A 57,671-nucleotide genomic window follows, 5' to 3' on the forward strand; every position below is an offset into this window, starting at 1 on the left:
GCTGGTGGCCGCTGCTGACCACGGTATCGGTCAAGCTGGTGGTGCATCCTCTGGTGGCACTGCTGCTGATGTCCTGGCTGTTGCCGGGACAAACCGCACTGACCATGACTCTGGTGGTTATCACGGCAGTGCCAATGTTCAGCATTTATGCGGTGGTCGGCGAAGTGTATTCGCGGCGTGCTTTTTGCGCCACCGCGCAGCTGGTGGCGACTGCTGCATCTCTGGTGTCGATTCCGATGATGCTGAGCATTGCCAGTTGGTGGCTGGCGCGCGGATAAGGTGCCTTGGCAGAGGTATTGTGAAGCGAGGCGGCAAACTGTTACCATCCGGCTATTGATTATTTGTCGGGCGTGGACATGATTCCGCTGATTTATCACCCCATCTATTCGCAACTGCCGCTGCCCGAAGGGCATCGTTATCCGATCAATAAGTATTGTTTGTTGTATGAGGCGCTGCAGCAACAAGCACCTGACTGGTTAGCTGCGTTTGAGTTCTTTGCTCCTCAGGCGCTGACTCTGAAGGATATCTGTCAGGTTCATAACGCCGAGTATGTCCGGGCGCTGGCTGACGGCCTGCTGCCGGCGGCAAAAATGCGTCGTATCGGTTTTCCCTGGAGCCCGGCTCTGATTGAGCGCACCCTGACTTCGGCAGGCGGAACCACGCTGACCGCGCAACTGGCGCTGCAGCATGGTCTGGCGATTCATCTTAGTGGTGGCTATCACCATGCGCACCATGATTTTGGCAGTGGATTCTGCTTGTATAACGATCTGGTGCTGGCGGCGCATCGCGCCTTGCAGCACGAGGGGGTCGACAAAGTTCTGATTGTTGACAGTGATGTGCATCATGGCGACGGCACCGCGACCTTGTGCGCCGGACGTGACGACATCATTACCTTATCTTTCCATTGTGATAAAAATTTCCCGGCCCGCAAGCCGGAGTCCGATCTGGATGTCGCCTTAAGCCGTGAAGCTGATGATGATGAATTCCTCAGCCACTTTATCTCTGTCGTCACCATGGCGGTCAATCTGCATCAGCCGGATCTGATTATTTACGATGCCGGCATCGATATTCACCAGGACGATGAACTGGGCTACCTCAACGTCTCGACGGCGGCGATATATCAGCGTGACTGCTTTATGATGGATCTGGCGCGCGAGCGGCGCCTGCCGATGGCGTGTGTGGTCGGCGGTGGCTACCGCAGTGATCATCAGACCCTGGTGCCGATTCATCTGCAACTGTTTAAAGCCGCATTTGACCGCTACAAGGAGTAACTATGCAACATCGTATTCGTGGCGCCGGTATTTTGATTGACAATGATGCGGTACTGTTGGTGAAAATTCGCGACTTTACCGGTGAGTACTGGATCCCGCCCGGTGGTGGGTTTGAAGAGGGAGATCGCAGTACCAAAGCCTGTGTGCAGCGTGAATTTCGGGAGGAAGCGGGGATTGAAGTTGAAGTCGGTGAACTGATCTGTGTGCGTGAGTTCCTTGAGCATGACCCTAAACGCTACCATGCGGAATTTTTCTATGCGATTGACCGTTATCGGGGTACGCCCAATACGGACAACCTGAAAGGACTCAATGATGAAGCGGTGATTCAGTCGGTGGAGTGGGTGCCTGTCGAAACACTGCCAACGTTGCGGGTCTATCCGGCGGAGCTGCATGGCCCCTTGATTGAATGGACCCGCCAGCGCCGTTTCAGCAGGCATTTGGGCAGTTATATTCAGGGTAATGCCGAGCACATTAATCATTTGTGACTCGTTGTTGACTGTATGCAGAGAAGCCCGATCCGGATTGCCGCATACTGTTGGGGGGGCTTGCTGGTAAACCCCTGGTTCAAACACGACCAGAAACACCACGTCGCCACAGCGGACTGAATCTGTGCTTCGGCAATCGCTCATCAGCGACTTTTGAATGGATTACGTTGCCAGTGTCTGTTCATCTCTGCTGAATGCCACTATTTTTAGCGATAAAGCTCGTTGGGATCAAAGATCAATAACACAAGGACGTGAATTGGTCTGAGTTGGATTTGCGCAGTATAGCGATGCTGAAGAATGAGGCTGACTGCGCCGCCAGGCAGCGCAGTCAGATGACCGTTCAGCGTACCGGTTGGGTCATCCCCCGTTATCTGAGAGCTGAAAACGCCGCGGCCACTTTAGCCACATTGCTTTCGTTAAGGCCAGCCAGACACATGCGGCCGCTGCTGATCAGGTAGATGCCGTGTTCTTCACGCAGGGTATCCACTTGCTCGGCGCTGAAACCTGTGTAACTGAACATGCCTTTCTGTTTCACCAGGAAGCTGAAATCTTTGTGCGGACAAAGTTGCTGCAAAGTGTTGTGCAGGGTTTCACGCATGGTGAGAATACGGCTGCGCATCTCTTCAACTTCGCTCAGCCAAAGATCGTTCAGCTGCTGCGTGTTCAGCACATTTGACACCACTTTCGCGCCGTATTTAGCCGGGCTCGAGTAGTTACGACGTACGGTTGCCTTCAACTGGCCCAGAACACGTGACGCTTCTTCGCTGTCGTTACACACCACTGACAAACCGCCGACCCGCTCGCCATACAGAGAGAAAATCTTCGAGAATGAGTTGGAAACAAAGCTGACCACATTGGGCTCAAGCGCAATTTTACGGATCACATAAGCGTCATCAGCCATGGTGTCACCGTAGCCCTGATACGCCATATCAAAGAATGGGATTAGCTGATTGCGTTTAATAATTTCAATCACCTGATCCCACTGTTCATTGGTCAGGTCGACACCCGTCGGGTTATGGCAGCAAGGGTGCAGCAGGACAATATCCTGAGCAGGCAGCTGACTTAAGGCCGAGAGCATGCCGTCGAAATCCAGCATTTTGGTCTGCGGATCGAAGTAAGGGTAAAAATCAACCTGGAAACCGGCGCCGGCAAAAATTGCATTGTGGTTTTCCCACGTCGGGTTACTGACCCAGACGGTGGATTTTGGGAAGTAGTAATGCAGGAAATCCGCACCGATCATCAGTGCACCTGAACCACCGAGCGACTGGATTGTCGCTACGCGCTGATCTGTCAGCGCCGGATGGTTAGCGCCGAACACCAGGTTCTGTACACCCGCACGGTATGGTGCCAGGCCTTCCATTGGCAGGTAAACACATGGCTCGGCATCGGCTTGTTGCAGCTGCACCTGAGAAGCGGCCACCGATTTCAGGGTCGGGATTTTGCCATTCTGGTCGTAGTACAAACCAATACTCAGATTGACTTTGTCAGATCGGTCATCCGCCATAAATTTTTCCATCAGAGACAGGATAGGGTCTCCGGCGTATGCTGTGACATGGTTAAGCACAGTGTTTCTCCTTAATTTTTATACTTGGTAACGATCTGAGCGATGGTTAAGCGCGATGATTAGGTTGAGCACCAGGCCGCAAACAACCGACAGCGCTAACTCATACAGTCCGACCACGGACAATGACACCAACATGATGATCAGGTCAATCCCCATCAGCAGCCACCCGGCTCGCAGACCAAATCTGTCTTGCACATATAAGGCGAGAATATTGAATCCGCCCAGGCTGGCTTTGTGGCGAAATAAGATAATAAATCCGGTACCAAATAAAAAGCCACCAAAAATCGCCGCATAAATCGGATTGAGGTTACTGATCTGAATAAATTGGCTTTGAGTGTTGGTGATAAAGGAAACTAACCCAACCGCAGTAAAGGTTTTCAGGCAGAACAGCCAGCCCATGCGGCGCAGAGCTAAATAGTAAAACGGCAGGTTAACCAGGAAAAAGATGGTGCCGAATTCCAGATGATAATGGTAACTCAAAAACAGCGACAGGCCGGCGGTGCCACCGGTGACCATACCGACTTGCTTTAAAAATAGTACCCCAAAGGCGACCAGGCTGGTGCCCATCACCAGTGCCATGGCATCTTCAAACCACTTATGATGTGTGTTTGCGACAGCGACTCCCGACATCGTAATCATCCCTAATGTTAATGTTGAGCTAAATGCGTGAATTGTGCGTTATTAATATCACAATGAAATATTCATGCAATAACTAATCAATTTTAGCTCAATCTGTGCGTTTAAAGCCGGTTTTTTGCGCCAAATGCGCGCCAGGATGCCTATTTTGGTGCAGAGTTTTTATTGGGAAATGACGTTACCGTGTTCTTTGACCCGTTCCAGCACCACCGAGGTTTTGATATGGGAAATGAGTTTGGTGGTGAAAATACGGTTGATCAGGGCATTCAGAGTATCCAGGTCGGAGACCAGGCTCTTGACCAGATAATCGGCATCACCTGTGGTTTTAAATGCATCGATAATCGATGGCTCATTATTTATAAAGTTCAGAAAGTTAAGTGTTTTTTCCTGTTCATGATTAAGCAGTTTAATCTCAATCATGGCGATCATGTCCTGTTTCAAGGCCTGTGGTGAAATACGTGCGTGATAGCCGAGGATCAGTTGCTGGTTTTCCAGGCTGATCCGGCGCCGTGAGCATTGCGAGGCTGACAGGCCGATAATGTCGCTAAGTTCTTGATTAGTAAGACGTCCGTTCTCCTGCAGTAGTTGCAGTATTTTGACATCATAGTCGTCCAGTGTGCTGACCATAGTGTGTCCCTGTTAGCGGTTGCTGTTATCGGTGAATGAGCTCGAGTGTACCAACTCACCGTCTGGGCGACTACTTGAGAATCGCGTCTACTGAGACAGGATTTGCGCCACCGTCAAAATGTAACAGGTATTTTCTAACGCAAGGGAGCGGAGAGAGTGAATATATCCGGGTCGCAACCAGTTTGTTGACCCCTGAACGGGTGCAGCGACTGGCCGATGCTATCTCACTGTGTTTTGAAATCTAGCCCGGGTAAGGAAAAATCGCCAAGCTTATGTGATCTCAATAAGTTAACGGCCGTAAAACAGGGCATTGCTGGCGGATGTAAGGGATAAGGAGCGCACAGTGAAACGCACTCTGGGGCTGTACTGGTTTACTAATGATCTAAGGTTGCTGGATAACGGGCTGCTGCATAAAGCCGCTGCGCAAGTGGACGAGCTGGTGTGTGTCTATTGCTATCCGCAGGTCACGCCTTTTATGCGTCATTATAGTCAGGAAGCAGGGCTCAATCCGCTGCGGCGTCAGTTTCTCGATCAGTCGCTCAAGTGTCTCAATCAATCGCTGGGCGACTTACAACAATGTCTGCATGTGCTGGATGCGCCCGCTCTGTCTGCGCTTGTTTCTCTGGTTGAAAATCTGGGTGTAACGCATCTTTTCGTGAGTGAGGTGTCAGGCAGTGATGAACAGCAGGCTGTCGCGCGACTCAAACAGCAGTGCCCGCAGTTAACGGTCGAGCAGTATGCGATAAATCATCTTTATCAGCCACAGCAACTGCCCTTTGATTTGGCTGATTTGCCCGCCACTTTTACCCGTTTTCGCAACCAGGTGGAATCTCTGGCAGTGGATTTACCACTCGACAGCCCGTTATCTCTGCCGCCTATGCCGGATGGGCTGCAAATCTCTGGCTGCAGCGGACAGCGGTTGGCAGAGCCTGAAATCATGACGCCCTTTAGCGGCGGAGAGCAGGCCGGACTGGCGCACTGTCAGCGTTATTTTGACTCCCGGCGGCCAGGTGACTACAAGCAAACCCGCAATGGGCTGGACGGAATGGACTATTCCACCAAATTTTCGCCCTGGCTGGCACTGGGCTGTGTTTCACCGCGTACTATCAACGCGATGCTCAGGCGCTACGAAGTTCTCTATGGTGCCAATGAGTCAACTTACTGGATTTATTTCGAGCTGCTGTGGCGAGATTATTTCTATTTTTACGCTCTGCGTTATGTCGAGCGCCTGTTTAAGTTTGGCGGAATTGAGGATAAAGCCCCGCTCACCAGCTACTATGCGCAGCGTTTTCAGGCCTGGAAGCAGGGCACGACGCCGTTTGCTATCGTCAATGCCTGTATGCATCAGTTGCGTGAAACTGGCTATATGTCTAACCGTGGTCGGCAACTGGTGGCCAGTTGCCTGATCCATGAGCTTCAGATCGACTGGCGTTACGGCGCTGCCTATTTTGAAACCCAGTTGCTGGACTATGATGTCGCCTCGAACTGGGGCAACTGGCAGTATCTGGCAGGTGTCGGCGCTGATCCGCGCGGCTCACGCCAGTTTAATCTGGATAAACAAACTGAGATGTACGATCCGCAGGGGCATTTTATCCGCCGCTGGCATGGCGATTCCACACAGGCGGAGCTGGACTCCGTCGATATGGTGGACTGGCCGGTTGGGCCACTAAAGAGAGACACCTAAATGCAGTTTGATACGTTACGTCTGATTCTGGGCGACCAACTCAACAGCGAGCATTCCTGGTTTGAACAGGTCGATGAGCGGGTGATCTATCTGATTGCCGAGCTCAGACAAGAGAATACCTACGTTAAACATCATATTCAGAAGAGCTGCGCGTTTTTTGCGGCTATGAGCCAGTTTGCCCGTCAAAAGCAGAGCGAAGGTCATCAGGTATTGCACCTGACCCTGGATGACAGCACGCAGTTTGCCGATTTAGCCGCGTTGATTCAGCACTATGTACGAGAAGTGGGGGCGACAAAATTTGAATACCAGCGCCCGGATGAATACCGCTTGTTAGCGCAATTGGCCAATCTCAAGCTTGACGGAGCCGTGATAGGCTGTGTCGATACCGAGCATTTCCTGCTGCCGTTTGATGAAATAGAGCAACAGTTTCCGCCCGGTAAACACATTCTGATGGAGCATTTTTACCGCCGGATGCGTAAACGGTTCAATATCCTGATGCAGGAAGGGAAACCAGAAGGCGGCAAATGGAATTATGACGCCAGCAATCGTAACAAACTGAAAGCGAAGGACATCCAACAACTGCCACAACCTTTATTGTTCGGGCTGGATGTTAGTGATATTCGCGAACGACTTAAACGTCACAATATTCCGACGATAGGACGTCTGGATGGCAAACTTATCTGGCCGGTCAATCGGGCGCAGAGTTTGTCGCTGCTGGCGCATTTCTGCCAGGTGTGCCTGCCGCGTTTTGGTCAGTTTCAGGATGCGATGACGGCGCAGCATGAGTCCAAATGGAGTTTGTACCACAGCCGCTTATCGTTCGCGCTGAACACCAAGCTGCTGCATCCGCGCGAGGTGATCGATGCGGCGCTGGTGATGTTTCGCGCCAGTCGTGGCGTCGATATTGCTCAGGTCGAAGGCTTTATCCGTCAGATCCTCGGCTGGCGCGAATACATCCGCGGCGTCTACTGGGCCAATATGCCGGCCTATCCGGATAAAAATGAACTGGGGGCCAAGCGGCGGCTGCCGCACTATTTCTGGAGTGGTGACACCAAAATGGTCTGCATGCAGCAGGCGATAGGACAGTCACTCGATTATGCTTACGCTCATCATATTCAGCGTTTAATGGTGACCGGCAATTTCTGTCTGCTGACCGGAATCGACCCGAATCAGGTCGACGAATGGTACTTAGGCATTTATGTCGATGCGATTGAGTGGGTGGAGATGCCGAACACGCGTGGGATGGCGCTGTTTGCCGATGGCGGGATTGTCGGAACTAAGCCCTATGCGGCCAGCGGATCTTATATCAATAAAATGAGCGACTACTGTAAAAGCTGTCATTATGATCATAAAGCGCGCAGCGGAGCGCGCTCTTGCCCGTTCAACAGTTTGTACTGGCGCTTTATGGATAAGCACGCTAAGCGCCTCGCCACGAACCCGAGAACCGGGATGATTTTCCGCTCCTGGGACAACATGGATCCGCAGCAGCGCACCACGATTCTTGACACGGCTGCGTCTCATCTGGCCAACCTGGAGCAGTTGTAATGCATATTGTGATTATCGGCGGTAACGGCGGGATTGGTTTTGCCATGCTGCAGCATACACTTGAGCGTTTTCCTGAGGCGCAAATTACCGCTACCTTTCGTCGCCGCCGGCCACAATGGCCACATCCGCGTGTCAATTGGCAGTCGCTCGATGCCAGTAACGAAGATGAGGTACGCAGATTAAGTGATACCACGGACTCAGTCGACTGGCTGATTAACTGCATCGGCCTATTGCACAGTGCTCAGCAGGGGCCGGAGAAGAATATCAATGCGCTGAACGCTGAGTTTTTTCAGCACAATATGATGGTGAATACGTTACCCATGCTGCTGCTGGCCAAGTATTTTACCCCGCTGCTAAAACGCAGTACGGCGCCCAAATTTGCCGCGCTGTCGGCCAGGGTCGGCAGTATCAGCGATAATCGCCTCGGCGGTTGGTACAGCTATCGCGCCTCAAAAGCGGCGCTGAATATGGTAGTGAAAACCTTGTCGATAGAATGGCAGCGTACCCTGAAACATGGCACGCTGCTGGTGCTGCATCCCGGCACCACCGACACTGCGCTCTCTGCGCCGTTTCAGGCTAACGTACCGCCCGGCAAACTGTTTACTCCGGCGTATGTCGCACAGCAACTGACTGATATCATTACGAACGCCACGCCTGAGCAAAGCGGTTCGTTCCTGGCTTATGACGGCCAGACCATCCCCTGGTGAGAATTTATAACGGGACACACACCGTAACTATGAATGAAATATAACAAGGACACACATGGGTTAGTGACAGGCAGAAACGAAAAAAGCCGCTGATAAATCAGCGGCTTTTCGAATGTGGCGGAGAGATAGGGATTTGAACCCTAGGTACGCTATTAACGTACGCCGGTTTTCAAGACCGGTGCTTTCAACCACTCAGCCATCTCTCCGTTGTTGAGGCGCATATTAGCGACCCGATAAAATCTTGTAAAGTACCAATTGAATCGTTTGCTGAAATTATGCGCACTTGAGCCGAAAAACTTGTTCTACCTGGCGTTTTTCTCATTCTCTGGCACGAAAAAGAAGCGCGTTTACAGAGCGTTTACAGTGCGTTTACAGCGTTTACAGGGACACCCATCATTACATTGACGATTTTTGTTCCTTTGTCAGAACACCCTGTTCCTTTGTCAGGACACCCAGGTTATTGTATTTTTCTCTACAGCCCGTTTTGTTCACAGGGCACTCACCGTAGTAAAATAATTATTAAGATGCTGCTCTCATATATCCATTGTGTTACTTATAATATTAACTTTTATTGTTCGTTATCCTGTGTAAAGCTTTATTTATCTTCTATGTTATTCCTATCTAACTAATACCTTTTGGCATGCTTATTTAAATTTATTGACTTTTTTCGAATTAAGTCCTGACTTAAAAGTAACCTGGTAATAACAATTTCCAGTCTGATTCAGCTAAATTATTAAAGCGTTATCTTGATTGAATAAACTTTTTAATCATTAATCAGAACCATACTGGTGTGAACAACGAAATTTAGTCACAGACCACGCCAATAATATTTTGACAAAATCACTAGGAGTAAAAGATGAATAAATACCTTCCAATTCTAGCGAGTGCCATGGCATTAACTGCATTCAGCGCGGCGTCACAAGCTGCGGTAATGGATGATGAAAGTGGCTTTTATGTAGGTGGTAACTACGGTTATGTAAAAGTAGACGGGCAAGATGATTTTGATGATGACAATGATGTCATGCAGGCGTTGGCAGGTTATAAACTTAACCGTTATGTAGCGGTTGAGGGAAGCTACATCGATTTTGGCAAATATGGTGGTGGTATTGCCAAAGCTGAAACAGATGGTTACACAGCAGCTCTAAAACTCACTGCGCCAATTGCAGAACGTGTGGAGTTGTATGCGAAAGGCGGTCAGTTGTGGTACACCACGGATTACGATATTGCCGGAGTGCATGGTGATGAAGATGATGAAGCGTTATTCGCTGGTGCAGGTGTCGGTTTTAAAGTGACCAATAATTTCCTCGTCAATGCTGAATATACCTGGTATGACGTTGATCTTGACGCGAATGATGCTCTAAATGGTGCTGATACCAACACTGACTTTAATCAGGTTTCTGTTGGTGCAGAATATCGTTTCTAAGTCAGGTAAATAATTTTCAGGGCGCTGGTGTTATTTTTAAATTTAATATCGGCGCCCTCTAGCTGTTCAATATTAGATGGTTCGGAGCCATAAGCCAATGACTGCTTCATGTTCTGGATTATTCTTTCTGAGTTAAGAGATAACAATCCCTGTTATACGCTGGCGATTTAACTGTACTTTCGCTGTATGTAGATTATCTCTGGTGCCAATCCAAAGTCTCGAACGAATTTCCAGCACTGTGCAGAGCGCAATACACTCCTTCGGTGGTAAAGAGAGCCGGGTCAGTATCGGTGGTGTATTGTGCGCTATATGACCTGATTTCCCCTCTCGTATTTGCCTCCCCAGCCAGTCCAGTAACTTCAGGTAGTCAGTCAGGCGAAATGGAATGACTGCTCTGCCACTATTACTACTGTTGCTATTGTTGTCATCGATGAAATCGAGCAGGGGCTGATGAGATAACAAGTCTTGTTTTAAGTTTTCCAGCCGGATTTTGATGGATGTATAGTCTGATTGTTCCGGTGTTGGTGCCGCATTTGCCCGTACTGGGTTCAGATCGACATAAGCCATTGCGGCTAACAGGGCTTTTTCGTCCAGCAGCGCCTGAGATTTAAATCTTCCCTCCCAAAACCGTCCGGTACAGTGGTCTTCTCTATTGGCATGAGTTGCTATGTGCTGATTGAGTTCACGCATAAACCAGCTGAGTGAATAGAGACGGGTACGCCAGATTTCAATGATCTCATAACAAGTTTCTTCCGCTTTTGTCGTCACTTGACCGTGCTGAAAGCGTTGAATAATCGCCGGAAGATGATGAGCGATGGACCAACGCTCAATCACTTGCTGCTCAGACAAAGCGAGAGCGCTTTGTTTGTCGATGTAAACGACGAGATGGTAATGATTGCTCATAACGGCGTAAGCACATATCTGAATGCAGTAGATGGTTGCCAGGCTCAATAGACGCTGCTCTACCCATTCGCGACGATGTGAATAGGATACGCCGGTAAGCGGGTCTTCACCACACAGAAATGAGCGCCGCACACAGCGCGAAACGCAGTGGTAGTAAGGTGTTATGTCAGGGCATATCAACTGAGAGCGTGCTGTCGTCATAAATATTACTCATGGTGAAACATGAGATGATTGTGGCTGACATCGTGGCGATAACAACTATGAACAGCAGATTCGCGGGGCGGATCTCGGCAGGCTGTAACATCCGATGTTGCGTAAGCATGATGGAATACCCCCTAGTACGTATTCAAATCATTGCTAAATAGTGTGAGTGTTGTCCTTTGCTGGGATTTGGTCGCGCGGATTAAATCACGGCGTATATGGCGTAGGATGGGTGTCCTGCTTAGAGGGTGAAGGAAGGTGTCCTATTATTGGATTTTAGCGCGAGTGTCCGACTAGAGATTTAGTGTCCGACTTGAGATTTCCGACTAGAGATTGCTGATTAGAGAAGAAGACGAGAAAGGATTTAGGGTGTGTGTCCTGCTAGGACCCCTGCTAGGAAAGGGGAGTTGGCGGTGGTATAAAACGAAAAAGAGAGCCGAAGCTCTCTTTTTCAGGTGTATGGTCGGACTGAGAGGATTTGAACCTCCGACCCCCGACACCCCATGACGGTGCGCTACCAAGCTGCGCTACAGTCCGATGACATTAATCTAATCAGTTTTTACCTTAACGTCAACTGACTATCGTCATAAGATTCTGATTTAATTGTCCTTTGAGTAGAAACGCTGCAATTCAGTCAAACCTTGCATCAGAATAGGCAGAGTTGGGTTTTCTTCGCTCAGACGTTGATAGTTATCATCGAATAACTTGAAGTTACCGAATTTGTCGATAACTGTGGTTTCTTTATCGGTAATCAGCGCTAATTCGCGTGAATCACCGGCCAGAATCCATTTTCGGTTGCTTTCGTTGAACAGGTTACGACCACTGCTGAAATCATTCGGATTTGAGGAAACGCCCAGTAAATCCTGTAACAGAGTCACACTGACATCCAAGTGGCTGGATCTATGGGTGAAGTTGGCGGCGATCTTGCCAGGCCAGTGGATCACCATAGGTACCTGCAGTTGGTAACGACTGTAGTTGCTGTTAGCGCCCCAGCTGTTGGTTTTGGTTTCGTTGAACTCAGTACCATGATTGGAGGTAATGACGACGACGGTGTCATCCAGCAACTGCAGGTTTTGCAATTGGCTGAACAGCTGGGCCAACTCCTGGTCGGCTACATTGACCGAGTGATGGTAATTGTTACGCAGTTTGTCCGTCGCAGACGCTTTGCTGTCCTGGTTCGGCGCGTAGTTACTGAAATTGTCGACTGTCGTCAGTTCCAGATAGCTGAACCATGGCGCGCGGTTCTGTTCGCTGACCCACTGTGCCCAGCGTTGAATAGTTTGCTCATCTGCCGACTGGTTAGGATCGAACGGAGCCTGCGACAGAGGCAGTCCACGGAAAATGGTTTCCTGGTACAGGTCATCACTGAAGTTATCGCCACTGAATAAGCCAAACTGGTAATCCTGAGATTCCAGCACGTCAATCAGTACCGGAGAGGTACCCTGCACCTTGATACTGCTGGCATAACTGCTTGGCAGGCCGTAAAACAGACCAAAGATGCCGAAGGCGTCATTACTGGAGCTGTAATGATTACTGAAGTTGAGGTTGTTCTGAGCGAACTGATACATGTTTGGCATCAGGTCTTTGCTCAGGGCATCAGCGCGCAGGTTGTCGACGCTGACCACTAAAATGTTGAGATTATTCGCCCGACGGCCAAAGCGGATTTTTTCCAGCGGGTAACTGACTAAATCGACATTGGTACGATTTTTCTCTTCCAGGCGCTTGAGGTACTCTTCCCGATCCAGCAGGCCGTGTTTTTCCATAAAGGATTTCGCCGTCATCGGGTAAGAAAGCGGGAAGTTAGATTTCTGGCTGGTAACCGGTGTGTACAGGTACGCATCCGACCATACGTAAATCAGATGGCTGGCGATGAAACTGACGAAGAACACTGCAGCCAGAGGCCGACCGATACGCTTATGCGACAGTTTACGCTGTTTGCGCCACACCCATTCGGAGAGTCCGAGCTGCAGCAGGAAGATCAGTGGCAAAACCACGAACAGATGCTGCAGATCTGCACTGACACTACTGTCGTCAGCGAACAGCAGTTCCCACACCACAGGGGTAAGGTGCAAATTGATGGTCTGATAGGTCTGAGTATCAATCAGCAGGACCGTCAGTCCAAAGGTGGCAAAGCAGACGGCGACAAACCGGAACAAGGTCCGCGACGGAATCAAAAACGTCAGCGGAAACAGGATCAACAGGTAGAGGGCGAAAACCAGAAAGCCAAAGTGACCGACCCAGGAAAAAGTCAGATAAAACTGACCCAGGAAGGTGTCTGGCCAAGGAGACTGGGCAATGTAGCGTGTCCCAATCAGCATCGCTGCGATGATATTGAAGAACGCAAACCAGTGTCCCCAACCAACCAGACGTGATACTCGTTCGCCGTATGTGTTTCCGCTATCTACCATGAATTTTTCTATTTATCCGGTGTTAAGTATGAAATTAATCTTTCAGCGAAGACATTAAAGCTTGCGCAAACTTTTCTGCAATCGCTTTTCTCTGTGCCTTAGCTACGTTCTGATTGATGACATTGGTGGCCACGTTTCCTGCAATCATCAGGGTAAGCTCTGGTGATGCATCATGTTTATCAAGAACGGCAGCGATTTCAGTCAGGATAGTTTCAACTTTTTCGTCACTGTATTTAGATGTAATAGGCATAAAGACTCTAATGATGATAGTAAAAGCGGCTTATGATAACCTACTATGCCTTACAACTGAAACCAGTACGACGATTATTTCACTATGAGTTTGCACCTTTCTAATGTCATTTTGCATCAGTTGCGCAAAAATGATAATGACGAGCTGATGGTTAACTACCGCGCTCAATCTCTTGATAATGATACCTCAACCGAAAACTTAGTCGCTGAGTTACATCGTGTTTTCAATTCGAAAGCGGGCAAAGGCTTCGGTTCGTTTAAATCGGACAGCGAATTTCAGCACTGGTTGCAGGAGTTACGTAAGGGAGAGCGTAATTTTTACGACTTTTCCCAGGTCAGTGCCCAGCGCCTCAAAGATGAGCTGAGCAAATACCCGTTTGCGGACGAAGGTATTCTGGTCATGGCTGAGTATCAGTCACTGGCGACGGACTATCTGTTTATCGCTCTTTTGCCGTCTAACCAGAGCCTGAAAGTGACCGAAGGACTCGATATCAGTGCGACCGATTATCTCGATATCAATAAGATGGATATCGCGGCACGTATTGACCTGTCGAGTTATGAAACGGATAAAGACTCCAACCGCTACCTGTCTTACATTAAAGGTCGCGTCGGTCGTAAAGTTGCCGACTTCTTTCTTGATTTTCTGCAGGCCGACATCGGCCTTGATCCTAAGCAGCAGAACCAGGTTCTGATGCAGGCAGTCGAGGACTTCGTGACCGATGCCAAGCTGGAAAAAGACGATGCTATCAGCTACAAAAAGCAGGTCTACGATTACTGCAATGACCAGATTAAATCCGGTGAAGAAGTGCAGATTCAGGAGCTGTCCGGTGAACTGCCAGCCAGCGAGACCGGCAGCAGTTTCCTGGATTTTACCCGTGAGCACGGTTATGAGCTGGAAGAGAGCTTTCCAGGTGATCGCAGTACCGTGCGTAAGCTGACCAAATATGTTGGTGCCGGTGGTGGTCTCAACATCAGTTTTGACAGTCTGCTGATGGGCGAGCGGGTGTTCTACGATCCGGAGACGGATACCCTGACCATCAAAGGAACACCGCCAAATTTGCGTGACCAACTGACACGCAAAAATGGCTGATTGAGTCAGATGAACTACATCACGAATTGACAGAAAGAGCGCTGCGGCGCTCTTTTTTTATGCACCTTTGCGCCCTGCAGCACGACAGTCAATCCATTTCGATATATGCTTGTATTTAATAATAAATCGTTCAGCAGGCTCGCAGATGGTCAGGCAAAGGCGCGGTGGTTTTTTTAAAAGTAAGTGGTATTTTGCCATCATGGCACTTTGGGGCGTGGTGATGCTGTTTGTGGTGCTGCAATACCGGGCACTGGAGAACAGTAACCGCAGTGTGACCGCACTGCAGGACAGTGTTATTCACCTACGCAACACACTCTATTTCCGAGAGCCTTACCGGACCAATCGTTCCAGCGATTTGGCATTGAATATTCAACAGGTTTACTCATTACGTCGTCAACTTGAGCTCGACTGGCAAGGGCGCTGGTTGCAACCGGACATGTCTCAGTTGCTGTATGTGACAGACCGATTCATTGAATTAACCCAGAGCTTTGTCGCGATTGAATTGTCACTCAGTGACTTTGTGGAGCGATTAAATCAGTCGCGGGACAGTTACGTTTCTCAGCCGGATATTCAACTGCGCTACTGGCAGATTGGCTCTTATGTACTGCAGGCTTTGTATACCGAAGGGCAGCAAAGTCCGCAACTGTATCGCACTTTCGACCACATTTTGCAGTATTCCTACCAATTGCCGGAGCAGGAGAGAAACGAACTGCAGCGCACTCTGACATCCGTTTCTTCATTGTTAAGTAAATATGCAGAATCAGACAATCAGGTCACCAAACTGCTGGAGCATCAGGTGCATGATGAAGTCACGCTGGTAGCAATAAAACTCCAACAGGATTTCAAGTGGTTAACCATACTGGCGATGGCAAGCAGTGTCACCGCTTTAGTGCTCGTGGTGTGGCTGCTGCGACGCGAGCAACAACTTCTGCCGGAAAGTGATGCTTTGTCAGCCAAGCATGAGCAAGGCCACAACCCAGTGCCGCAAACGAAGGTTATGGCGGCTGAAAACTCAGCGCCGGTTTTTTCTGCAATAGCCGGTGACAATGCCGGGTTGATCGAGCCGCAAGTGCTGTCCTCGGAAGTGGATATGCCGGCGATGCTGAATGCTCTGGATAACGATCAGGCATCGGTTTATCTGTTGTTGGAGGTGTTCGTCGAGGATCACCAGCATGATGCTCAGCAGATCAGCCAATTGTTGGTTTCAGATCGTGAAGCTGCTGAGCGGAAAGTACATAGTCTGAAAGGTGTCGCCAGTAGCCTGGGCGCCAAGGGTTTGAAAGAAATTGCCACCGACATAGAACTCAAGCTTAAACAGGGCGGTACACCGTCGGGCGGGGAATTGCAGAGTTTAGCTAAACAGTTGCAGCAGACTCTGGCCAGTGCCAGACATTGGCTGAGTCTGCAGGTGGATGGCTAAAACACTCAAAATTGGCTTTATTTTACGTTTTTTTGCTTTAAATGCTGATTTTTCCGATTCTTTGTTGTGATTAAATTCATTTTCCTAGAGCCTTAAATAAATTTTGCACAAAAAATGCCCGCTGTTTTTCTATCTAACATCCTCAATTTAATGGTGAAAGGATGTTCGCTCGTCGCGTGGCTTTCTCACTGTGAACGGAATTTGCGCTGTCGCGCACTAAAACGGTGACTTCTGGGCTTTATCCGTAAAAAAATCCTGTCGATAAGCGCCTGACCGACGTTCCACAACGGTGCGAGGCCTATGATAACAACCAGGACAAACAGCCTTGCTTAACAAGGTTGCCAAAGTGATAAGGGGGATTCAAGCTCCGGCATGCGGGTCAACCGGCGGTGCAAACTGTGGCAAAAAATTGCTGATTTCTGTGGATTGAATGCGAAATGGGCGAAAATAGCGAGGCTGAAAAAGAAAAAGTTACAACTTTTGCCAAGAAAGGGTTGAGATTTTTTTCTGAACCACTTATAGATGGTAGACTGAATTTTTAATTGAAATACACGGAGAGTTAGTGCGATGAGAGTAGGTTTAGTGGGTTGGCGTGGTATGGTTGGTTCTGTACTTATGCAACGTATGGTTGAAGAAGGCGATTTCAACCTGATTGAGCCGGTATTCTACAGTACGTCTCAAATCGGTATCCCTGCTCCTAACTTTGGTAAAGAAGCGGGTTTACTACAAGATGCATTTGATATTGATAGTCTGAAGCAACTGGATGCAGTGATCACCTGTCAGGGTGGCAGCTACACAGAGAAAGTGTATCCTGCTCTGCGTCAGGCTGGCTGGAAAGGCTACTGGATCGATGCAGCTTCTACCCTGCGTATGGCTGAAGATTCCATCATTACTCTGGATCCGGTTAACCTGAATCAAATCCAGCAAGGTATTCATGGCGGCACTAACACTTTTGTCGGCGGTAACTGTACTGTCAGCCTGATGCTGATGGGGCTGGGTGGTCTGTTCGAGCGTGGCCTGGTTGAGTGGATGAGTGCCATGACTTACCAGGCGGCGTCTGGTGCTGGTGCACAGAATATGCGTGAGCTGATCTCCCAGATGGGCGTGATCAATGACTCCGTCAGCTCTGAGTTGGCTAACCCGTCAAGCTCTATTCTGGATATTGATCAGAAAGTAGCGGAAACCATGCGTTCTGCAAGCTTTCCGACAGACCAGTTTGGTGTACCTCTGGCTGGCTCTCTGATCCCTTGGATCGACGTTAAACGGGACAATGGCCAGAGCAAAGAAGAGTGGAAAGCTGGCGTTGAAGCAAACAAGATCCTGGGCTCATCGCATTCTCCGGTGCCAATCGATGGCACTTGTGTCCGTATCGGTGCAATGCGTTGCCACTCTCAGGCACTGACTATCAAGCTGAAACAGAATGTGCCACTGGACGAGATCGAAGAGATGATCGCGACTCACAACGACTGGGTTAAGGTTATCCCGAACGAACGTGATATCACGGCACGTGAACTTAGCCCGGCCAAAGTTACCGGTACACTGTCTGTGCCAGTTGGCCGTCTGCGTAAAATGTCGATGGGTGACGATTTCCTTAACGCGTTCACCGTTGGTGACCAGCTGTTATGGGGTGCGGCAGAACCGCTGCGTCGTACACTGCGTATCATTCTGGCTGAGAAGTAAAAACACCTCTTCCCAGGCTAGAAAATAAGCATACTTTGGAAAAAGCGCCTGCGGGCGCTTTTTTTATTGTTACCTTTTCTCAACGCTCTTTTCTTACGGCCTGCAATACCTAGCGTTAAACTAATCACGGCTTTCAATATCCTCGGCAGGGCGAAGTGGTCATCGCAGCTTACCTCAGTTAGTCATCGGGTGGCTGCACGTTTGTTGGCACTGAGCCTGCGTTGACTTTCGGCGTTAGCTCAGCTGGTACCACACGTTTATCCGGGTCAGCCAGTTCACTGCCACAATGTTTGCAGTACATGGCATCCGGATCATGGCCTGCATGGGAGCAGTTGGGACACTTGACCAGTTCACGGTGTGAGTTCATCTCCTGGTTCAGCTCTGCGGTAATAATGCCGGTTGGCACTGCGAGGATCGAATAACCGAGCAGCATGGTCAGAGCGGCGACTGCTTTTCCGAGCGGAGTTTGTGGTGCGACATCGCCATAGCCGACGGTGGTAATGGTGACTATCGCCCAGTAGATACTTTGCGGAATACTGGTAAAGCCGTTTTCCGGTCCTTCGATAACATACACCAGTGAGCCAAAAATGGTCACCAGTATCGCCACCGTACTGAAAAAGATCAGCACTTTGCGTCTTGCTCCCAACATGGATCGCATCAGAATGTTGGAGTCCTGCAGATAACGCACCAGTTTCAGAATCCGGAAAATACGCATCACACGCAATAAGCGGATTGCCCCCATAAAGGTGGCGGAGGGAAACAGCAGGCTGAAATAAGTCGGCAGGATAGACAGCAGGTCGATGACGCCGTAAAAACTTTTCGCGTAGGCTTTGGGCTGAGGGGAACAATAGAGTCTGAGCAGATATTCGATGGTGAATAATGCTGTGAAGACGTATTCGATGATTCGGATTTCCTGCTTCCAGACGGCGGCTACCTCGGGGATGGAGTCGAGTATCAGCGCCAGAATGGATGTCAGGATCGCAATAATCAATGCGATGTCAAAAATACGCCCGCCGCGGGTGTGAGTTCCGAAGATAACGACGTAAAGCTGATGTTTAAAAGTATTGTCCGTCATGATATTGCAACCTGTGTCACTCGTTGCAATATCATAACGTTATGTCGGGCGTTAGGCTAATCCGGTAACAGCTTACGCCAGTCCCGGAAACAGGCTGCGTAATCCGTTCGCGATAAATTCAATCCCCAATGCGCCCAGAATCAGGCCCATGATACGGGTGATGACGTTGATCCCGGTCTGACCCAGTAAGCGCACGATATAAGGTGCGGAGCGGAACAGAACCCATGATGCCACGCAGAACAAAATAATCGTAACGACGATGCCTAAGGTATCCATCATCGCCGGATAGCGCGAACCATACACAATCGTCGAACTGATCGCGCCCGGGCCTGCCATCAGCGGCATCGCCAGAGGAACCACACCTATCTGCTCACGGCTGATGTATTCGGTCTTTTCCTGCTTATTCTGCTTATCTTCCCCCAGTTTACCGCTCATCATCGAAAACGCGATGCTGAGCAGCAGTAAGCCGCCTGCCACGCGGAAAGAGTCGAGGGAAATGCTGAACATATCCAGCAACATCTGACCACCGAGTAATGCAATGATCAAAATGACCGCAACGGCTGTGTTAGCGGTGGCTGCGGTTTTGTTCTTCTCTTCCGGTGTCATGTGGCCGGTCAGCGAGACAAACACAGGCATGATACCGACCGGGTTAACGGCGGCCACAAGGCCAAGGAAAAACTGCAGAAAAATAGCGAACTCAAATTGCATTAAGGATTCTCTTGAAATCACAGGGTTGACATAAAAAGCAGGCTTAATGTAGTGCAAAGCCTGTTAAAGCACGAATGAAAAAAAGTATCGCTGCAGGCCTCTGATGATTAAGAAAAACTAATCATTGGATTTGAGTGTGAACCAAACGTGCCGTTATTGTTGGTTTTGTGTGCAACTTAGGGTGAGGATGTTAACCAGAGCACGGTTTGGCGAAAATTTACGCAGTGGTGTGGAGGCGTATCGCTGAAAAGATATACTGCTTAGTGGCACATTAATCCACGGGTACATGTAATGTGGTTGTACAAAAATGAAACTTTTTTACAGGGTTATGTGGCGCTTTGAGTTTGTTTTGTCGGGATACTGAATATTTTTCTGAGTGGTGTTTGTTTTATTTGTATTTATAAATTAATAGCTTAGATTGTTTTTCTTAGGGTGAATACCTCTAGAGTGGTAATTACTTTTTCATAACTGATCTGAGTCAATATTTGTCCCACAGTGAAAGATTATACTCAGCCATGAAAGCAATTTACTAAGCCTGTCGTTAGATAAATGATTGACGAAATGGCCAAAACTTAAAGACACATGCTTAATAAAGAGTTTTTAACATTTTTATATTTTTAGGAGATTCATTATGCCTGTAACTAACTTGGCTGAACTTGATGCTCTTGTAGCACGTGTGAAAGCGGCACAAGCCGAATTTGCTACTTACACTCAGGAACAAGTAGACAAAATCTTCCGTGCAGCATCGCTGGCAGCTAACCAAGCTCGTATTCCCCTGGCGCAACAAGCGGTAGCGGAATCTGGCATGGGTATCGTTGAGGATAAAGTAATCAAGAACCACTTTGCGTCTGAGTTTATCTACAACAAGTACAAAGACGAAAAGACTTGTGGTGTGCTGGAAGAAGATGACAACCTGGGCACGATGACTATCGCTGAACCGGTCGGCATTATCTGCGGTATCGTTCCAACCACTAATCCGACTTCCACTGCGATCTTTAAGTCTCTGATTTCTCTGAAGACTCGTAACGGCATCATCTTCTCGCCACACCCACGTGCCAAGAACTCTACCAACGATGCAGCGAAACTGGTTCTGGATGCAGCCGTAGCGGCTGGTGCGCCAAAAGATATCATCGGCTGGATTGATGAGCCGTCTGTCGAACTGTCTAACGCGCTGATGAAACACGAAGGTATCGCTCTGATCCTTGCGACCGGTGGTCCGGGCATGGTGAAAGCGGCGTACTCTTCAGGTAAACCAGCGATCGGTGTGGGTGCGGGTAACGTACCGGTTGTGATTGATGAAACAGCTGACATCAAACGTGCAGTAGCATCAATCCTGATGTCTAAAACATTCGACAACGGTGTCGTGTGTGCTTCTGAGCAGGCCGCTATCGTGGTTGATTCAGTGTACGATGAAGTGAAAGCACGTTTTGCTTCTCACAAAGCGTATGTACTGAGCAAAGCTGAAGCGGAAAAAGTGCGTAAAGTACTGCTGATTGACGGTGCGCTGAACGCGAAAATCGTAGGTCAGCCTGCAGCGAAAATCGCGCAAATGGCGGGTGTGACTGTCCCTGCAGACACCAAAGTACTGGTCGGTGAAGGCCTGGGTAAAGTCTCTCACGATGACGAGTTTGCGCATGAGAAATTGTCTCCGACTCTGGGTCTGTTCCGTGCCGATGACTTTGAAGATGCGGTTGCACAAGCAGTAACCATGGTTGAAATCGGTGGTATCGGCCATACTTCAGGTCTTTACACTAACCAAGACGTGAACGCAGACCGTATCCGTTACTTCGGTGACAAGCTGAAAACTGCACGTATCCTGATCAACATCCCAACCACTCACGGTGGTATCGGTGACCTGTACAACTTCAACGTTGCGCCGTCTCTGACCCTGGGTTGCGGTTCTTGGGGGGGGAACTCTATCTCTGAGAACGTAGGTCCTAAGCACCTGATCAACAAGAAAACTGTAGCGAAGCGAGCTGAAAACATGTTGTGGCATAAACTACCTAAGTCAATCTACTTCCGTCGCGGTAGTCTTCCAATCGCATTGAGCGACCTGGAAGGTAAAAAACGTGCGTTCCTGGTAACTGACCGCTTCCTGTTCAACAACGGTTATGCTGATGATGTGGTACAACTGCTGAAAGCTCAGGGTATGGAAGTACAGACTTTCTTTGATGTAGAAGCCGATCCAACTCTGTCTGTGGTTAAGAAAGGTGCTGAAGCGATGAGCAGCTTCCAGCCAGACGTTATCCTGGCGCTCGGCGGTGGTTCTCCAATGGACGCAGCGAAAATCATGTGGGTAATGTACGAGCACCCAGAGACTCACTTCGAAGAACTGGCAATGCGTTTTATGGATATCCGTAAACGTATTTACAAGTTCCCTAAAATGGGCCAGAAAGCTGAGCTGGTATGTATCACTACCACTTCAGGTACCGGTTCAGAAGTGACTCCGTTTGCCGTAGTTACTGACGACAAAACTGGTGCGAAATACCCACTGGCGGACTACGAACTGACTCCAAACATGGCTATCGTGGATGCTAACCTGGTGATGAACATGCCTAAGTCTCTGACTGCCTTCGGTGGTTACGACGCGGTGACTCACGCTCTGGAAGCCTATGTTTCTGTACTGGCGAACGAATACTCTGACGGTCAGGCTCTGCAAGCGCTGAAAATGCTGAAAGAATACCTGCCATCAAGCTACGCAAACGGTTCTAAAGACCCGATTGCCCGTGAAAAAGTACACAACGCAGCGACTATCGCAGGTGTCGCGTTTGCTAACGCATTCCTGGGTGTATGTCACTCAATGGCACACAAAATCGGCGCTGAGTTCCACCTGCCACACGGGCTGGCGAACGCACTGCTGATTTCTAACGTGGTACGTTACAACGCGAACGATAACCCGACTAAACAGACTGCATTCTCTCAATACGACCGTCCACAAGCACGCCGTCGGTACGCTGAAGTGGCAGACCACCTGGGTCTGAGCCAGGCTGGCGACCGCACTGCGCAGAAGATTGAACGTCTGCTGGCATGGTTGGATGAGCTGAAAGTGAATCTGGATATCCCAATGTCGATTCAGGCTGCAGGTGTCAATGAAGCTGACTTCCTGGCGAAACTGGATGAGCTTGCGGTTGAAGCTTTCGATGACCAATGTACTGGTGCGAACCCACGTTATCCTCTGATTTCAGAGCTGAAAGAAGTGCTGTCAGCTTCTTACTACGGTAAAGCGTTCGTTGAAGGTGAAACTTTCGAAGGTACAACCGTTATCAAGAAGAAAGCGGATCAGGAAGCTGCCAAAGTCGCCGCTCCAGCCGCAGCGCCTAAAGCGAAAAAAGACAAAGCTGAAGCGTAATGAGATAAGTTTTCGCTAGCACGAAAACCTAGCCATAAAAAAACCCGCCATCCGGCGGGTTTTTTTTATGGTCAGCCCCAAACCACCGCCCTGGCAGCCGGTAAGGCCTTGCCTGTGCCTTGGGACAGACTGATTAAGGGCATGAGTTGTGGCTGGCCGCTGTTATTACTGTATCTGGCCGGATTTAGGTTGCCGATAAACCACAGTTTGCATAGCATAGCGCTTTCGCTCTTTATCGGATCATCGCCCATGACATGGATTTTCTTTACTTTTCTCGCTGCTTTCATGCAATCCTGGCGTAATGCCTTTCAAAGCCATCTTTCCGGCGATGTGAAAACGGCCGGTGTGACCCTGGCCCGTTTTCTGTGGGCAAGCCCGATCGCTGCGCTCTATCTGCTCGGACTGTATCAATACCAACCCGAGGCAGCACTGCCAATTTTTAATCTCAGCTTTACCAGTTTTGTGGTCGGAGCCTCCGTGATGCAAATCATTGCTACGGCTTTGATGGTGAAATTGTTTAAATTCAATAATTATGCGGTGGGTGCCGGACTCGCCAAAAGTGAAGCCTTGGTCGCCGCTATTCTAGGGATGATTTTCTTTGGCACTCACCTGAGTCTGCTCGGATGGAGCGGGGTAGTGATAGGTGGTGTCGGAGTGTTCATGATGAGCACACAGGGCGGCTGGCGTCAGTTGTCGGTACCGACGGTTTTACTTGGCCTCGGCAGCGGCAGTGCTTTTGCGTTAACATCATTATGGATTCGTGAAGCCAGTCTTGCGCTCGGGTTGCCTTTTCCATATAGCGCCGCTTGGGTGTTGCTGTCGGTCATCTCGCTCCAGACTCTGATGCTGGTGGCGTATCTGCTGGTGAGCGATCCGGCCACGCTCAAAGCACTATGGCTGCGCCCCAAGATTGTGGTGGCGACCAGTGTGTGCAGCTGTATCGGTTCGCTCGGATGGTTCAGTGCGATGTCGCTGGAGGCGGTACCGTATGTGAAAACGTTGGGTCAGGTGGAGATCTTTTTCACCATGCTGATCTCTGTATTCTGGTTGCGACAGAAAGTGCGAATTAAAGACGGGCTGGGACTGATTTTAGTTGCCCTGGCGGCAGTATTAGTGATGTGGACCTGACCCGGTTGTATTAATCAGGCAGCCCGATCGGATACCCGATTGCGGATAATAAAAAGCCTCTCAATCGAGAGGCTTTTTGCTGTTTCAATCACAAGCCGTTGATTAACCGGCCAGTGAGTCAGTGGCCACTTTATAGATTGGGTCTTCTTTGACGTTAATCTCGACCAGGCTGCCAGCTTTGTGCAGCAGGGCACGACAATCTTCACTCAGGTGACGCAGATGCAGGGTTTTACCGACCGAGGCGTAACGCTCGGCGATAGTCTCAATCGCTTCAATCGCTGAATGGTCGGCAACGCGTGACTGGGCGAAATCAACAATCACATCTTGCGGGTCGTTCTGCGCATCAAACAGCTCGAGGAAATTAGCCGCAGAGCCAAAGAACACCGGGCCGTTGATCAGGTAAATTTTTGAACCTTCGTCATTGATTTGGGTGCTGGCATAAATGTGTTTTGCGTGTTCCCAGGCAAACATCAGAGCTGAGACAACCACACCCACTAATACTGCAATGGCCAGGTCAGTAAATACCGTTACTACGGTCACCAGTACGATAACAAAAAAGTCTTGTTTTGGTACGCGGCGTGCCAGTTTGAAGGTGGCCCATTCGAAAGTGCCAATCACGACCATAAACATCACACCAACCAGCGCAGCCAGCGGGATCATTTCAATCAGTGATGAAGCAAACAGAATAAAGAACAGCAGCATGACCGCAGCAACGATACCTGACAGTCGGCCACGGCCGCCTGAGTTAACGTTGATCATCGACTGGCCAATCATGGCACAACCACCCATAGCGCCGAACACGGAACAGGTCATGTTCGCCAGACCCTGACCCATACATTCGCGGTTTGACTGACCGCGTGTGTTGGTCATTTCATCCAGAACCGTCAGTGTCAGCAGAGATTCGATCAGACCGACAGCGGCCAGAATCACTGCATAAGGCAGGATAATTTGCAGCGTTTCCAGTGTCATAGGAACTGTTGGCAGAGCGAAGGTCGGCAGATTGCCAGCCAGGGTCGCTGCATCATTACCCGACATTGAGCGCAAGAAGTCGACCACAGTACGTGTTTCCAGCCCCAGGCCTTGTACCAGCAAAGTAATAGTGACTATCGCAACCAGTGACGAGGGTACTGCCGTGGTCAGCTTAGGCAAAAAGTGAATGATTGCCATCGTCAGGGCGACCAGACCCAGCATCAGCATCATCTGATCTTGCGGTAGCCAGGTCAGGATGCCATTCAGATCCGGTGCTTTAAACTGGCCAAGCTGAGCCAGGAAAATCACGATAGCCAGGCCGTTGACGAAACCAATCATGACCGGATGTGGCACCATACGAATAAACTTGCCCAGTTTGAACAGGCCTGCGCAAATCTGTAATACACCGGCCAGCATAATTGCTGCGAACAGGTACTCAATACCATGGGTCGCAACCAGGCTGACCATAACCACTGCCATCGCACCCGTTGCACCGGAGATCATGCCAGGACGACCACCAAAAATAGAGGTGACCAGACCAACGATGAAGGCGGCATACAGACCAACCATAGGATCTACGCCTGCCACAAAGGCAAACGCGACGGCTTCGGGAACTAATGCCAGTGCTACCGTCAGACCGGATAGCACGTCATTTTTTACCGAATGCTTGGAAAATTGGGGGAATTCAAACATGAGTACTCAGTTTTTTCGCTGTCGTTAAATGAACGGCGACACTTGTGCGTGCTGTGTTTAGCAGTGCCTGGTGACGACTGACGTCATCCGGGACCAACCGAAACTGGGGAAGCAAAGAGTAGCAGCGTTTAGGTGTCGCTAGTTAAGCGCAGAATGGTACTGAATAGTGTGATTAAGTTCAACAATTAACCGGCCGAATGTCTGAGCAGGGATGAAATTATTACTGTGATGAATGATCGAGTATCAGCCGTTATCAGCAGCTGTTATCAGGACACACATCCTTGTGAAGGCAGAGCAGTTATCAGGACACACGTTTGCGAGGATAAGGGAGGGGGGAAACCGTGTTGCATGTCAGTTCAGCGTGTGCCGATAGCGATGTTTGTCAGACTTTTGCTTGTTTTCTAGGCAGTTAAGTCTAGTTTTGACTGAAAATTAACGGAGTAGTGTGATTGGTGTCATATACTGGCGGCTTTGCCATTTTTCAGTTGGAGGTTATCCATGCCATTGTCAGCAAGAAACACGGCACTGACGGCGTTAATCAGTGCATTGTCTTGTTCTGCCTATGCGACTCAGGAGCAAGGTGCACAAGAGACACAAGGGGGACAATTCAGCGGGGATGCCAAACTAGGCTTTATCTATTCCAAAACGGATAGTACTTCGATGTCGATCAACTCAGGTGCCACAATTAATTATGATGAAGAGATGCGTAAGCAAAAGCTCTCTCTGGCGACCTACTATTCACATAAGTCCGATAGTGACGCTGATGACGACGGGACCAACAAATATCGTGTGATCTACGATATCAAACACACCTTATCGCAAAGCTCTTTTGTGTTTGGTAACGCCAAGTACGAGCATGACCAATATGCGACTTATCGTCACCAGGCGCTGTTAGTAGGTGGTTTTGGTTATACCTTACTTGATACCGAAACATCGAAACTGGAAGTTGGTGCTGGTCCGGGTTTCCGTTATTCGAAACGTCAGTCTTTTGATGAAGACCATCCTAACCGTTCAGAGGATGAAATCATTGCCAACGGCTTTATTAATGGCAGCTTGAAAGTCAGTGATGCACTTGATATTGGTGGTGGTGTACGGATGGACTACGGTGATTCAAACACAACCACAACAGCCAACGCGTACCTGAAAAACAAACTGGCCGAGAAACTGGCACTGGTGCTGGATACGGAATATATCTACAACACAGAAGTGGCGTCTGGCAGAGATCATGATGAAATCTACAGTACCATCAGCCTGAACTACGCGTTCTAATCGGTCCGTCGCCCGTCATGGGTGAGGCCGTTCGTTGAAAGGGACATCGCCAGTTCTGAGCGACAAATTGTAATAAAAAAGCCCACCTTCTCAGGTGGGCTTTTACTTTTCAGCGTATTAGTACGTTAACAGCGACGTTAGTCAGTTACTGTGGCTTAGTCATTGCTGCACCGGCCTGGTTGCGAGCAACCTGACTGCCGGCACCGCGAGGCTGGTAACGTTCAGCGCGGAGTGGTGCTGCCACTACGGCAATCTCTTTCAGCTCACTGCTGCCTGGTGCTTTGGCCATTGGTGCTGATGCACGGCCGGACGTCACGGCGATTGCTTTCGGCGCTGTGATAATCACAGGTGCTTCTTCAATCACTGGCTCCATCACTTCTGCAACCGGCGCTGGTTCAACACTTGGTTCAGTTGTCACCACTTCAGCAGCCGCTTGTGCAACCTCAACGTCTTCTGTTGCTGGTGCCTCTACTGCCGCAGCGATTTGTTCTGCCGCTGCCGTAGGCGCTGCTTCTGGAGCTGGTGTGCTGACTTTAACGGCAGGTGCTTCAATCACAGGGCTTTCAGCGACTGGGGTCTCAACAACCGCTGCCGTTTCAACCACGACTGCTTCAACCGCTGCATTGTCTGTTACCAGCTCTGCCACCGGCGCTTCACGACGGATGATCACTTTACCCATCGCCATCTCCGGACAAGCGAAACCGCCCAGAGTGACATTAGTTTGCGCCTGTTGTTCTGCTTTTGCTTTCTTCGGCTTCGGCAGATCATAACGCGGCATCACTTTACCCATCGCCATTTCCGGTGATGCGACACCACCTTTACGCAGACGGAATGGGTTCGGACGGCGGTCGCGACCGCGACGACGACGCTGACCACTGGCACGTAGATGACGTGGTGAGCGGCGGTTACGGCGTTGTTTCTGCTCGTCTTTTTCAGTATTTTCCCCGTCAGTGTCAGCAACCTTGGTATTGTTATCTTTCACTGATTTCGCTTCTGCTGTCTGCTCTGGTTGAGCGGCTGCAGTGATGGCTGCTTCAGTTTGATCCTTAATACGGATCTGCTTGGTCAGTTTACGGCGCTGACGACGCTCTTTGACAACGGCCGCTTTTTCCTCTTGCGCTTCCTGACGAGGCGCTTCGGTTACGTCTTGTTGCTGAGCGTCGGTCGCCAGTTTGCGACCCTGTTCCATCACCTTGCTGGATTTCGCTTCATCGCGTTTGCTGTCGTCACGTTTGTTGCGACGCTGATCATTAGCATTGCGGTCGTTACGCTCGTTACGATCTGTGCGTTCCTGTTTTGGTTTACGCTCTTGCTTACGATTGCTTTGCGCGTCTTTATCCGCAGGCTTATTGCTCTCTTGTGGTTTCGCATCTTTCACGTCATCCGCTTTGCGTCGGTTCTTATCACGCGGATTGCGGCGGCGATCGTTACGTTCACGGCGAGGTTGGGAAGACTTGTTGCGGTCACCTTGCGGTTTCTGCTGTGGTTTTTCCTCAGTTTCCTGAGCTTGTTTTGGCTCTTCTGCCTGAGGTGCGGCAAATAGGTTTGACAGAGCGTTCAGGAAGCGGGAAATCAGGCCCGGTTTTTCTTGTTGCACTGGAGCTGGCGCAGCTTGCGGTGCTTCGACCGGCTGTGGTTTAGGTACCGGAGCCGATTGAGTCGGAGCCGCAAAACCTTTCAGCACTGGTTCTTCCAGACGCTTAGGTTTGATATCGGCATCACCCAGATCTTTGCCTTCTGCTTCTTTCATTGATTCCAGTTTACGTGGAATCAGGTAAGACAGCATTTCCTGCTCTTCACCTTCGCGGATACGGATAACTTCGAAGTGCGGCGTTTCCATATCAGAGTTCGGTACCACAGTGATTTTCACATCTTGGTGACGCTCAATGTGGTTAACGGAACGACGTTTTTCGTTCAGCAGGTAAGAAGCGATCGAGACTGGCACAACCGCCAGTACCTGAGAGGTGTTGTCTTTCAGTGCTTCTTCTTCAATCAAACGCAGTACAGACAGCGCCAGAGATTCGTTGTCACGCACAACACCGGTACCGGTACAACGCGGACAGATGTGATGGCTGGCTTCTGCCAGCGACGGGCTCAGACGCTGACGCGACATTTCCAGCAGGCCAAAGCGCGAGATACGGCCGATCTGCACGCGAGCACGATCCAGGCGCACAGCTTCACGCAGACGGTTTTCTACTTCACGCTGATGGCGAACAGGTGTCATGTCGATAAAGTCGATAACAACCAGACCGCCCAGGTCACGCAGACGCAACTGACGAGCAATCTCATCGGCCGCTTCCAGGTTCGTGTTCAGAGCCGTCTCTTCAATATCGCCGCCTTTGGTTGCGCGTGCTGAGTTGATATCGATAGAGGTCAGAGCTTCAGTTGGGTCAATAACGATTGAACCGCCGGAAGGAAGACGAACTTCACGTTGGAAAGCAGATTCGATCTGGCTCTCGATTTGGAAGTGGCTGAACAGTGGCACTTCACCATCGTATTTCTTGACTCGGTTAATGAAGTCAGGTCGCACCAACCGGATGTGTTCCAGAGCGCGTTCATAGATGGTGTTGCTGTCGATAAGAATTTCGCCGATATCGCGACGCAGATAGTCACGAATGGCACGTACGATGACGTTACTTTCCTGGTGAATCAGGAATGGGGCCGGGTTAGAGTCAGATGCCTGTTTGATTGCGCTCCAGTGGTTGATAAGCACATTCAGGTCCCACTCCAGCTCTTCCGCACTTTTCCCAACACCTGCGGTACGAACAATTAGACCCATACCTTGCGGTAGTTCCAGCGTGCTTAGTGCTGCCTTAAGTTCAGTGCGTTCATCACCTTCGATACGACGTGAAATACCGCCGGCACGAGGGTTATTTGGCATCAGAACCAGGTAACTGCCAGCCAGTGAGATAAAGGTAGTCAGAGCCGCGCCTTTACTGCCACGTTCTTCTTTCTCTACCTGTACGATCACTTCCTGACCTTCCGTCAGCACTTCTTTAATGCTTGGGCGGCCTTGGTAACTGTAACCTTCTGGGAAGTATTCGCGGGCAATTTCTTTAAGAGGAAGGAAACCGTGTCTTTCAGCGCCGTAGTCGACGAATGCGGCTTCCAGACTTGGTTCAATGCGGGTAATACGTCCTTTGTAGATATTCGCTTTTTTCGATTCATGTCCAGGACTTTCGATATCCAAATCGAACAGTCGCTGGCCATCGACCAACGCGACACGCAACTCTTCTTTTTGAGTTGCGTTAATTAACATTCTTTTCATTTAAAAATCTCGTTATCTTTTCTTCATTTTGATTGTTGTTCTTATTGCTTTTGTTTCGTTTTCACGGTGCCTGATCCCATGGCTTGGTTATTACAGCCTCCCGGCTGGAGGGGGATGCTCTGAGGGCACTTCAGTATCACAAGCGTTTCACTCGCCTGTGATCCGCGTAGTGGCGGAGGATACTCAACATGAAATGACGATGAGTAGAGCAACAAGAACGCCTTAATCAACTGTGTCTTACGCCGTGTGCAGCACATCGGTTTTTGGCTTAGCTACTCATAAACTTGCGTTAATCAAACGGCTACAGATAATATGCCACCTGTTCGATTATTGCAGCTGTGAACTATAGCAGTGACTGGTAAACTCAGCAATCTGCTTTATTAGAAAGCGCTTAAAATTTTGCGGTTCTGTATAAAAAATGTCAGTGAACACGCAAAATTCTTAGTGAAAACCAGTGACAAATTTGAGTTTTGCGCGTATTCCAGGCTTTAACTGTCGGAGCAGTGCGCCGCATTGATGTGAGTTTCAACAATTTAGCTTAAGTTTTAAGCTGAAAGCGTTTTTTTTGTTACCAAGAAAATGTGAATTTCATCCTATTACGGTTAGAATAGCCGCCATGAGCGAAATAAGAACCCAAGTCCAGTTCGTTGATATCGACGAAGACATGGCTGGTCAGCGCATTGATAATTTCTTGCGCAACCAATTAAAAAACATCCCTAAAAGCGTGGTTTACCGAATCCTGCGTAAGGGCGAGGTGCGCGTCAATAAAAAACGCGTCAAAGCCGAATACAAGCTGGCGGCCGGCGATATGGTGCGGATTCCGCCGGTGACCATGGAAGTGAAAGAAGAAGAGATCGCGGCACCGAGTACTAAGCTCAATAAGGTCGCAGAACTGGAGCATTGTGTACTGTATGAAGATGAGCATCTTTTGGTGCTCAATAAACCATCCGGTACAGCGGTGCATGGCGGCAGCGGCTTAAAGTTTGGCGCGATTGAAGCGCTGCGTGCGCTGCGTCCGCAGGCTCGCTTCCTTGAGTTGGTGCACCGGATTGACCGCGATACGTCAGGCATTTTGTTGGTGGCTAAGAAGCGCTCGGCGCTGCGTCACCTGCAGAGCCAGTTTCGCGAAAAAACCGTGCAGAAGTACTACTTTGCGCTGGTGATGGGGGAGTGGAAAGCCAGCTGCAAAGCGGTCAATGCGCCACTGCTGAAAAACGAAGTGAACAGTATCGTGCGGGTCAACTCGAACGGTAAGCCGTCAGAGACCCGTTTTAGAATTCTTGAGAAGTTTTCACAAGCTACGCTTGTTCAGGCAAGTCCGATTACCGGCCGCACCCACCAGATCCGTGTGCACACTCAGTACATGGGTCATCCGATCGCCTGGGATGATCGTTATGGTGATCGCCGTTTTGACGCCTATACCGCTAAGTTTGGCATTGACCGTCTGTTTTTACACGCCGCCAACATTCAGTTTGTTCATCCGGGCAGCGGCGCAAAAATGGAAATCAATGCGCCTCTCGACGATAAACTGGAGCAGGCACTGGCCAAAATGCGTCAGGCAGGCTGATTCTTTCAGTCAGAGCGACTGGTGGTGTAGCAATGCAAAGGCTTGTCGGATGACAAGCCTTCGTTATTTGTGGCTGAATTAAGTTATGTGGTGAAATTAAGTTATGCGGCGAAATTAAGATATGCAGCGGAATGAAGTTTCAGCTCAGCTTAATGCTTACAGTACCGCAAACTGCTCGTTTTCCAGCAGGCGAATAAGGCGAATCAGCGGCAGTCCGACCAGACTGTTCGGATCGTCGCCTTCCAGCCGTTCAAACAGGGCGATGCCGAGTCCTTCACTTTTAAAGCTGCCTGCGCAGTGCAGTGGCTGCTCCTGGTCAACATAACGGCTGACCATCTGTGGAGTGAGCTTGCGAAAGTGAACGGTAAAGGTATCTAAAACCACCTGAGCCTTGTCGGTGCTGCGGTTATACAGTGCCAGGCCCGTATAGAAGGTGATCGCCTGACCGCTCTGACTGAGCAGCTGTTCGATGGCTTTATCACGGGTGTGGGGCTTGCCGACAATCCGGCCGTCAATGACACACACCTGATCCGAGCCAATCACCAGGCTGTTGCCGGTAACCTGGCAGGAGCGTGCTTTCGCCTCAGCAAGGCGCAATACCAACTGCTCCGGACTCTCACCGACCAGTGGGGTTTCATCACAATCCGGGGTGGCGGTGGTAAACGGGATCTGCAGTTTGGCGAGCAACTGTTGACGGAAAGGGGAAGTTGACGCTAAAACAAGTTGGTAATTTTGCATCTTTTTATACGCTTCTTACTGTACAATTATCATGGGTTTTACGGCAGCTTATATCAACAAACAGGCTGCTCATAATTCTCTATACGGAAAGGGAAAAAAAAGTAACTTTTTTGCCTTTTTCTTTGACTAAATCTATTTTGGAAGATAATATTCGCGCCCTATGCAAAAGGTAAAAATACCGCGAACGATTGATCCGGGTAAAGCCGCTCAGAAACGACTTGATTACGATGGCATCATCCAAATGAGTCTTTTCAAGCGCTTAGAGGAGTCAGTCGAAGGCGTTAAACGCGACGCTCAAGTCTCATTGTCATTTGGGCTTGATGAACAGCGACTTGTTGTTATCTCTGGTAAAGCTAACATCGAAGTCGATTTAGAGTGTCAACGCTGTAATGAGGTTTTCACACATCAGTGTGAAGTTGAATTCACTTACACCCCTTATAAAGGGCAGCAAAGTGAAGAAGACGCCCCCGACGAGTACGATTTGGTAGATCTGAACGAGTACGGTGAGGTTGACCTGATTCAGTTAGTTGAAGACGAGTTCATCATAAACTTGCCCCAGGTTGCGATGCACGACGAAGCAGATTGTAGCGTTACTTCAGACAATATGGTGTTTGGTGAACTTCCAGACGAAGTGTTGGAAGAGAAGCCGAATCCGTTCGATGTTTTAAAAAGTTTAAAGAAGTAAATCTTTAAGCAATAACATAGGAGTAGGGTCGATGGCCGTACAACAAAACCGTAAAACACGTTCACGCCGTGGTATGCGTCGTTCACACGATGCGCTAACTACAGCTGCACTATCTGTAGACGCAACTTCAGGTGAAACTCACCTGCGTCACAACGTGACTGCTGAAGGTTACTACCGTGGCAAAAAGGTTATCAACAAGTAAGGTTGACCTTTGCAAAATTTAACCGTTGCACTTGATGCAATGGGCGGGGATTTCGGTCCTCGCGTTACAGTGCCTGCCGCCGTGCAGGCACTGTCGCATTTCCCAGAGCTAAAAGTGACTCTCATCGGTGATCAGACTGAGATCGCCCAGCAACTTTCTCTTCTAGGTTACGAATCAGATGCCCGTTTGTGCATTCTGCACAGTGACCGAGTTATCTCTAACTCCGAAAAACCATCATTAGCACTGCGTCATTGTCAGGGCAGTTCAATGGCGATGGCGATTGATCAGGTCGCTGAAGGCCAGGCCCATGCCTGCGTCAGTGCAGGTAATACCGGAGCTTTGATGGCGTTATCCCGTTTTCGACTCAAATTGTTACCAGGTATTGACCGTCCTGCTTTAGTATCGGCGTTACCCACCGCGTCCGGCGGTAAAGTGTGGATGTTGGATTTAGGCGCCAATGTGTCGAGTGATGCCGATTCTCTGTTCCAGTTTGCCGTTATGGGGGCTGCATTGGCGGAGCAACATTTGTCCCGCATTCCCAGGGTCGCTATTTTGAATGTCGGCGCTGAGGAAATAAAAGGTAATGATCTTGTCAAACGTTGTTCAGGAATGTTGCAACAGACTAACGCAGTGAACTTTATCGGTTATATTGAAGGTAACCAACTGCTGACCGATGCAGCGGATGTGATAGTCTGTGACGGTTTCGTCGGCAATATCTGTTTGAAAACCTGTGAAGGAACTGCGCAACTCTTTATCGATAAGTTAAAAAGTAAGTTTTTAGCCTCATCCATAAAGGGTTGGATTGCCAGAAAGCTGTTTTCTGAACTATTTACTGAACTAAAAACACTGAACCCCGACCAGTATAACGGTGCAAGTTTGCTAGGATTGCGCGGCATTGTCATTAAAAGTCATGGAAGTGCTGATGTATCCGCTGTCGTGAATGCCATTTCCGAAGCGGTACATGAAGTGAAACGACAAGTCCCCAGCCGTATAAGCGATCGTTTGGAAGCGGTTTTACTCGAGAGGCATTATTAGTCTTCATGTATAGCAAAATTTTAGGTACAGGCAGCTACCTGCCATCTCAAGTGCGTACCAACGCCGATCTGGAGAAAATGGTAGATACAAGTGATGAGTGGATTGTCACTCGCACCGGTATTCGTGAGCGTCGGATTGCTGCCGAAAATGAAACGGTTGCCGATATGGCGTTTTATGCGGCTCAGAATGCAATCGAGATGGCTGGCATTGATAAAGAAGCCATCGATCTGATCATTGTCGCCACCACGAGCGGCAGTCATACTTTCCCGTCTTCAGCTTGTCAGGTACAAGCGAAACTGGAGATTCAGGGCTGTCCGGCGTTTGACCTGGCTGCAGCCTGTTCGGGTTTTATGTACGGTTTGTCGGTGGCAGATCAACACATTAAATCGGGTATGTGTAAAAATGTTCTGGTGATTGGCGCGGATGCGCTGTCAAAAACCTGTGATCCGACCGATCGTTCAACCATCATTCTGTTTGGTGACGGTGCCGGTGCTGTGGTTGTGGGTGCCAGCGAAGAGCCGGGTATTCTGTCAACCCACATTTACGCGGACGGCCGTTTTGGCGATCTGCTGAGCCTGGAAGTCCCGGAGCGCGGCGGTGATGTCGACAAATGGCTGCATATGGCCGGTAACGAAGTGTTTAAAGTCGCCGTGACACAATTGTCAAAGCTGGTGAAAGATACACTGGCTGCCAACAATATGCACAAGTCTGAACTAGACTGGTTAGTGCCTCATCAGGCGAACTATCGAATTATTTCAGCGACGGCGAAAAAACTGTCGATGTCGCTGGATCAAGTCGTGGTCACTCTGGACCGTCATGGCAATACCTCTGCCGCTACCGTGCCAACTGCACTGGACGAAGCGGTTCGTGACGGACGCATTCAACGTGGCCAGACTCTGTTGCTGGAAGCCTTTGGTGGTGGTTTCACCTGGGGTTCTGCATTGGTCAAGTTCTGATTGATTCACAACGGACGGTTGAACTTAGCAGCAACGCGCGATAAATATTCAGACTTAAGGAGTCGCAAGACTCCTTATTCATTATTAAGTTAAGGAAAAAAACATGAGCAAGTTTGCTATCGTATTTCCGGGTCAGGGCTCTCAGGCAGTGGGTATGCTTGCTGAGCTTGGCGAACAGTATGATGTAGTTAAACAAACTTTTGCAGAAGCGTCTGACGCTCTGGGTTACGATCTTTGGGCTCTGGTTCAAAATGGCCCTGCAGAAGATCTCAACCAGACTTTCCGCACTCAACCTGCACTGCTGGCGTCATCCGTTGCTATCTGGCGCGTATGGCAGGAGCTGGGCCTGGAGCAGCCACAAGTGCTGGCCGGCCATAGCCTGGGTGAATACTCTGCTCTGGTTTGTGCCGGTGTGATTGACTTTAAAGCGGCCATCAAACTGGTTGAACTGCGTGGTCAGTTGATGCAGGAAGCCGTTCCTGCGGGTACCGGCGCTATGTTTGCTATCATCGGCCTGGACGATGAAGCGATTGCGAAAGCGTGTGAGGAAGCCGCACAAGGTGACGTTGTGTCCCCGGTGAACTTCAACTCGCCAGGCCAGGTGGTTATCGCCGGTCAGAAAGACGCAGTTGAACGTGCCGGTGCACTGTGTAAAGAAGCGGGTGCCAAACGTGCATTGCCGCTACCGGTTTCAGTACCGTCACACTGCGCTCTGATGCAACCGGCAGCCGATAAACTGGCTGTGGCACTGGAAGCACTTGAGTTCAACGTGCCACAAATTCCGGTGATCAACAACGTAGATGTTGCGGCTGAAACGGATCCGGCAAAAATTAAAGATGCACTGGTTCGCCAACTGCACAGCCCGGTTCGCTGGACTGAAGGCGTGCAGAAGATGAGTGAGCAAGGCATTGAGACTCTGATTGAAGTTGGCCCGGGTAAAGTATTGACTGGTCTGACTAAACGTATTGTGAAAACGCTGAACGCGCAAGCAGTGAACGATATCGCTTCACTGGACGCAGTTAAGTAAAAGTAGGAAATAGACATGAGTGATTTCATGAACCTGGAAGGCAAAGTTGCCCTGGTTACTGGCGCAAGTCGCGGTATCGGTAAAGCGATCGCGGAACTATTGGTAGCACGTGGTGCGAAAGTGATTGGTACTGCAACCAGCGAAAGCGGCGCAGAAGCGATCAGCGCTTATCTGGGCGACAATGGTAAGGGTCTGGCACTGAACGTGACCGATGTTGAATCTATCGAAGCAGTACTGAAAAACATCAATGACGAATTCGGTGGCGTAGACATCCTGGTTAACAACGCGGGTATCACCCGTGATAACCTGCTGATGCGCATGAAAGATGATGAATGGACAGATATCATGGATACTAACCTGACATCTATCTTCCGCCTGTCTAAAGCGGTTCTGCGTGGTATGATGAAAAAACGTCATGGTCGTATCATCAATGTGGGTTCTGTTGTTGGTACGATGGGTAACGCAGGTCAGACTAACTACGCAGCAGCGAAAGCGGGTGTAATCGGCTTTACTAAGTCAATGGCACGCGAAGTTGCTTCACGTGGTGTGACTGTGAACACAGTTGCACCAGGTTTTATCGAAACTGATATGACAAAAGCGCTGAATGACGAGCAACGTGCTGCTACACTAGCACAAGTGCCGGCTGGTCGTCTGGGTGACCCACGTGAAATTGCTTCTGCTGTGGCTTTCCTGGCATCTCCGGAAGCTGCGTACATTACCGGCGAAACTCTGCACGTTAACGGCGGAATGTACATGGTTTAACGCTAAGTTTGCGGCGAAGTGAGCGCAAACTGTGAAGTAAATGGTTGACTTCGCCTGAAACTTAACGTTTAAATGCGCAAGATTTGTGCATGATATAAGTCAAAAATGGTGTGAATTTCGGTTAAAATCGCCAAATTTGTGGTTTGACCAGCAAGGTGCCCCTTGCAACTTTCACTAGTTCGAATAAACTACGGCATCATCGCATTAGGCGAAATCTGTAAAGGAAAAGTAAAAATGAGCAACATCGAAGAACGCGTAAAGAAAATCATCGTTGAACAGCTGGGTGTAGACGAAGCAGAAGTTAAAAACGAAGCTTCTTTCGTTGAAGACCTAGGTGCTGATTCTCTTGACACTGTTGAGCTGGTTATGGCTCTTGAAGAGGAATTCGACACTGAGATTCCTGATGAAGAAGCAGAGAAAATCACTACTGTTCAAGCTGCGATCGACTACGTAAACAGCGCTCAGTAATGCTCTCCCCAGGCGGCCCTCTGGCCGCCTGAGTTTTTCTCACTCATCTATTATCTCTCATAGAATTTTCATTTCCGGAGAATATGATCGTGTCCAAGCGTCGTGTCGTTGTCACTGGCATGGGTATGTTGTCACCGGTAGGCAACACAGTAGAATCTTCTTGGAAAGCCCTGCTAGCTGGTCAAAGTGGTATCGTGAATATCGAGCACTTTGATACAACAAATTTTTCTACTCGTTTCGCAGGTCTGGTAAAAGATTTTAACTGCGAAGAGTACATGTCTAAAAAAGATGCCCGTAAAATGGATTTGTTTATCCAGTACGGTATTGCCGCGGGTATCCAAGCGCTAGACGATTCAGGTCTGGTCATCACTGCAGAAAACGCGCCTCGCGTTGGTGTTGCCATCGGTTCTGGTATCGGCGGTCTTGATTTGATCGAAACAGGTCATCAGGCGCTTATGGAGAAAGGTCCACGTAAAGTGAGCCCGTTCTTTGTTCCTTCTACCATCGTTAACATGGTAGCGGGTAACCTGTCTATCATGCGTGGTCTGCGCGGTCCTAACATCGCGATATCAACTGCATGTACTACAGGTCTGCACAACATCGGCCATGCTGCGCGTATGATTGCATACGGTGATGCAGACGCCATGGTAGCCGGCGGCAGCGAAAAAGCGTCAACCCCTCTGGGTATGGCGGGTTTCGGTGCAGCAAAAGCGCTGTCTACTCGTAACGATGAGCCACAGAAAGCGTCTCGTCCTTGGGATAAAGACCGTGATGGTTTTGTACTGGGTGACGGTGCAGGCGTGATGGTGATCGAAGAGTACGAACACGCGAAAGCTCGTGGCGCGAAGATCTACGCAGAAATCGTTGGTTTCGGTATGTCGGGCGATGCTTACCATATGACTTCACCAAGTGAAGATGGTTCAGGCGGTGCGCTGGCTATGGAGGCGGCGATGCGTGATGCTGACCTAACTGGTACGCAAATCGGTTACGTCAATGCACACGGCACGTCTACACCAGCTGGTGACGTGGCGGAAGTGAAAGGCATCAAGCGTGCACTGGGCGAAGCAGGCTCTGAGCAAGTACTGGTTTCTTCGACTAAGTCGATGACCGGTCACCTGTTGGGTGCTGCGGGTTCAGTAGAGGCAATCATTACAGTGATGTCTTTGGTAGACCAGATTGTTCCACCGACCATTAACCTGGACAATCCAGAAGAAGGTCTGGGTGTGGATCTGGTTCCAAATACTGCGCGTAAGGTTGAAGGTATGGAATACGCTATGTGTAACTCGTTTGGCTTTGGTGGCACAAACGGTTCACTGATTTTCAAACGCGTATAAAATCCTGACCGCAACAGTTAGCGAAAATATTTGAGTTGAAACGGCTTGATGCTTAGCATTAAGCCGTTTCTTTTTCAGGGAGTAGAATATGTTCTGGCACAATGGCGAACTGACGGATGTGGTCGCGGTTTCGGATCGCTCGTTTCAATATGGTGATGGCTGCTTCACCACTATGCTGACCAAGCAGGGCCGGATTGAGCACTGGTGCTATCATGTTGAGCGAATGGAAGCGTGCCTGAATGTGCTGGCTATTCCCCTGCCGGACTGGGACACGATCAGCCTGTGGTTGCAGCAGGCGATGCTGGCGGATGACAAAGCAGGCCTTAAGCTGCATATCAGCCGCGGTCAAGGCGGACGTGGTTATAGCCCGGCCAATTTACTTCACCCTGACGTGACTATCAGTCATTTTTCATATCCTGCTCACTATGCCGCCTGGCAGCAGGAGGGGATTCGTCTCGGCGTTTGTCACCATCGTATGGGGCTCAACCCGATGCTGGCGGGTCACAAACACAATAACCGCCTGGAGCAGGTGCTGCTCAAAGCAGAAATGGATCAGGCCGGCTATGCCGACGGCGTGTGCCTTGACCTGAATCAGCATGTGGTCGAAACCACCATGGCGAATTTATTCTGGCGGAAAGGCGATACTTTGTACACACCGGACCTGAGCAACTCAGGGGTAGCTGGTGTGGCGCGGCGGCTGATTGTTGAGCAAGCGCCCGATTTGGGATTGAACCTCGAGAGCGGGACGTTTAAGCTCGACCATCTTGCGGATGCCGATGAGGTGTTTATCTCCAATGCTATTATGGAAACCGCTCCGGTGATTGAAATTGGCGGACGGGCATACCCAATCGGTCACTACACACGACGCTTTCAGGAGAGCTTTCATTCGTGATTAAAAAACTCGTTTCACTGCTGTTTACTCTGCTGGCACTGGCCGCAGTCGGCTATTTCTATGTCACTAAGCAAGTTGAAGATTATCTCACTCAGCCGCTGGGTATCGAAACTAAACAACTGTTCACGGTCAACGCCGGAACCAGTCTGAATAGTGCGCTGACTCAGATGACCCGCCAGGAGTGGATTACGCATAGTTTTGCCGCCAAATTGGTGCGTCGTTTCCATCCGGAACTGGTTCAGATAAAGAAAGGTACCTATCAGGTAGAGCCGCAAAGCACGCTGCGTGATGCGTTGAATTTGCTGGTATCCGGGAAAGAGCACCAGTTTGCGATCACTTTTGTGGAAGGCAGCCGTTTTAATGAGTGGTTGGCTATGCTGGCACATGATGAGCAGTTGGAACATACTCTGGCCGGCAAATCAGAAGCCGAGATTGCGCAGTTACTGGGTGTGGAGCAGAAAAAACTGGAGGGTTTGTTTCTGGCCGAGACCTACCACTTTACCAAGGGCACCAGCGATCTGGACATCCTGAAACGGGCACACGCCAAACTGGAAGCCATTCTGGACAGCGCCTGGCAGCAGCGTCAACCGGATTTACCACTAAAATCGCCTTATGAGGCCCTGATACTGGCGTCCATTATTGAGAAAGAGACGGCGGTGGAAGAAGAGCGTACCCGGGTTGCTTCGGTGTTTGTCAACCGTCTTAATAAGCGGATGCGTTTGCAGACGGATCCGACGGTAATTTACGGAATGGGCGAGAGTTATGATGGTAATATCCGTCGTAAAGATTTGCGCACAGCCACCCCGTATAATACGTATGTGATTAACGGCTTACCACCAACACCGATAGCAATGCCGGGTGAGGCATCTATCGCGGCAGCTCTTAATCCGGAGCAAAGCGCGTATCTGTATTTTGTCGCCAGCGGTAACGGTGGCCACGTATTTTCTAAAAGTCTGACCGAGCATAATCGTGCGGTGCGTGCGTACCTGAAACAGCTCAGACAGCAGTAAACATAGCGATTAGCAAAGATAAAACCCATGAATGCAAAATTTATCGTAGTAGAGGGCCTGGAAGGGGCCGGTAAAAGCACGGCTATCCAGGCTGTGGTTGAAGCGCTGCACGCGCAGGGTATCGACCATATCACCCGCACTCGTGAGCCGGGCGGTACTGTGCTGGCGGAAAAAATGCGCTCGCTGATTAAGGAAGAGCATGACGGTGAAGTGCTGCAGGATATTACAGAGCTGCTGCTGATGTACGCAGCACGCGTGCAGTTAGTTGAGAACGTGATTAAGCCGGCGTTAAACCGAGGCGATTGGGTTGTGGGTGATCGTCATGATATGTCCTCACAAGCGTACCAGGGCGGAGGTCGGCAAATTGCAGCCGAGACCCTGCATAATCTGAAACAGACCACGCTTGGTGATTTTAAGCCGGATTTGACGCTGTATCTGGATATTGACCCTAAGCTTGGCCTGGAACGCGCCCGCGGCCGTGGCGAACTGGATCGGATAGAAAAAATGGACATCAGCTTTTTTGAACGTACCCGCGAGCGTTATCTGGAGATCGCCCGCGCTGATGAGTCGGTAGTGATCATCGATGCCGCCCAGAGCATGGCAGAAGTGGCGAACAGTATTCGTCAGGCGCTGGACTCCTGGTTCAAGGTGGTTTAGGCGATGCAACCGATTTATCCCTGGCTGAATGATGCCTGGTTGTCCTGGCAGGCACGGCTTAAAAACCAGACCTTTTCTGCTGCGACCCTGATTGCAGCGCCGGCTGGTGTGGGCGCCTTTCAGCTGGTTAAACCGTTTGCCGCGGCACTGATGTGTTCAGCGCAGGACGGTGAAGCGTGCGGGTTCTGCCACAGCTGCGATTTGATGCAGTCGGGGAATCATCCTGACTATCATGTGGTTCGGCCAGAAAAAGAGGGCCGTTCTATCAGTGTTGAGCAAATTCGTCACTGTAATCGTCTGGCGCAGGAATCGTCGCAACTGTCCGGCTACCGGCTGATAGTGATTGAACCTGCCGAAGCGATGAATGAATCGGCAGCTAATGCGCTGCTCAAAACGCTGGAAGAACCGGCAGGTAAGTGCGTGTTTGTGTTAGTGACGACGCGCATTAGTCATATTCTGCCGACCATAGTGAGCCGCTGTCAGCAAATCAACGTCGCAGAACCAGCGACACAGATGGTGTCTTGCTGGCTGAGTGAGACTCTGGATAAAAGCGTGCCGCCTTATGCCGCGCACATTCATGCCAATGCGCCATTGACCACACAGGTATTCATTGCCGAAGGGGGAGTGGCGGATTACAGCGCGCTGGAAAGTCAGTTTATTGCTGCGCTGCAAGGTGATGTCAGTGCATTGATCAATTGCGCCAAAGCGGCGGCAGCGCAGCCGGTACAACGTTTAAGCTGGTTATGGTATTTACTGACAGATGCGCAGAAAGTGCAGTTTGGCATTCGGCAGGCGTATTTTACGCCGGGTTGTGAACAGGTTGCCGGGCTGATGAACTTTGCTCAGTTACAGCAACAGACTGACCGTCTGGCTAAACTGATAGAACAACTGAGAACGTTCACCGGTTTGAACGGTGAGCTGCTGATCACTGATTGGTTACTGAAATTAAATGAGGAAGCATGTTTGTAGATTCGCACTGTCATCTCGATAAACTCGATTATGATGAATTACATAACGGCATCGAAGATGTGATAGAAAAGGCCAGGCAGGCTAATGTAAAACAGCTGCTTTCGGTCGGGGTAACTCTGGATTCATTTGCCGGCATGCTGGAAATGATCACGCCTTACGATAATGTTTACGCTTCCTGTGGCGTACACCCGCTCGATGTTGCGAGTGATTTTGAACTCGCCCGTTTTCAGGAATATGCATCACATCCCAAAGTGGTTGCGATTGGTGAAACCGGTCTGGATTACCATTATGAGCCGGAAACGGCGCCGCTCCAGCAAGAGCGATTTAAGCAGCATATCGAAACAGCAGTAGCGCTCAACAAGCCGCTGATTATTCATACCCGAAATGCCCGTCAGGATACACTGGATATTCTGCGTGCGGGCGGAGCGGAGCGCTGTGGTGGTGTCATTCACTGTTTTACCGAGGATCTGGCGTTTGCCGAGGCGGCGATGGAGCTGGGTTTTTACATTTCTGTCTCCGGTATCGTCACCTTTCGCCAGGCGCAAGAACTGAAAGATGTGGTGAAGCAGTTACCACTAGAGCGCCTGCTCATTGAGACCGATTCGCCTTATCTGGCGCCGGTTCCGCACCGCGGTAAGCAAAACCAACCGGCATATGTGGTTGAAGTCGCGGCTTATATTGCGCAGCTCAAAGGTATCTCTCTTAAGGAAGTCGCTGAAAAAACCACCCAAAATTTCCAGCAACTTTTTTTACGATAAAAAATAAATCATTGTGAAAAACGGCTCGGTATGGGTTGTTTTTTATACATAATGGCGCTTTAGTGCATTGGCGTGCCTGTTGTTCACCAAATGTGTTGGAAATCTGGCTTTAAAATGCGGAAATGAAATTTTGTTACGTAAAATAACAATTGGCTCTATTTTATTTACTGCATGAAATTAATGATTAGTTATTTTTTTATCATTAAAAACAGCTAGATAGATGAAATGTAAAGGATTTCACTCTGTGGTGGGTATTGTGATCTGTCTAATAATTTGAAACTAAATTTCATTAGTCGCTAGAAAGCTTGAGGGGCATCAAGATATATTTAGAGCCGGAAAATATAATGACATTCGCGTTACATTTTCCTTGAGGGCCAACACTGAGGCTACGGGGGTGTGCCGTTGGAACTCAAGAATACTAATAACTTAATCAGGAGCATAAACGTATGAAAGGTTTCTTTAGTAAACTTTCACAGTCCATTATGTTACCCATCGCGCTGTTACCAGCGGCGGGTATCATGCTGGGTATCGGGGGTAGTTTTACTAACCCAACAATGATCGAAGCGTACAACATCAGTGTGCTTCAGGACGGAACTATTCTGAATAGCTTCCTGCAAGTAATGACTGCCGCTGGCGGCATCGTATTTGCTAACCTGCCAGTTATGTTTGCGCTGGCAATCGCCGTGGGTTTTGCGCGTGCTGAAAAAGGTGCTGCTGCACTGGCTGCGTTGATCTCATACCTGGTAATGAACGTTGCAATCGCGAAAACGCTGACTGTAGCGAACATGATCAACCTGGACTCTAACACAGTCGTACTGATGGGCAGCGAATACCCGGGCGTACTGGCTGATGTGCTGGGTATCAGCAACACACTGAGTATGGGTGTGTTCGGTGGTCTGATCGCAGGTGCTATCACGGTTGTTCTGCATAACAAATACCACGACGCGAAACTACCTGATTACCTGGGTTTCTTCGGTGGCGCACGTTTTGTTCCAATTATTAGTGCATTTGCTGCGCTGTTCTACGGCATCGTTCTGACCTTTATCTGGCCATTCTTTGGTGCTGCGTTCGGTGCAATCGGTGCGGCTCTGGGTGAGATGACTGCAAGTGGCCACGGTTACGTTGCGTCTCTGATCTTCGGTATCATCGAGCGTTCTCTGATCCCTGTTGGTCTGCACCACGTGTTCTACCTGCCACTATGGCAAACTGAAATCGGCGGTACTGCGACTATCGCTGGTGAAGTGATCAAGGGTACACAGAACATGTTCTTCGCTTCTCTGGCAAGCGGTGACTTCTCTCAATTTACTTCAACCAACTTCATGACTGGTAAGTTCCCGTTCATGATGTTCGGTCTGCCAGCAGCAGCGTACGCTATGTACACTCTGGCGGATGACGAGAACAAAAAAGCAGCCGGTGGTCTTCTGTTCTCAGTTGCTCTGACTGCATTCCTGACTGGTATCACTGAACCAATCGAATTTACCTTCTTGTTCCTGGCTCCAGCTCTGTACTATGCAGTGCACGTGCCGCTGGCAGGTCTGTCATTCCTGCTGATGGATATGCTCAATGTTAAAGTTGGTATGACATTCAGTGGCGGTTTCATTGACTTCGCTCTGTTTGGTGTACTGCCAGGTGTGACTGGTGTTGAGAACAACTGGTACTTCATCCCGCTAGTTGGTATCGCTTACGCGTTCGTTTACTTCTTCGTGTTCCGTTGGTTCATCGTGAAGTTCGACGTCAAGACTCCAGGCCGTAAAGGCAGCGCAGTTGCCGTGGTTTCTAAGAAAGACTACCACGCAGCAAAAGGCGGTGCAGCTGGTGACAACCAGAAAGCGAAAGACATGATTGAAGCTCTGGGTGGTGCAGAAAACATCGTTGATGTGGATGCATGTATCACTCGTCTGCGTATCACTGTTAAAGATGGCGCACAGGTGAAAGGCAACGAACACTGGACTCAAGAGCTGGGTGCTCGTGGTCTGGTTAAAGTTGGCGAAACTGGTATCCAGGCAATCTACGGCGCAGAAGCTGCAGGTTACAAAGCACAAATCAACTCTCTGCTTGGTAAGTAATGAATAGCGGAGACAAATTCAGAAGAACCGGCGCTTTTATCATCGATTTGATGGTGGCCAAGATGTTCACGCAAGCGGTGATGTCGGTTCTGATGGTGGTGGTAACAGGTGTCTTCGCTGAGAAGAGCGGAGGCATGTCACTGAATGACAATCTGGCTCTGCCAGTTCTGTTACTGATTGTACTGGCGATGCTGTTAATCTTTATCGGGATATATCTTGGATTCAGTACTCTCTGTTTTAAGCTGATAGGGAAGTCTCTGGGAAAATACCTGCTGCGGGTCGACAGTGGTCAGTGGATCAAAGCTAAAGATTTGTCGACGTACTTATCGCGCGAAAAAGAGAAAATTGTCTTTTTTTGTGCCACGCTGGGATTGTATGCCGCCTATTCGGCGATTCAGCTCTACATGTACAATGTTGAGCCGCTGCATGAAACCCGGGCACGGAGTAAGGCCTGACTCAGTAGTAACAAAGTAACTAGCCCGCTTAATTGCGGGCTTTTTTGTCTTATCTATTCTTGTCGCTCCAGCAGCCTATTGCTGTCCCGCTGATTGTTGCCCTGCTGACATCCTGACCAGTACTTCGGTTTGTGAACCTGCCCACGTCAGGCACATAAAATCCCCGAAATTGTGATGCAGACAAAAAAGTGGTCATAAATAGCCGTCATCCTGAGCAAAGGTTGAGAATTGTCATTAATTGGCTGGTGGCGGAAAATATAATACACAGGTGGTGACATTTTTATCGGGTGCTAACATTTAGGCTGTGGGGCAAGCCGTTTAGAACCCAACAATGCTAATAATTCGTTCAGGAGCATAAACATGTTTAACAACTCGTTTGCTAACCTGCAAAGAGTCGGTAAGGCGCTGATGCTTCCAGTATCAGTTCTGCCAGTTGCGGGTATTCTGCTTGGGGTAGGGGCGGCTAATTTTAGCTGGCTACCCGAAATTGTTTCCCATCTGATGGAGCAGGCCGGTGGTTCAGTATTCGGCCAGATGGCATTATTGTTTGCGGTGGGGGTATCTCTGGGCTTTACCAACAACGATGGTGTGTCAGGTTTATCGGCTATCGTCGGATACGGTATTATGGTCGCTACCCTTAAAGTAATGGCTGCTGCCATGGGCGTCGACAGCATAGATACCGGTGTGTTAGGTGGTATTCTGGCTGGTGGTGTCGCTGCGTGGGCTTTTAACCGCTTTTATAAAATTCAGTTGCCTGATTACCTGGGCTTTTTCGCCGGCAAACGCGCCGTACCGATTATCACCGGTTTCTTATCTATCATTCTGGGTGTCATCCTCTCTTTTATCTGGCCGCCAATCGGTGCTGTGATCGCTTCGTTCTCAGACTGGGCTGCCCATCAAAACCCTGTTCTGGCATTCGGTATTTACGGTGTGGTTGAGCGCTCTCTGATCCCATTTGGCCTGCACCATATCTGGAACGTTCCTTTTTTCTACGAAGCCGGGACTTGTGTTAACGGTGCTGGTGAAACGGTACACGGTATCATGACTTGTTTCCTGACCGCCGACGATGCGTCTCGTGCGGCCGGGAATGGTTTTGGTCAGCTGGCGGGGGGGTACCTGTTTAAAATGTTTGGTCTGCCTGCCGCTGCATTTGCGATAGCACATTGTGCCAAGCCTGAGAACCGGGCTAAAGTCATGGGTATCATGGCTTCAGCAGCACTGACGTCGTTTTTGACCGGTATTACAGAGCCGATCGAATTCTCGTTCCTGTTTATTGCACCGGTGCTATACGGCATTCATGCGCTGCTGGCGGGTTTAGCATTCGTGCTGACTAACTCCCTGGGCGTGGTGCATGGTCATACCTTCTCAAACGGTTTTATTGACTTTGTCGTGCAGTCCTCCCGAGCCGATAACATGTTACTGCTGGTCGGTCTGGGTGTGGCTTATGCGGTGCTGTATTACGTGGTGTTCACTTTTGTTATCCGTGCACTGGATTTGAAAACGCCGGGGCGTGAAGATGAAAGCGCGGATACCACCACAGCGTCAGGCACAGAAATGGCTGGTGAGTTGGTGGCTGCTTTCGGGGGCAAAGCCAATATTACTAATCTGGATGCGTGTATCACTCGTCTGCGGGTCTCAGTGGCAGATACTGACGCAGTGGATCAAGATAAGCTGAAGAAACTCGGCGCAGCAGGCGTGGTTGTGGTATCTGGCGGAGTGCAGGCGATTTTTGGTACCAAGTCAGATAATCTGAAAACCGATATGGATGAGTGGATTCGTAACCACAGTTAATCCGTGTGCGCCACCGGGCTGAAGGTGCCAGGTGGTGAACCGCATGCTTCAATATGCAGTGATGATGAAAAGGAGGCTTGGCCTCCTTTTTCTGTTCCAGTGACCTATGTCTTAGCGATGGCTGTCTCGCTATTCTTTAATACCTGAATCACCCCGCAACAACCCTTTTCATGCTGTAATAAACCTGTCCATGCTGTAAAAAAACTGATTGTACTCTGATGGTTTCTCTACAGGAGCCTTGAATTCCCTTTACCCTTGGTTGACATATCCCTGCCGGACCTGAACTAAAGTTTGTAGTGTTAAAACAATTAATAAAGGGTATCAATAAATGAAAAAACTAGGGATGACAGTGGCACTGCTGAGTTTGTCGGCCGGAGCATATGCTCAGCAGGATCCTAACCTGAAAGTCGGCCTGGCGGTCGATCAGCAGCTGAGCGCTGTGCTGGAAGTCAACAACCAATATCGTTTTACTCTGGGTAACCAAGGTGCGGCGTTCGATTACATTGCAAAACGTGGCAGCTTTAATAACCCGGATGTCCCTTTTGACTGGTATGTTGGTGTCGGTGGCTGGGCTGAGTGGGATGATGACTTTGGCGCACGTGTGCCGCTGGGGCTGGATTGGCAAATTAACCAGAATCTGAATGTTTATGGTCAGGTTCACCCTGAACTGCAGCTGCATGATGATACCGAGCTTCAACTTGGCGCAGCTTTGGGTGTGACATACCGTTTCTAAGCGGTTTTTGTCTGACTGCATGGCAAGTCATGTCACGACAAATTAGAGCGCAGGTCCATTCAAGAGTGGATGAATAAAAAAGCCGGCAACTGAGTTGCCGGCTTTTTACGTTCAACTGAACTTGGTGTTCAATAAACGTGATTACTGTGATTTATTCATCGCTTTACGGATACAGATGGCTGCGCCACCCCAGGTAATCCCTAAACCCAGAATCATCATGATGATTGCACCAGTGGTCATGCGTTATTCTCCTTACGGCTCATCGCGTTCACCGCGACACCAATGATAAACAGTACGCCAATCAGCGCCCAGCCCAGTGTGAGATCGTAACCGCCGTAGCCTTCGGTCATCAGAGTTTTCACCTTAGTCACCACAATGATGGCCAGAATAACTGGTGAGATAAAGCGCAGACAGATATCGAACCAAATGCCAACCGCGAAATCGGATACTGAGTTAACGTATTTACGCGCATCAGACACTTTAACCAGCCAGGTCATCAGCACCAGTTCAACCAGACAGCTCGACATGATGCCGATGTTGTTAGCGAAGTGGTCTACCAGATCCAGCAGCAGCAGGCCGCCGTTGGTTGCAAAAGCCATGGATACGATGAAGCTGACACCGATAACGATGTTGGCCGCTTTCTTACGGCTCCAGCCCATTTTATCGATCACGGCTGAAGTTACGGCTTCCAGAATCGAAATGTGTGAGCTCAGACCGGCGACGATCAGTGCCAGGAACAGCAGCGGGCCAAATACGTAAGGCAGTGGCAGCAGGTTAATCGCCGCTGGCAGAGTAACGAACGCCAGACCTACACCGGCAGAGACAACTTCCGTCAGCGGTTTACCTTGCTCCTGCGCCATGTAACCCAGTACCGAAAAGATCATGATACCGGCCAGAATCGAGAAACCACAGTTGAGCAACACCGTCATAAATGCGTTGTTGGTGATGTCTGATTTTTGCGGCAGGTAGCTGGAGTAAGCCAGCATGATGGCAAAGCCGATACTCAGGGTGAAGAAGATCTGGCCATAAGCGGCTGCCCACACTTTCACATCCCAGATTTTGCTGAAATCTGGCTGGAACATGTAGTTCACACCATCCAGTGCACCTGGCAGGAACAGCATACGACCGATAAGCAGCAGTACCATGACAAACAGTACAGGCATCATCACTTTAGAAGCACGTTCGATACCGGATTTAACCCCGCCAACGATCGCAGCGTAAGTGATGGCCCAGGCAATCACCATTGCCAGCACGATCTTCCACTGAATGCCGCCCAGGTTGGTCGGAGAGTTGTCACCAAGGCCCAGATATTCACTAAAGAAGAAGGCGTTAGTATCTGTCCCCCAGCTTTGGTCAAACGACATACCAAAGTAGGAGATCGCCCAGCCGATAACAGCGACGTAGTAAACCCCAATCACAGCGGCAACGCCTACCTGGAACCAGCCCAGCCATTCAAATTTTGCGTTAATACGTGACAGCGTCGCCGGAGCTGAACCGCGGTTACGCTGACCCATAGAGAATTCCAGGATCATAAACGGAATACCGGCGGTGATCATGGCAAACAGGTAAGGAATGAAGAAGGCGCCACCGCCGTTTTCATACGCCATATACGGGAAACGCCAGATGTTTCCCAGTCCCACTGCTGAGCCCACAGCAGCCAGAATAAAACCGGCTCGGGAACCCCATTGTTCTCGCTTCATAAGTTACTCCTTAATAATCCCTGAGGTATGAAGCATCTCTTTCACTACAGCTAATAAGGAACAGGATAGGAGATAACCAATCAGAATATGGCTAACTTGTTAAAAAAATGGCCTATCATCCAGTAATTAGCAAAATGTTAGTTATAAGTTTTGTAAGCTAGTCGAGATCTCAGAATATTGTTCTTAGTTTTACGATGTGTGTTTGCGGAATCTGAAATAATCAGCTACGCATTGCTATCGAGACTACAGATATCTGCCGCTCATGGCAATAGATTGTAAACATGATGTTGTGCTGGTTTAGTGGTTTGTTTGTTGTTTTTTTGTTCTTTGGTTAGTGAAAAATTTTATATAATTTAAAATATCCAGACTGTAAAACTGGACTGAAGAGCTATAGCAATTGATAAAACTGTATTTATCGCTAGAGTGTCTGACTGAAATATATACACACACTAGTGAATCTCTCCAATGCGGTACTATTAACTCAGAAGCGTATGGTCAGACCCAGATTGGCCGAGAACTGGTTCATCCAGTCTGACTGAAAGCGCACAATACAGCGTCCCGGTTCCGGCAGGCTGCACAACGCACTGGTTTCATTATCGACCACGGTTCCGAGCCAGCGAATCTGACTGCTGAGTGCAACGGATGAAGTTATATGATAGTCGAGCCCAGTGAAAATGCTGGCTGCGAATCCGGATTTGTTACCGACCCAGCTGGCATCAAAGTAGGAAGCGCCGAGGCCTGCGCCTAGGTAACTGCTCCAGTTAGACTCAAGCTGATAATTAATCCGGCTCTGAAACAACAGGTAGTGCAGCGTCGCTTGATCCCCGGCTGTGTCGACATCGGTAGACTGCCGGGCGTAGAACAGACCTACCCGGCCGGTTTGAAATGGCACTTCCAGTGTGATTGCCAGCGTGGAAGAGGCGTTGAGGTCATAAGACTGGCCGGTATTGTCTTCCACTTTTCCACCCAGTGCGTAACCGGCGGAGGGTGTCAGGTAAACGTCAGCCGTGGCCGTGGCAGAGAGCCAACAACCAAACACAAAAACGATAAATTGAAGCGAGCGCATCACAAACCTCAAAATTATTTTCGGGTGGTTGAGTAATTGTGATAGTAACTTCATAATCGTGCACGAAAAACCAGCAATTCTTGAACATGCGTCGCACCACTGGTTATGCTTTAACAGACGCTATCGTGTGCCTGTATCCAACCCGGCTCTACTTTCCTTTTTAGCTATCAAAATGTTAGTGGGAAGGATGGCGTTGTCTGATTAACACGAGGAGGTGTGTATGGAACGCGATCTCAAATTTGCACTGTGTGTGGTGGTGGCCGTGTTTGTAGTATTGATTGGCTTTGGAACGATAGCCATTTCAAATTAAGTAAAAGGGTTCTGCTGATGAAAAATAGTGGAACAGTCTCTGAATTAGATACTCTGGTTGATATCAGCCGGTTGTCTAAATTTATTGGCGGAAAAAGAGCGTTGGTTGCGCAGGGCGGTGGACAACGCGGTATCTTCACAGCCGGGGTATTGGATGCCTTTATGCTGTCAAATTTTGACCCGTTTGATGAGTTTTACGGAACCTCGGCGGGGGCATTAAATCTCAGCTCGTTTTTGTGTCGCCAGCCGGAGCTGGGTAAATCTTTTATCGTTGATCTGACGACTGACCCTCGTTTTTTCCATCTGTTCAGTTATATCCGTCGTAAGCAATATATGGACCTCGACTGGGCGCTGGATAGAATCTGTGACTTCCCTTATCGGCTGGATAGAATCTGTGACTTCCCTTATCGGCTGGATATGGACATGGGACGTCAGGTACTGGGGCAACGTAAGGCATTTGCCGCGGTGACGTCGACCCGGACGCTGAGCGATTTTTATTTTCCGATTCTCGGCCCTGAATGGCGTGAAGTGCTGATTGCAACATGCGCTATTCCCGGTCTGTATCCGCGTGAAGTGGAACTTGCCAATCAACATTATATTGATGGTGGGGTCTCTGCATCCATTCCGGTTCAGGAAGCCTGGCGGCGTGAAGCGCGTTTTATTGGCGTCATTCGCACGGAAAGCTTTTCCGAAGAACCTGATATGCCGCTGGAATCGGTGCAGCCGACAGAGCCGGTGAAATGGTTTCGTGATTCGGTCAACACCATTCAGACTCAGTGGCAGAGTAAACTGCTGCAATGGAAACAAGACTGGAACGGATTTTTTTAACCAGCAGATCGAAAAGGCGAAACAACAGAAAATTGAGCAGAAGCATCTCAGTACCCTGAATGGCGGGCGCTGGTTGTTTGGTGCGGATGACATCTATCGTCTCAGCCATTTGATTGGTGATAAATTTGATTCCGGCCTGGCGGATATGCTGATGGTACACTATCAAACCTATTCGCTGACCTGTGACTTTTTGCGCAATCCGCCCGACGACAGTTTTATTGTTCAGGTTGCTCCGAGCGAACCATTGCGTTCCAGTTCACTGCTCAGTAATAAGGATGATCTGCTGCACGATTATGAACTCGGGCTTGAAGCTGGGTATCGTTTTGTCCGCATGTATCAGATAGCGGAAGATGTGCAAGCTGAACGAATCAAGCAGCATAAGTCGGTGCAGCCCGATTTGGATGAATAACCCGATAGATATCAATAGGTCAGCATCTCGCAGCTGTTGATTTCACTATTATAAAAGCAGGGGCTTTGAGCCCCTGTTTCAGCTATTACGAATTTTACAGTACCGGTAAAATACGCATACAGTTGGTTGAGCCTTCCACATCCATGATATCGCCCTGGGTGATGATCACCAGGTCACCAAACGCCAGCAGTTTTTTCTCTTTCAGCGCTTCCAGCGCAGCCTGAGCCACCTCAAAGCCTTCACCTTGTTTACTGTCGAAATAAAATGGCATGACGCCGCGGTACAGAGCACAGCGGTTGAGTGTGCTGTCATTGCGTGACATGGCAAAGATAGGCAAGATGGAATTAAGACGTGAAGTCATCAGTGAGGTCCGGCCGGATTCAGTCAGATTGACCATGGCTTTAACCCCTTCCAAATGGTTCGCAGCGTATATTGTCGACATCGCCACTGTCTCTTCGGCGGTCGAAAATGAGCGGTCAATCCGGTAGTTCTGCTGATTGGCTTCAAACATTTTCTCTGCCCCGATACACACTTCGGCCATGGCTTTGACGGTTTCTACCGGATATTTGCCGGCCGCCGTTTCTCCTGACAGCATCACGGCATCGGTGCCGTCCAGCACCGCATTGGCCACGTCCATCACTTCTGCGCGGGTTGGCATCGGATTAGTGATCATCGATTCCATCATCTGGGTCGCCGTAATGACGACGCGGTTGAGCGATTTAGCTCGGGTAATCAGTTTTTTCTGCACGCCAATCAGCTCCGGATCACCAATCTCAACCCCCAAATCGCCGCGAGCGACCATAATGACATCGGATGCCCGGACAATGTCATCAATGTTTTCATCGCTGGCGACCGTTTCGGCCCGTTCGACTTTCGCGACCATACGCGCTTCAAGGCCGGCATCGCGTGCCAGACGGCGGGCATAATCCATATCGGTGCCGTTTCGCGGGAAAGAGACCGCCAGATAGTCCACTTTGATTTCAGCCGCCAGCAGGATGTCGCGTTTGTCTTTTTCCGTTAACGCATGGGCAGACAGTCCGCCGCCTTTCTTATTAATACCTTTATTATTTGATAATGGTCCACCGACCAGAACGCTGGTATGGATCTTATTGCCCTCAACGCTAATCACCTGCAATTGTACCCGGCCGTCATCGAGCAGCAGGATATCTTCCCGTTGTACGTCATTGGGCAGTGCTTTGTAGTCGATGCCTACCGCATCTTTATCACCTTCGCCGGGCGCGAGTTCGGCATCCAGAATGAATCGTTCACCTTCGACCAGTTCGATTTTTCCTTCCTTGAAGGTCGATACCCGGATTTTTGGCCCTTGTAAGTCACCCAGAATGGCGACGTGTTTACCCAGTCGGGCGGAAATTTCACGCACTTTCTGCGCGCGCAGTTTGTGATCATCGGCACTGCCGTGGGAAAAATTCATGCGTACCACATTCGCGCCGGCACGAATGATGGCTTCCAGTATTTCCCCTTTATCGGTTGAAGGCCCTAAAGTGGTGACAATTTTCGTTCTGCGTAGAGCTGAGGTCATAGTGATCTCCTGAAATGTTCGGGCGTGATAAAAGTTCAACTGTGTTTAAGTATATGCAAGATATTGGAATTGTTTGTCTTTTAGGGCGGATATTTGCACTGTGTCATACTTGGTCGAGCTGATAGCACTTCAACCGCAGAACCCTCATTTAAGTCTGCTGAGGGGCTTGAATCCGGCCGTTAAGCGCGCGGCTTTGACCCGGCTAGCGCATTGTCCTGTTGCTGCTATTTCATCCAACGCCAGGTCAGCCTGAGCACGGCTAAGGAAGCGACATTTTGACTGAAAACACAAACTTCTATGTATATGCGTGATGCTTGTCACGGCTATTCACCAAAGCGCTTCACAATTAGTTCGCAAAGTAAAAAAATTGGCATGTTGTTGAATTCTGGAGCGCCCTATGTATATGGCTCAACCAGGCCATATTGATCACATCAAACAGGTCAATGCTGGCCGTGTATATAAACTTATCGATCAAAAAGGTCCCATTTCTCGTATCGACTTATCGAAAGAGAGTGAACTCGCCCCCGCCAGCATTACTAAAATTACCCGCGAATTAATTGATGCCCATCTGATTCATGAAACGACAGTCCAGGAAGCGATCAGCCGTGGTCGTCCGGCGATCGGATTGCAGGTCAACAACCAGGGCTGGCAGTTTTTATCCATGCGTCTTGGACGCGGTTATCTGACCATAGCGCTGCATGAGTTGGGCGGCGAGGTGTTGATCGATACTAAAATAGACATCCATGAAATTGACCAGGATGATGTCCTGCAGCGTCTGCTGTTTGAAATCGATGAGTTTTTCCAGACTTATGCCGAGCAGCTCGGGCGGGTGACCAGTATCGCGATTACTTTGCCGGGGCTGGTCAATTCAGAGCAGGGTGTGGTGCTGCAAATGCCGCATTACAACGTGGAAAATCTGGCTCTCGGTGAAGCGATTTTTCAGGCAACCGGTTTACCGGTCTTTGTCGCGAATGATACCAGAGCCTGGGCGTTGGCAGAAAAATTGTTTGGCCATTCCCAGGATGTCGACAACTCCGTCCTGATCTCAATCCACCACGGCTTAGGCGCTGGTATTATTCTTGACGGCCGGGTACTGCAGGGCAGGCACGGCAACATCGGTGAACTGGGGCATATTCAGATTGATCCGCACGGCAAGCGTTGTCATTGCGGCAATATCGGTTGTCTGGAAACGGTCGCCAGTTCTCAGGCGATTCGTCAGCAAGTTACCGAGCGTATTGCGGCCGGAGAAGCCTCGTGCCTGAGTGATCAGGAAGAGATCAGTATCGAAGACATCTGTCTGGCAGCGGCCGAAGGCGATCCGCTCTCGGTCGATGTGATTGAAAAGCTGGGACGTTATCTGGGTTCGGCGATTGCCATCGTCATCAACCTGTTCAACCCGGAAAAAATCTTGATTGGTGGTGTGATTAACCAGGCGAAGAGTGTTTTGTATCCGGCCATCCAGCGTTGTATCGAAGAACAGAGTCTGCCGGTTTACCATCAGGATTTACAGTTGGTGGAATCTCGCTTCTACAAACAGGCGACCATGCCGGGCGCGGCACTGATCAAGCAGGCGTTATATGACGGTTTGTTGCTGATGAAAGTGGTCGAAGGGTAAGTTTTTCTTCGTTTTTTCATCTCTCCGGTTTACATTTGCCACTCGGATTATATTTACCTGCGTGAATATGGCTATACTGTGTAGCGTTGTCATGTGTCTATTTATTGGGATTTTGTATGTCGGGTATTTTGAATACGGTCGATCAGCGTACCAATCTGGTAGGTGAGAACCGCCTGGAATTGTTATTGTTCAGTCTGAATAGCCGCCAGGTGTTTGCTATCAATGTGTTTAAAGTTCGGGAAGTGATTAAAGTTCCGAAAACCACTAAGATGCCAGGCTCTCATCCTAACATTATCGGTGTCGCCTCTTTACGGGGTGTCTCAGTCCCGATTATTGACCTGAGGCAGGCGATTGGCTTCCCGCCTTCGCGCGAGGAAAATCCGGAGCAGAATCTTATTATCACCGAATACAACCGAACCGTGCAGGGTTTTCTGGTCGGGCAGGTGCGTAATATTGTCAATACCGCGTGGACTGAAATTCAGCCACCGCCAAAATCGGTCGGGCGTTCGAACTATCTGACCGCGATTACTCAAATCAAAGAACAGGATCAGACCAAGATCGTTGAGATCATTGATGTGGAAAAAGTACTGGCTGAAATTATTGAGTATGATGTGTCGATCTCCGAAGAGATCCTGGATCCGACTCTGGTCAATGACATGGTCGGTCGTAATGTTCTGATCGTGGACGACTCCTCGACAGCGCGTAACCAGATCAAGGGGACCTTGTCTCAGCTCGGTCTCAACATCATTGAATGCAGTGACGGCCTGGAAGCGCTTAATTTCCTCAAGGGTTTGTGCGATAAAGGCAAGAACATCAACCAGGAATTGCTGATGTTGATCACCGATGCCGAGATGCCGGAGATGGATGGCTATAAGCTGACCTATGAAGTACGTAATGACCCGCGTATGGCCGATCTGTTTATTACTCTGAACACCTCGTTAAGTGGCAGCTTTAATGAAGCCATGGTGCAGAAAGTCGGGTGTAACCGATTTATCTCCAAGTTCCAGCCGGATTTGTTGGTGGAAGCGGTGCAGGATCGCCTGCGCGAACTTATTTAAGTGGTATTTGCATAAGCTATTTTTTTAAAGCGCTGATAGTCAGCGCTTTTTTATTGCCAGCTTGTCAGTGGAAATCGCGGGAACGGGTCTGTAACTGTTGCAGCTTAGGGGTGAGATCGATAAGACGTCCGGCAATGACGTGAATGACACTGCCTTCCCGCTCCAATATGCCTTTTACCATCAGCAGCTTAGCACCGATATAGGCACTTTTTTGGGCTCGTGCGGTGGCCTGCCATACCACCACATTAATATTGCCGGTGTCGTCTTCCAGAGTAAAAAAGGTCACACCAGCGGCGGTGCCCGGTGACTGACGTCCCGTGACCACACCGACCACGGTCACCAGTGACTGATGAGCCAGATCCGTCAGATCGCGCTGGCGGGTAAAGCGTCCCAGTTCTCCGGCCTGGTCAAGCAGGGTGACCGGATGCTGAGTCAGCGACAGTCCTAAAGCAGCATAATCTTCCAGCAGAGTGTCGAAATCACTCGGTTGGTGAGCCAGCGGCGGCGCTTCTTCTTCCAGGGTGGCAAACAGCGGCAGATCGCTGAGTGAGTCCATCATTGCCCAGCGTGTGGCATAGCGGTTATCGACGATAGCGTGCAGCGCATTGGCAGAAGCCAGCGCTTCAAGATCGCGCAGGCTAAGTGCACAACGTTTCAACTGCCCCGGATGATGAAAGCCCTGAGGCGGG

Annotated in this window: 50 protein-coding genes, 2 tRNA genes and 1 pseudogene (2 of these 53 running past the window's edge); 35 read left to right on the forward strand and 18 right to left on the reverse strand. The window is 49.6% G+C overall.

Features of this window, described 5'->3' with window-relative positions:
- From KNV97_RS07865 to KNV97_RS07875, 3 genes are all read left to right on the forward strand, one after another.
- Positions 1-278 carry the final stretch of an AEC family transporter gene (locus KNV97_RS07865; RefSeq protein ID WP_240798117.1) on the forward strand. The gene continues 667 nt to the left of window position 1, outside the view, so the window shows 278 of its 945 coding nt (coding positions 668-945); its start codon lies beyond the left edge, outside the window; it ends in the stop codon at positions 276-278.
- 78 nt (positions 279-356) lie between these two features.
- Positions 357-1,271, forward strand: coding sequence for a histone deacetylase family protein (locus KNV97_RS07870; protein ID WP_218562848.1), 915 nt, complete (start codon positions 357-359; stop codon positions 1,269-1,271).
- A gap of 2 nt (positions 1,272-1,273) precedes the next feature.
- A complete protein-coding gene (locus KNV97_RS07875) occupies positions 1,274-1,756 on the forward strand; it encodes an NUDIX domain-containing protein (RefSeq protein ID WP_136482674.1) in 483 nt (160 codons plus the stop codon).
- Positions 1,757-2,123: 367 nt separating this feature from the next.
- Here the strand turns inward: KNV97_RS07875 and KNV97_RS07880 are convergent, their stop codons facing one another.
- The 3 genes from KNV97_RS07880 to KNV97_RS07890 form a co-directional block, all read right to left on the reverse strand.
- Positions 2,124-3,320, reverse strand: a complete 1,197-nt coding sequence (locus tag KNV97_RS07880) for an amino acid aminotransferase (RefSeq protein ID WP_136482676.1) — start codon at positions 3,318-3,320, stop codon at positions 2,124-2,126.
- Positions 3,321-3,338: 18 nt separating this feature from the next.
- Positions 3,339-3,950, reverse strand: coding sequence for a YitT family protein (locus KNV97_RS07885; protein ID WP_136482678.1), 612 nt, complete (start codon positions 3,948-3,950; stop codon positions 3,339-3,341).
- A gap of 168 nt (positions 3,951-4,118) precedes the next feature.
- A complete protein-coding gene (locus tag KNV97_RS07890) occupies positions 4,119-4,583 on the reverse strand; it encodes an Lrp/AsnC family transcriptional regulator (protein ID WP_136482680.1) in 465 nt (154 codons plus the stop codon).
- Positions 4,584-4,926: 343 nt separating this feature from the next.
- On the opposite strand from KNV97_RS07890, the gene KNV97_RS07895 reads away from it, so the two are divergent.
- From KNV97_RS07895 to KNV97_RS07905, 3 genes are read left to right on the forward strand one after another with little or no spacing between them, the layout of a single operon-like run.
- Positions 4,927-6,267, forward strand: a complete 1,341-nt coding sequence (locus tag KNV97_RS07895) for a DASH family cryptochrome (RefSeq protein ID WP_218562849.1) — start codon at positions 4,927-4,929, stop codon at positions 6,265-6,267.
- Positions 6,268-7,812: a cryptochrome/photolyase family protein gene (locus tag KNV97_RS07900; protein ID WP_136482685.1), complete on the forward strand. Its 1,545-nt coding sequence runs from the start codon at positions 6,268-6,270 to the stop codon at positions 7,810-7,812. It begins immediately after the preceding gene.
- A complete protein-coding gene (locus tag KNV97_RS07905; protein WP_218562850.1) occupies positions 7,812-8,519 on the forward strand; it encodes an SDR family oxidoreductase in 708 nt (235 codons plus the stop codon). The genes KNV97_RS07900 and KNV97_RS07905 overlap by 1 nt, the downstream gene beginning before the upstream one ends.
- Positions 8,520-8,634: 115 nt before the next feature.
- Here the strand turns inward: KNV97_RS07905 and KNV97_RS07910 are convergent.
- Positions 8,635-8,725: transfer RNA gene (locus KNV97_RS07910), tRNA-Ser, on the reverse strand.
- Positions 8,726-9,375: 650 nt separating this feature from the next.
- Between KNV97_RS07910 and KNV97_RS07915 the strand changes: the two genes are divergently transcribed.
- A complete protein-coding gene (locus KNV97_RS07915; RefSeq protein WP_136482690.1) occupies positions 9,376-9,942 on the forward strand; it encodes a porin family protein in 567 nt (188 codons plus the stop codon).
- A gap of 132 nt (positions 9,943-10,074) precedes the next feature.
- Here the strand turns inward: KNV97_RS07915 and KNV97_RS07920 are convergent, their stop codons facing one another.
- From KNV97_RS07920 to KNV97_RS07935, 4 genes are all read right to left on the reverse strand, one after another.
- The gene (locus KNV97_RS07920; protein ID WP_218562851.1) at positions 10,075-11,046 is read right to left on the reverse strand and encodes a transposase; all 972 of its coding nucleotides are present in this window, start codon (positions 11,044-11,046) and stop codon (positions 10,075-10,077) included.
- Between the two features lie 460 nt (positions 11,047-11,506).
- A tRNA-Pro gene (locus KNV97_RS07925) sits at positions 11,507-11,583 on the reverse strand.
- Positions 11,584-11,645: 62 nt separating this feature from the next.
- Positions 11,646-13,454 (reverse strand): DUF3413 domain-containing protein, encoded by a 1,809-nt coding sequence (locus tag KNV97_RS07930; RefSeq protein WP_136482694.1) that lies wholly within the window; start codon positions 13,452-13,454, stop codon positions 11,646-11,648.
- Between the two features lie 34 nt (positions 13,455-13,488).
- Complete coding sequence (locus KNV97_RS07935; protein WP_136482696.1) at positions 13,489-13,704, reverse strand: YejL family protein; 216 nt, start codon at positions 13,702-13,704, stop codon at positions 13,489-13,491.
- A gap of 84 nt (positions 13,705-13,788) precedes the next feature.
- Here KNV97_RS07935 and yejK point away from each other — a divergent pair, with 84 nt between their 5' ends.
- From yejK to asd, 3 genes are all read left to right on the forward strand, one after another.
- Positions 13,789-14,793, forward strand: a complete 1,005-nt coding sequence (gene yejK, locus KNV97_RS07940) for a nucleoid-associated protein YejK (protein WP_136482698.1) — start codon at positions 13,789-13,791, stop codon at positions 14,791-14,793.
- Between the two features lie 199 nt (positions 14,794-14,992).
- Complete coding sequence (locus KNV97_RS07945; RefSeq protein ID WP_256612623.1) at positions 14,993-16,213, forward strand: Hpt domain-containing protein; 1,221 nt, start codon at positions 14,993-14,995, stop codon at positions 16,211-16,213.
- Between the two features lie 567 nt (positions 16,214-16,780).
- Entirely contained in the window at positions 16,781-17,893 is a 1,113-nt protein-coding gene (gene asd, locus KNV97_RS07950; protein ID WP_136482701.1) for an aspartate-semialdehyde dehydrogenase, read from the forward strand.
- Between the two features lie 178 nt (positions 17,894-18,071).
- Here the strand turns inward: asd and KNV97_RS07955 are convergent, their stop codons facing one another.
- A complete protein-coding gene (locus KNV97_RS07955) occupies positions 18,072-18,968 on the reverse strand; it encodes an ion transporter (protein ID WP_136482703.1) in 897 nt (298 codons plus the stop codon).
- Positions 18,969-19,040: 72 nt separating this feature from the next.
- On the reverse strand, positions 19,041-19,676 hold the full coding sequence (locus KNV97_RS07960) for a YchE family NAAT transporter (RefSeq protein WP_136482705.1): 636 nt from the start codon (positions 19,674-19,676) through the stop codon (positions 19,041-19,043).
- 631 nt (positions 19,677-20,307) lie between these two features.
- Between KNV97_RS07960 and adhE the strand changes: the two genes are divergently transcribed.
- On the forward strand, positions 20,308-23,025 hold the full coding sequence (adhE, locus tag KNV97_RS07965) for a bifunctional acetaldehyde-CoA/alcohol dehydrogenase (protein WP_136482707.1): 2,718 nt from the start codon (positions 20,308-20,310) through the stop codon (positions 23,023-23,025).
- A 249-nt stretch (positions 23,026-23,274) separates the two neighbouring features.
- Positions 23,275-24,153 carry a DMT family transporter gene (locus KNV97_RS07970; RefSeq protein WP_136482709.1) on the forward strand — a complete coding sequence of 293 codons (879 nt, stop codon included), beginning with the start codon at positions 23,275-23,277 and terminating at the stop codon, positions 24,151-24,153.
- Between the two features lie 102 nt (positions 24,154-24,255).
- On the opposite strand, the gene KNV97_RS07975 is transcribed toward KNV97_RS07970, so the two are convergent.
- Positions 24,256-25,815: a SulP family inorganic anion transporter gene (locus tag KNV97_RS07975; RefSeq protein WP_218562852.1), complete on the reverse strand. Its 1,560-nt coding sequence runs from the start codon at positions 25,813-25,815 to the stop codon at positions 24,256-24,258.
- A 498-nt stretch (positions 25,816-26,313) separates the two neighbouring features.
- Between KNV97_RS07975 and KNV97_RS07980 the strand changes: the two genes are divergently transcribed.
- Entirely contained in the window at positions 26,314-27,084 is a 771-nt protein-coding gene (locus KNV97_RS07980; RefSeq protein ID WP_136482713.1) for a DUF481 domain-containing protein, read from the forward strand.
- A gap of 145 nt (positions 27,085-27,229) precedes the next feature.
- Here KNV97_RS07980 and rne read toward each other — a convergent pair whose 3' ends face one another.
- Entirely contained in the window at positions 27,230-30,352 is a 3,123-nt protein-coding gene (gene rne / locus KNV97_RS07985) for a ribonuclease E (RefSeq protein ID WP_136482716.1), read from the reverse strand.
- A gap of 616 nt (positions 30,353-30,968) precedes the next feature.
- Between rne and rluC the strand changes: the two genes are divergently transcribed.
- Positions 30,969-31,919: a 23S rRNA pseudouridine(955/2504/2580) synthase RluC gene (gene rluC / locus KNV97_RS07990; protein WP_136482718.1), complete on the forward strand. Its 951-nt coding sequence runs from the start codon at positions 30,969-30,971 to the stop codon at positions 31,917-31,919.
- A gap of 156 nt (positions 31,920-32,075) precedes the next feature.
- Here rluC and KNV97_RS07995 read toward each other — a convergent pair whose 3' ends face one another.
- Complete coding sequence (locus KNV97_RS07995) at positions 32,076-32,657, reverse strand: Maf family protein (protein WP_136482720.1); 582 nt, start codon at positions 32,655-32,657, stop codon at positions 32,076-32,078.
- Between the two features lie 160 nt (positions 32,658-32,817).
- Here KNV97_RS07995 and yceD point away from each other — a divergent pair, with 160 nt between their 5' ends.
- The 17 genes from yceD to KNV97_RS08080 all read left to right on the forward strand — a co-directional run bounded on the left by yceD (position 32,818) and on the right by KNV97_RS08080 (position 48,457).
- Positions 32,818-33,342 (forward strand): 23S rRNA accumulation protein YceD, encoded by a 525-nt coding sequence (yceD, locus tag KNV97_RS08000; protein WP_136482723.1) that lies wholly within the window; start codon positions 32,818-32,820, stop codon positions 33,340-33,342.
- A gap of 31 nt (positions 33,343-33,373) precedes the next feature.
- Positions 33,374-33,544 carry a 50S ribosomal protein L32 gene (rpmF, locus tag KNV97_RS08005; protein ID WP_039429829.1) on the forward strand — a complete coding sequence of 57 codons (171 nt, stop codon included), beginning with the start codon at positions 33,374-33,376 and terminating at the stop codon, positions 33,542-33,544.
- A gap of 9 nt (positions 33,545-33,553) precedes the next feature.
- Positions 33,554-34,579, forward strand: coding sequence for a phosphate acyltransferase PlsX (gene plsX, locus KNV97_RS08010; protein ID WP_136482725.1), 1,026 nt, complete (start codon positions 33,554-33,556; stop codon positions 34,577-34,579).
- Between the two features lie 5 nt (positions 34,580-34,584).
- Positions 34,585-35,535 (forward strand): beta-ketoacyl-ACP synthase III, encoded by a 951-nt coding sequence (locus tag KNV97_RS08015; protein ID WP_136482727.1) that lies wholly within the window; start codon positions 34,585-34,587, stop codon positions 35,533-35,535.
- A 103-nt stretch (positions 35,536-35,638) separates the two neighbouring features.
- The gene (fabD, locus tag KNV97_RS08020) at positions 35,639-36,562 is read left to right on the forward strand and encodes an ACP S-malonyltransferase (RefSeq protein ID WP_136482729.1); all 924 of its coding nucleotides are present in this window, start codon (positions 35,639-35,641) and stop codon (positions 36,560-36,562) included.
- Positions 36,563-36,589: 27 nt separating this feature from the next.
- Positions 36,590-37,324, forward strand: coding sequence for a 3-oxoacyl-ACP reductase FabG (gene fabG, locus KNV97_RS08025; RefSeq protein ID WP_136483179.1), 735 nt, complete (start codon positions 36,590-36,592; stop codon positions 37,322-37,324).
- Between the two features lie 234 nt (positions 37,325-37,558).
- Positions 37,559-37,792, forward strand: a complete 234-nt coding sequence (gene acpP / locus KNV97_RS08030) for an acyl carrier protein (protein ID WP_014204679.1) — start codon at positions 37,559-37,561, stop codon at positions 37,790-37,792.
- 89 nt (positions 37,793-37,881) lie between these two features.
- Positions 37,882-39,126, forward strand: a complete 1,245-nt coding sequence (gene fabF / locus KNV97_RS08035) for a beta-ketoacyl-ACP synthase II (RefSeq protein WP_136483180.1) — start codon at positions 37,882-37,884, stop codon at positions 39,124-39,126.
- 88 nt (positions 39,127-39,214) lie between these two features.
- Positions 39,215-40,018 carry an aminodeoxychorismate lyase gene (gene pabC, locus KNV97_RS08040; protein WP_136482731.1) on the forward strand — a complete coding sequence of 268 codons (804 nt, stop codon included), beginning with the start codon at positions 39,215-39,217 and terminating at the stop codon, positions 40,016-40,018.
- Entirely contained in the window at positions 40,015-41,028 is a 1,014-nt protein-coding gene (gene mltG / locus KNV97_RS08045) for an endolytic transglycosylase MltG (protein ID WP_136482733.1), read from the forward strand. Before pabC ends, mltG begins: the two co-directional genes overlap by 4 nt.
- A 27-nt stretch (positions 41,029-41,055) precedes the next feature.
- Positions 41,056-41,685, forward strand: coding sequence for a dTMP kinase (gene tmk, locus KNV97_RS08050; RefSeq protein ID WP_218562853.1), 630 nt, complete (start codon positions 41,056-41,058; stop codon positions 41,683-41,685).
- Between the two features lie 3 nt (positions 41,686-41,688).
- Positions 41,689-42,654 carry a DNA polymerase III subunit delta' gene (gene holB, locus KNV97_RS08055; protein ID WP_218562854.1) on the forward strand — a complete coding sequence of 322 codons (966 nt, stop codon included), beginning with the start codon at positions 41,689-41,691 and terminating at the stop codon, positions 42,652-42,654.
- Positions 42,645-43,412: a TatD family hydrolase gene (locus KNV97_RS08060; RefSeq protein WP_218562855.1), complete on the forward strand. Its 768-nt coding sequence runs from the start codon at positions 42,645-42,647 to the stop codon at positions 43,410-43,412. The genes holB and KNV97_RS08060 overlap by 10 nt, the downstream gene beginning before the upstream one ends.
- Before the next feature lie 446 nt (positions 43,413-43,858).
- Positions 43,859-45,478 (forward strand): PTS transporter subunit EIIC, encoded by a 1,620-nt coding sequence (locus tag KNV97_RS08065; protein WP_136482741.1) that lies wholly within the window; start codon positions 43,859-43,861, stop codon positions 45,476-45,478.
- The gene (locus KNV97_RS08070) at positions 45,478-45,933 is read left to right on the forward strand and encodes a hypothetical protein (RefSeq protein ID WP_136482743.1); all 456 of its coding nucleotides are present in this window, start codon (positions 45,478-45,480) and stop codon (positions 45,931-45,933) included. Before KNV97_RS08065 ends, KNV97_RS08070 begins: the two co-directional genes overlap by 1 nt.
- A 360-nt stretch (positions 45,934-46,293) precedes the next feature.
- The gene (gene ptsG / locus KNV97_RS08075; RefSeq protein WP_218562856.1) at positions 46,294-47,724 is read left to right on the forward strand and encodes a PTS glucose transporter subunit IIBC; all 1,431 of its coding nucleotides are present in this window, start codon (positions 46,294-46,296) and stop codon (positions 47,722-47,724) included.
- Between the two features lie 328 nt (positions 47,725-48,052).
- A complete protein-coding gene (locus KNV97_RS08080) occupies positions 48,053-48,457 on the forward strand; it encodes a hypothetical protein (RefSeq protein ID WP_136482747.1) in 405 nt (134 codons plus the stop codon).
- A 141-nt stretch (positions 48,458-48,598) separates the two neighbouring features.
- On the opposite strand, the gene KNV97_RS08085 is transcribed toward KNV97_RS08080, so the two are convergent.
- From KNV97_RS08085 to KNV97_RS08095, 3 genes are all read right to left on the reverse strand, one after another.
- The gene (locus KNV97_RS08085) at positions 48,599-48,697 is read right to left on the reverse strand and encodes a MetS family NSS transporter small subunit (protein ID WP_136482749.1); all 99 of its coding nucleotides are present in this window, start codon (positions 48,695-48,697) and stop codon (positions 48,599-48,601) included.
- The gene (locus KNV97_RS08090; RefSeq protein WP_218562857.1) at positions 48,694-50,157 is read right to left on the reverse strand and encodes a sodium-dependent transporter; all 1,464 of its coding nucleotides are present in this window, start codon (positions 50,155-50,157) and stop codon (positions 48,694-48,696) included. Before KNV97_RS08090 ends, KNV97_RS08085 begins: the two co-directional genes overlap by 4 nt.
- 481 nt (positions 50,158-50,638) lie before the next feature.
- Positions 50,639-51,223 (reverse strand): porin family protein, encoded by a 585-nt coding sequence (locus tag KNV97_RS08095; protein WP_218562858.1) that lies wholly within the window; start codon positions 51,221-51,223, stop codon positions 50,639-50,641.
- Between the two features lie 220 nt (positions 51,224-51,443).
- Here KNV97_RS08095 and cydH point away from each other — a divergent pair, with 220 nt between their 5' ends.
- Together cydH and KNV97_RS08105 are read left to right on the forward strand one after the other, a co-directional pair.
- A complete protein-coding gene (gene cydH, locus KNV97_RS08100; RefSeq protein WP_136482755.1) occupies positions 51,444-51,533 on the forward strand; it encodes a cytochrome bd-I oxidase subunit CydH in 90 nt (29 codons plus the stop codon).
- A gap of 17 nt (positions 51,534-51,550) precedes the next feature.
- Positions 51,551-52,769, forward strand: a pseudogene (locus KNV97_RS08105) (patatin-like phospholipase family protein).
- 94 nt (positions 52,770-52,863) lie between these two features.
- Here the strand turns inward: KNV97_RS08105 and pyk are convergent.
- Positions 52,864-54,309 carry a pyruvate kinase gene (gene pyk, locus KNV97_RS08110; RefSeq protein WP_218562859.1) on the reverse strand — a complete coding sequence of 482 codons (1,446 nt, stop codon included), beginning with the start codon at positions 54,307-54,309 and terminating at the stop codon, positions 52,864-52,866.
- A 397-nt stretch (positions 54,310-54,706) separates the two neighbouring features.
- Here pyk and mlc point away from each other — a divergent pair, with 397 nt between their 5' ends.
- Positions 54,707-55,924: a sugar metabolism global transcriptional regulator Mlc gene (mlc, locus tag KNV97_RS08115; RefSeq protein WP_136482761.1), complete on the forward strand. Its 1,218-nt coding sequence runs from the start codon at positions 54,707-54,709 to the stop codon at positions 55,922-55,924.
- A 116-nt stretch (positions 55,925-56,040) separates the two neighbouring features.
- Entirely contained in the window at positions 56,041-56,982 is a 942-nt protein-coding gene (locus KNV97_RS08120; RefSeq protein ID WP_136482763.1) for a chemotaxis protein CheV, read from the forward strand.
- A gap of 64 nt (positions 56,983-57,046) precedes the next feature.
- Here the strand turns inward: KNV97_RS08120 and KNV97_RS08125 are convergent, their stop codons facing one another.
- Positions 57,047-57,671, reverse strand: the final stretch of a protein-coding gene (locus KNV97_RS08125; RefSeq protein ID WP_218562860.1) for an error-prone DNA polymerase. 2,447 nt of this gene lie beyond the right edge of the window; 625 of the gene's 3,072 nt are visible here — the last part of the coding sequence; its start codon lies off the right edge, out of view; its stop codon occupies positions 57,047-57,049.

The sequence above is a fragment of the Vibrio ostreae genome, from assembly GCF_019226825.1.
Taxonomy (GTDB): Bacteria; Pseudomonadota; Gammaproteobacteria; order Enterobacterales; family Vibrionaceae; genus Vibrio; species Vibrio ostreae.

Excerpts from the sequence above, each read along its gene's own strand:
- KNV97_RS07870 (WP_218562848.1), top strand. The coding sequence starts at position 357 with ATGATTCCGCTGATTTATCACCCCATCTATTCGCAACTGCCGCTGCCC.
- KNV97_RS07875 (WP_136482674.1), top strand. The coding sequence starts at position 1,274 with ATGCAACATCGTATTCGTGGCGCCGGTATTTTGATTGACAATGATGCG.
- KNV97_RS07885 (WP_136482678.1), bottom strand. The coding sequence starts at position 3,950 with ATGTCGGGAGTCGCTGTCGCAAACACACATCATAAGTGGTTTGAAGAT.
- KNV97_RS07890 (WP_136482680.1), bottom strand. The coding sequence starts at position 4,583 with ATGGTCAGCACACTGGACGACTATGATGTCAAAATACTGCAACTACTG.
- KNV97_RS07900 (WP_136482685.1), top strand. The coding sequence starts at position 6,268 with ATGCAGTTTGATACGTTACGTCTGATTCTGGGCGACCAACTCAACAGC.
- KNV97_RS07905 (WP_218562850.1), top strand. The coding sequence starts at position 7,812 with ATGCATATTGTGATTATCGGCGGTAACGGCGGGATTGGTTTTGCCATG.
- KNV97_RS07915 (WP_136482690.1), top strand. The coding sequence starts at position 9,376 with ATGAATAAATACCTTCCAATTCTAGCGAGTGCCATGGCATTAACTGCA.
- KNV97_RS07920 (WP_218562851.1), bottom strand. The coding sequence starts at position 11,046 with ATGACGACAGCACGCTCTCAGTTGATATGCCCTGACATAACACCTTAC.
- KNV97_RS07930 (WP_136482694.1), bottom strand. The coding sequence starts at position 13,454 with ATGGTAGATAGCGGAAACACATACGGCGAACGAGTATCACGTCTGGTT.
- KNV97_RS07935 (WP_136482696.1), bottom strand. The coding sequence starts at position 13,704 with ATGCCTATTACATCTAAATACAGTGACGAAAAAGTTGAAACTATCCTG.
- yejK (WP_136482698.1), top strand. The coding sequence starts at position 13,789 with ATGAGTTTGCACCTTTCTAATGTCATTTTGCATCAGTTGCGCAAAAAT.
- KNV97_RS07945 (WP_256612623.1), top strand. The coding sequence starts at position 14,993 with ATGGCACTTTGGGGCGTGGTGATGCTGTTTGTGGTGCTGCAATACCGG.
- asd (WP_136482701.1), top strand. The coding sequence starts at position 16,781 with ATGAGAGTAGGTTTAGTGGGTTGGCGTGGTATGGTTGGTTCTGTACTT.
- KNV97_RS07955 (WP_136482703.1), bottom strand. The coding sequence starts at position 18,968 with ATGACGGACAATACTTTTAAACATCAGCTTTACGTCGTTATCTTCGGA.
- KNV97_RS07960 (WP_136482705.1), bottom strand. The coding sequence starts at position 19,676 with ATGCAATTTGAGTTCGCTATTTTTCTGCAGTTTTTCCTTGGCCTTGTG.
- adhE (WP_136482707.1), top strand. The coding sequence starts at position 20,308 with ATGCCTGTAACTAACTTGGCTGAACTTGATGCTCTTGTAGCACGTGTG.
- KNV97_RS07970 (WP_136482709.1), top strand. The coding sequence starts at position 23,275 with ATGACATGGATTTTCTTTACTTTTCTCGCTGCTTTCATGCAATCCTGG.
- KNV97_RS07975 (WP_218562852.1), bottom strand. The coding sequence starts at position 25,815 with ATGTTTGAATTCCCCCAATTTTCCAAGCATTCGGTAAAAAATGACGTG.
- KNV97_RS07980 (WP_136482713.1), top strand. The coding sequence starts at position 26,314 with ATGCCATTGTCAGCAAGAAACACGGCACTGACGGCGTTAATCAGTGCA.
- rne (WP_136482716.1), bottom strand. The coding sequence starts at position 30,352 with ATGAAAAGAATGTTAATTAACGCAACTCAAAAAGAAGAGTTGCGTGTC.
- rluC (WP_136482718.1), top strand. The coding sequence starts at position 30,969 with ATGAGCGAAATAAGAACCCAAGTCCAGTTCGTTGATATCGACGAAGAC.
- KNV97_RS07995 (WP_136482720.1), bottom strand. The coding sequence starts at position 32,657 with ATGCAAAATTACCAACTTGTTTTAGCGTCAACTTCCCCTTTCCGTCAA.
- yceD (WP_136482723.1), top strand. The coding sequence starts at position 32,818 with ATGCAAAAGGTAAAAATACCGCGAACGATTGATCCGGGTAAAGCCGCT.
- rpmF (WP_039429829.1), top strand. The coding sequence starts at position 33,374 with ATGGCCGTACAACAAAACCGTAAAACACGTTCACGCCGTGGTATGCGT.
- KNV97_RS08015 (WP_136482727.1), top strand. The coding sequence starts at position 34,585 with ATGTATAGCAAAATTTTAGGTACAGGCAGCTACCTGCCATCTCAAGTG.
- fabD (WP_136482729.1), top strand. The coding sequence starts at position 35,639 with ATGAGCAAGTTTGCTATCGTATTTCCGGGTCAGGGCTCTCAGGCAGTG.
- fabG (WP_136483179.1), top strand. The coding sequence starts at position 36,590 with ATGAACCTGGAAGGCAAAGTTGCCCTGGTTACTGGCGCAAGTCGCGGT.
- acpP (WP_014204679.1), top strand. The coding sequence starts at position 37,559 with ATGAGCAACATCGAAGAACGCGTAAAGAAAATCATCGTTGAACAGCTG.
- pabC (WP_136482731.1), top strand. The coding sequence starts at position 39,215 with ATGTTCTGGCACAATGGCGAACTGACGGATGTGGTCGCGGTTTCGGAT.
- tmk (WP_218562853.1), top strand. The coding sequence starts at position 41,056 with ATGAATGCAAAATTTATCGTAGTAGAGGGCCTGGAAGGGGCCGGTAAA.
- holB (WP_218562854.1), top strand. The coding sequence starts at position 41,689 with ATGCAACCGATTTATCCCTGGCTGAATGATGCCTGGTTGTCCTGGCAG.
- KNV97_RS08060 (WP_218562855.1), top strand. The coding sequence starts at position 42,645 with ATGTTTGTAGATTCGCACTGTCATCTCGATAAACTCGATTATGATGAA.
- KNV97_RS08065 (WP_136482741.1), top strand. The coding sequence starts at position 43,859 with ATGAAAGGTTTCTTTAGTAAACTTTCACAGTCCATTATGTTACCCATC.
- KNV97_RS08070 (WP_136482743.1), top strand. The coding sequence starts at position 45,478 with ATGAATAGCGGAGACAAATTCAGAAGAACCGGCGCTTTTATCATCGAT.
- ptsG (WP_218562856.1), top strand. The coding sequence starts at position 46,294 with ATGTTTAACAACTCGTTTGCTAACCTGCAAAGAGTCGGTAAGGCGCTG.
- KNV97_RS08080 (WP_136482747.1), top strand. The coding sequence starts at position 48,053 with ATGAAAAAACTAGGGATGACAGTGGCACTGCTGAGTTTGTCGGCCGGA.
- KNV97_RS08085 (WP_136482749.1), bottom strand. The coding sequence starts at position 48,697 with ATGACCACTGGTGCAATCATCATGATGATTCTGGGTTTAGGGATTACC.
- KNV97_RS08090 (WP_218562857.1), bottom strand. The coding sequence starts at position 50,157 with ATGAAGCGAGAACAATGGGGTTCCCGAGCCGGTTTTATTCTGGCTGCT.
- KNV97_RS08095 (WP_218562858.1), bottom strand. The coding sequence starts at position 51,223 with ATGCGCTCGCTTCAATTTATCGTTTTTGTGTTTGGTTGTTGGCTCTCT.
- cydH (WP_136482755.1), top strand. The coding sequence starts at position 51,444 with ATGGAACGCGATCTCAAATTTGCACTGTGTGTGGTGGTGGCCGTGTTT.
- pyk (WP_218562859.1), bottom strand. The coding sequence starts at position 54,309 with ATGACCTCAGCTCTACGCAGAACGAAAATTGTCACCACTTTAGGGCCT.
- mlc (WP_136482761.1), top strand. The coding sequence starts at position 54,707 with ATGTATATGGCTCAACCAGGCCATATTGATCACATCAAACAGGTCAAT.
- KNV97_RS08120 (WP_136482763.1), top strand. The coding sequence starts at position 56,041 with ATGTCGGGTATTTTGAATACGGTCGATCAGCGTACCAATCTGGTAGGT.